Annotated in this window: 57 protein-coding genes, 2 tRNA genes and 2 pseudogenes (2 of these 61 only partly in view); 25 read left to right on the top strand and 36 right to left on the bottom strand. The window is 72.7% G+C overall.

What is annotated here, in order from left to right; translation table 11 throughout:
- Both ACFOX0_RS13680 and ACFOX0_RS13675 read left to right on the top strand, forming a co-directional pair.
- Nucleotides 1–9: the end of a multifunctional oxoglutarate decarboxylase/oxoglutarate dehydrogenase thiamine pyrophosphate-binding subunit/dihydrolipoyllysine-residue succinyltransferase subunit gene (locus ACFOX0_RS13680; protein WP_377545377.1), read on the top strand. The gene continues 3,714 nt to the left of window position 1, outside the view; 9 of the gene's 3,723 nt are visible here — the last part of the coding sequence; its start codon lies beyond the left edge, outside the window; its stop codon occupies nt 7–9.
- A gap of 83 nt (nt 10–92) precedes the next feature.
- Nucleotides 93–272 carry a DUF6104 family protein gene (locus ACFOX0_RS13675; protein ID WP_377545375.1) on the top strand — a complete coding sequence of 60 codons (180 nt, stop codon included), beginning with the start codon at nt 93–95 and terminating at the stop codon, nt 270–272.
- Nucleotides 273–346: 74 nt separating this feature from the next.
- Here the strand turns inward: ACFOX0_RS13675 and ACFOX0_RS13670 are convergent, their stop codons facing one another.
- Entirely contained in the window at nt 347–514 is a 168-nt protein-coding gene (locus ACFOX0_RS13670; protein ID WP_377545373.1) for a hypothetical protein, read from the bottom strand.
- A gap of 191 nt (nt 515–705) precedes the next feature.
- Here ACFOX0_RS13670 and ACFOX0_RS13665 point away from each other — a divergent pair, with 191 nt between their 5' ends.
- Nucleotides 706–1,614, top strand: a complete 909-nt coding sequence (locus ACFOX0_RS13665) for an alpha/beta hydrolase family protein (RefSeq protein WP_377545371.1) — start codon at nt 706–708, stop codon at nt 1,612–1,614.
- A 40-nt stretch (nt 1,615–1,654) separates the two neighbouring features.
- On the opposite strand, the gene ACFOX0_RS13660 is transcribed toward ACFOX0_RS13665, so the two are convergent.
- From ACFOX0_RS13660 to ACFOX0_RS13640, 5 genes are all read right to left on the bottom strand, one after another.
- Entirely contained in the window at nt 1,655–2,626 is a 972-nt protein-coding gene (locus ACFOX0_RS13660) for an alpha/beta hydrolase family protein (protein WP_377545369.1), read from the bottom strand.
- A gap of 161 nt (nt 2,627–2,787) precedes the next feature.
- A complete protein-coding gene (locus ACFOX0_RS13655) occupies nt 2,788–4,077 on the bottom strand; it encodes a hypothetical protein (RefSeq protein WP_377545367.1) in 1,290 nt (429 codons plus the stop codon).
- A 399-nt stretch (nt 4,078–4,476) separates the two neighbouring features.
- Entirely contained in the window at nt 4,477–5,439 is a 963-nt protein-coding gene (locus ACFOX0_RS13650) for a zinc-binding dehydrogenase (protein ID WP_377545365.1), read from the bottom strand.
- 111 nt (nt 5,440–5,550) lie between these two features.
- Complete coding sequence (locus ACFOX0_RS13645; RefSeq protein ID WP_377545363.1) at nt 5,551–6,729, bottom strand: NAD(P)-dependent malic enzyme; 1,179 nt, start codon at nt 6,727–6,729, stop codon at nt 5,551–5,553.
- A 142-nt stretch (nt 6,730–6,871) separates the two neighbouring features.
- On the bottom strand, nt 6,872–7,216 hold the full coding sequence (locus ACFOX0_RS13640) for a S24/S26 family peptidase (protein WP_377545361.1): 345 nt from the start codon (nt 7,214–7,216) through the stop codon (nt 6,872–6,874).
- 83 nt (nt 7,217–7,299) lie between these two features.
- Here ACFOX0_RS13640 and sodN point away from each other — a divergent pair, with 83 nt between their 5' ends.
- The 3 genes and pseudogenes from sodN (at nt 7,300) to ACFOX0_RS13625 (ending at nt 8,855) form a co-directional block, all read left to right on the top strand.
- A complete protein-coding gene (gene sodN / locus ACFOX0_RS13635) occupies nt 7,300–7,704 on the top strand; it encodes a superoxide dismutase, Ni (protein ID WP_377545359.1) in 405 nt (134 codons plus the stop codon).
- Between the two features lie 107 nt (nt 7,705–7,811).
- Nucleotides 7,812–8,294, top strand: a pseudogene (locus ACFOX0_RS13630) (N-acetyltransferase family protein); the annotation flags it as partial.
- Nucleotides 8,295–8,450: 156 nt separating this feature from the next.
- Nucleotides 8,451–8,855, top strand: a complete 405-nt coding sequence (locus tag ACFOX0_RS13625; protein WP_377545357.1) for an anti-sigma regulatory factor — start codon at nt 8,451–8,453, stop codon at nt 8,853–8,855.
- A gap of 46 nt (nt 8,856–8,901) precedes the next feature.
- Here the strand turns inward: ACFOX0_RS13625 and ACFOX0_RS13620 are convergent, their stop codons facing one another.
- Entirely contained in the window at nt 8,902–9,291 is a 390-nt protein-coding gene (locus ACFOX0_RS13620; RefSeq protein ID WP_377545355.1) for a hypothetical protein, read from the bottom strand.
- A gap of 43 nt (nt 9,292–9,334) precedes the next feature.
- On the opposite strand from ACFOX0_RS13620, the gene ACFOX0_RS13615 reads away from it, so the two are divergent.
- Nucleotides 9,335–10,282: a diacylglycerol/lipid kinase family protein gene (locus ACFOX0_RS13615; RefSeq protein WP_377545353.1), complete on the top strand. Its 948-nt coding sequence runs from the start codon at nt 9,335–9,337 to the stop codon at nt 10,280–10,282.
- 416 nt (nt 10,283–10,698) lie between these two features.
- Entirely contained in the window at nt 10,699–10,956 is a 258-nt protein-coding gene (locus ACFOX0_RS13610; protein ID WP_377545351.1) for a WhiB family transcriptional regulator, read from the top strand.
- A 166-nt stretch (nt 10,957–11,122) separates the two neighbouring features.
- Here the strand turns inward: ACFOX0_RS13610 and ACFOX0_RS13605 are convergent, their stop codons facing one another.
- The 4 genes from ACFOX0_RS13605 to ACFOX0_RS13590 all read right to left on the bottom strand — a co-directional run bounded on the left by ACFOX0_RS13605 (nt 11,123) and on the right by ACFOX0_RS13590 (nt 14,767).
- Nucleotides 11,123–11,956, bottom strand: coding sequence for a sirohydrochlorin chelatase (locus ACFOX0_RS13605; protein WP_377545349.1), 834 nt, complete (start codon nt 11,954–11,956; stop codon nt 11,123–11,125).
- 40 nt (nt 11,957–11,996) lie between these two features.
- Complete coding sequence (locus ACFOX0_RS13600) at nt 11,997–12,758, bottom strand: phosphoadenylyl-sulfate reductase (RefSeq protein ID WP_377545347.1); 762 nt, start codon at nt 12,756–12,758, stop codon at nt 11,997–11,999.
- Nucleotides 12,755–12,910, bottom strand: a complete 156-nt coding sequence (locus ACFOX0_RS13595) for a hypothetical protein (RefSeq protein WP_377545345.1) — start codon at nt 12,908–12,910, stop codon at nt 12,755–12,757. The genes ACFOX0_RS13600 and ACFOX0_RS13595 overlap by 4 nt, the downstream gene beginning before the upstream one ends.
- 156 nt (nt 12,911–13,066) lie before the next feature.
- Nucleotides 13,067–14,767, bottom strand: coding sequence for a nitrite/sulfite reductase (locus ACFOX0_RS13590; protein ID WP_377545343.1), 1,701 nt, complete (start codon nt 14,765–14,767; stop codon nt 13,067–13,069).
- 430 nt (nt 14,768–15,197) lie between these two features.
- On the opposite strand from ACFOX0_RS13590, the gene ACFOX0_RS13585 reads away from it, so the two are divergent.
- The gene (locus ACFOX0_RS13585) at nt 15,198–16,835 is read left to right on the top strand and encodes a glycosyltransferase family 39 protein (RefSeq protein WP_377545341.1); all 1,638 of its coding nucleotides are present in this window, start codon (nt 15,198–15,200) and stop codon (nt 16,833–16,835) included.
- Between the two features lie 59 nt (nt 16,836–16,894).
- Here the strand turns inward: ACFOX0_RS13585 and ACFOX0_RS13580 are convergent, their stop codons facing one another.
- Both ACFOX0_RS13580 and ACFOX0_RS13575 read right to left on the bottom strand, forming a co-directional pair.
- Nucleotides 16,895–18,448, bottom strand: coding sequence for a histidine kinase N-terminal domain-containing protein (locus ACFOX0_RS13580; RefSeq protein ID WP_377545339.1), 1,554 nt, complete (start codon nt 18,446–18,448; stop codon nt 16,895–16,897).
- 24 nt (nt 18,449–18,472) lie between these two features.
- Entirely contained in the window at nt 18,473–19,507 is a 1,035-nt protein-coding gene (locus ACFOX0_RS13575) for an SIS domain-containing protein (RefSeq protein ID WP_377545337.1), read from the bottom strand.
- A 184-nt stretch (nt 19,508–19,691) separates the two neighbouring features.
- Between ACFOX0_RS13575 and ACFOX0_RS13570 the strand changes: the two genes are divergently transcribed.
- Entirely contained in the window at nt 19,692–21,647 is a 1,956-nt protein-coding gene (locus ACFOX0_RS13570) for a tetratricopeptide repeat protein (protein WP_377545335.1), read from the top strand.
- Nucleotides 21,648–21,884: 237 nt separating this feature from the next.
- Here the strand turns inward: ACFOX0_RS13570 and ACFOX0_RS13565 are convergent, their stop codons facing one another.
- Nucleotides 21,885–23,489: an MDR family MFS transporter gene (locus ACFOX0_RS13565; RefSeq protein ID WP_377545333.1), complete on the bottom strand. Its 1,605-nt coding sequence runs from the start codon at nt 23,487–23,489 to the stop codon at nt 21,885–21,887.
- A gap of 122 nt (nt 23,490–23,611) precedes the next feature.
- On the opposite strand from ACFOX0_RS13565, the gene ACFOX0_RS13560 reads away from it, so the two are divergent.
- Nucleotides 23,612–24,190: a TetR/AcrR family transcriptional regulator gene (locus ACFOX0_RS13560; protein ID WP_377545331.1), complete on the top strand. Its 579-nt coding sequence runs from the start codon at nt 23,612–23,614 to the stop codon at nt 24,188–24,190.
- A 68-nt stretch (nt 24,191–24,258) separates the two neighbouring features.
- Here ACFOX0_RS13560 and ACFOX0_RS13555 read toward each other — a convergent pair.
- A pseudogene (locus ACFOX0_RS13555) lies at nt 24,259–24,762 on the bottom strand (GNAT family N-acetyltransferase); the annotation flags it as partial.
- The gene (locus tag ACFOX0_RS13550; RefSeq protein ID WP_377545329.1) at nt 24,759–24,974 is read right to left on the bottom strand and encodes a biotin/lipoyl-binding carrier protein; all 216 of its coding nucleotides are present in this window, start codon (nt 24,972–24,974) and stop codon (nt 24,759–24,761) included. The pseudogene ACFOX0_RS13555 and the gene ACFOX0_RS13550, both read right to left, overlap by 4 nt.
- Before the next feature lie 198 nt (nt 24,975–25,172).
- Here ACFOX0_RS13550 and ACFOX0_RS13545 point away from each other — a divergent pair, with 198 nt between their 5' ends.
- Complete coding sequence (locus tag ACFOX0_RS13545) at nt 25,173–25,247, top strand: 50S ribosomal protein bL37 (protein ID WP_369752275.1); 75 nt, start codon at nt 25,173–25,175, stop codon at nt 25,245–25,247.
- A 74-nt stretch (nt 25,248–25,321) separates the two neighbouring features.
- Here the strand turns inward: ACFOX0_RS13545 and rsrA are convergent, their stop codons facing one another.
- The 5 genes from rsrA to ACFOX0_RS13520 all read right to left on the bottom strand — a co-directional run bounded on the left by rsrA (nt 25,322) and on the right by ACFOX0_RS13520 (nt 28,773).
- Entirely contained in the window at nt 25,322–25,606 is a 285-nt protein-coding gene (gene rsrA / locus ACFOX0_RS13540; RefSeq protein WP_377545327.1) for a mycothiol system anti-sigma-R factor, read from the bottom strand.
- A gap of 5 nt (nt 25,607–25,611) precedes the next feature.
- Nucleotides 25,612–26,523, bottom strand: a complete 912-nt coding sequence (locus ACFOX0_RS13535; protein ID WP_377545325.1) for a sigma-70 family RNA polymerase sigma factor — start codon at nt 26,521–26,523, stop codon at nt 25,612–25,614.
- A 244-nt stretch (nt 26,524–26,767) separates the two neighbouring features.
- Nucleotides 26,768–27,382, bottom strand: a complete 615-nt coding sequence (locus tag ACFOX0_RS13530) for an alpha/beta hydrolase family protein (protein ID WP_377545323.1) — start codon at nt 27,380–27,382, stop codon at nt 26,768–26,770.
- 48 nt (nt 27,383–27,430) lie between these two features.
- The gene (locus ACFOX0_RS13525) at nt 27,431–27,826 is read right to left on the bottom strand and encodes a WhiB family transcriptional regulator (protein ID WP_377545321.1); all 396 of its coding nucleotides are present in this window, start codon (nt 27,824–27,826) and stop codon (nt 27,431–27,433) included.
- Nucleotides 27,827–28,023: 197 nt separating this feature from the next.
- On the bottom strand, nt 28,024–28,773 hold the full coding sequence (locus tag ACFOX0_RS13520; protein ID WP_377545319.1) for an SOS response-associated peptidase: 750 nt from the start codon (nt 28,771–28,773) through the stop codon (nt 28,024–28,026).
- Nucleotides 28,774–28,906: 133 nt separating this feature from the next.
- Here ACFOX0_RS13520 and aroA point away from each other — a divergent pair, with 133 nt between their 5' ends.
- Together aroA and rsgA are read left to right on the top strand one after the other, a co-directional pair.
- Entirely contained in the window at nt 28,907–30,208 is a 1,302-nt protein-coding gene (gene aroA, locus ACFOX0_RS13515; RefSeq protein WP_377545317.1) for a 3-phosphoshikimate 1-carboxyvinyltransferase, read from the top strand.
- 139 nt (nt 30,209–30,347) lie between these two features.
- Nucleotides 30,348–31,283 (top strand): ribosome small subunit-dependent GTPase A, encoded by a 936-nt coding sequence (gene rsgA / locus ACFOX0_RS13510; protein ID WP_377545315.1) that lies wholly within the window; start codon nt 30,348–30,350, stop codon nt 31,281–31,283.
- On the opposite strand, the gene ACFOX0_RS13505 is transcribed toward rsgA, so the two are convergent.
- Nucleotides 31,280–31,858, bottom strand: coding sequence for a DUF2087 domain-containing protein (locus tag ACFOX0_RS13505; protein ID WP_377545313.1), 579 nt, complete (start codon nt 31,856–31,858; stop codon nt 31,280–31,282). The genes rsgA and ACFOX0_RS13505 overlap by 4 nt on opposite strands.
- A 52-nt stretch (nt 31,859–31,910) precedes the next feature.
- Between ACFOX0_RS13505 and hisN the strand changes: the two genes are divergently transcribed.
- A complete protein-coding gene (gene hisN, locus ACFOX0_RS13500) occupies nt 31,911–32,720 on the top strand; it encodes a histidinol-phosphatase (RefSeq protein WP_377545311.1) in 810 nt (269 codons plus the stop codon).
- A 79-nt stretch (nt 32,721–32,799) separates the two neighbouring features.
- On the top strand, nt 32,800–33,672 hold the full coding sequence (locus tag ACFOX0_RS13495) for a hypothetical protein (RefSeq protein ID WP_377545468.1): 873 nt from the start codon (nt 32,800–32,802) through the stop codon (nt 33,670–33,672).
- Nucleotides 33,673–33,714: 42 nt separating this feature from the next.
- Here ACFOX0_RS13495 and ACFOX0_RS13490 read toward each other — a convergent pair whose 3' ends face one another.
- Nucleotides 33,715–35,001 (bottom strand): glycosyltransferase, encoded by a 1,287-nt coding sequence (locus ACFOX0_RS13490; protein WP_377545309.1) that lies wholly within the window; start codon nt 34,999–35,001, stop codon nt 33,715–33,717.
- Nucleotides 35,002–35,305: 304 nt separating this feature from the next.
- On the opposite strand from ACFOX0_RS13490, the gene ACFOX0_RS13485 reads away from it, so the two are divergent.
- Entirely contained in the window at nt 35,306–36,121 is an 816-nt protein-coding gene (locus tag ACFOX0_RS13485; protein WP_377545308.1) for an STAS domain-containing protein, read from the top strand.
- 135 nt (nt 36,122–36,256) lie between these two features.
- Nucleotides 36,257–36,835 carry a DUF5709 domain-containing protein gene (locus ACFOX0_RS13480; protein ID WP_377545306.1) on the top strand — a complete coding sequence of 193 codons (579 nt, stop codon included), beginning with the start codon at nt 36,257–36,259 and terminating at the stop codon, nt 36,833–36,835.
- A 36-nt stretch (nt 36,836–36,871) separates the two neighbouring features.
- Here ACFOX0_RS13480 and ACFOX0_RS13475 read toward each other — a convergent pair whose 3' ends face one another.
- Both ACFOX0_RS13475 and macS read right to left on the bottom strand, forming a co-directional pair.
- Nucleotides 36,872–37,507, bottom strand: coding sequence for a response regulator (locus ACFOX0_RS13475; RefSeq protein WP_377545466.1), 636 nt, complete (start codon nt 37,505–37,507; stop codon nt 36,872–36,874).
- Nucleotides 37,508–37,573: 66 nt separating this feature from the next.
- Complete coding sequence (macS, locus tag ACFOX0_RS13470) at nt 37,574–38,722, bottom strand: MacS family sensor histidine kinase (RefSeq protein ID WP_377545304.1); 1,149 nt, start codon at nt 38,720–38,722, stop codon at nt 37,574–37,576.
- Between the two features lie 131 nt (nt 38,723–38,853).
- On the opposite strand from macS, the gene ACFOX0_RS13465 reads away from it, so the two are divergent.
- Nucleotides 38,854–39,345, top strand: a complete 492-nt coding sequence (locus ACFOX0_RS13465; protein WP_377545302.1) for an ATP-binding protein — start codon at nt 38,854–38,856, stop codon at nt 39,343–39,345.
- 9 nt (nt 39,346–39,354) lie between these two features.
- On the opposite strand, the gene ACFOX0_RS13460 is transcribed toward ACFOX0_RS13465, so the two are convergent.
- The gene (locus ACFOX0_RS13460) at nt 39,355–40,185 is read right to left on the bottom strand and encodes a phosphoribosylaminoimidazolesuccinocarboxamide synthase (RefSeq protein ID WP_377545300.1); all 831 of its coding nucleotides are present in this window, start codon (nt 40,183–40,185) and stop codon (nt 39,355–39,357) included.
- Nucleotides 40,186–40,354: 169 nt separating this feature from the next.
- Here ACFOX0_RS13460 and ACFOX0_RS13455 point away from each other — a divergent pair, with 169 nt between their 5' ends.
- Nucleotides 40,355–41,701, top strand: a complete 1,347-nt coding sequence (locus ACFOX0_RS13455; RefSeq protein WP_377545298.1) for an ABC transporter substrate-binding protein — start codon at nt 40,355–40,357, stop codon at nt 41,699–41,701.
- A 92-nt stretch (nt 41,702–41,793) separates the two neighbouring features.
- On the opposite strand, the gene ACFOX0_RS13450 is transcribed toward ACFOX0_RS13455, so the two are convergent.
- From ACFOX0_RS13450 to ACFOX0_RS13430, 5 genes are all read right to left on the bottom strand, one after another.
- Nucleotides 41,794–41,867: transfer RNA gene (locus tag ACFOX0_RS13450), tRNA-Met, on the bottom strand.
- 87 nt (nt 41,868–41,954) lie between these two features.
- Nucleotides 41,955–42,212 carry a hypothetical protein gene (locus ACFOX0_RS13445; protein ID WP_377545296.1) on the bottom strand — a complete coding sequence of 86 codons (258 nt, stop codon included), beginning with the start codon at nt 42,210–42,212 and terminating at the stop codon, nt 41,955–41,957.
- Nucleotides 42,213–42,304: 92 nt separating this feature from the next.
- Nucleotides 42,305–42,378, bottom strand: a tRNA-Met gene (locus ACFOX0_RS13440).
- 114 nt (nt 42,379–42,492) lie between these two features.
- A complete protein-coding gene (locus tag ACFOX0_RS13435) occupies nt 42,493–45,492 on the bottom strand; it encodes a UPF0182 family membrane protein (RefSeq protein ID WP_377545294.1) in 3,000 nt (999 codons plus the stop codon).
- Between the two features lie 90 nt (nt 45,493–45,582).
- Nucleotides 45,583–46,599 carry a YlbL family protein gene (locus ACFOX0_RS13430; RefSeq protein ID WP_377545292.1) on the bottom strand — a complete coding sequence of 339 codons (1,017 nt, stop codon included), beginning with the start codon at nt 46,597–46,599 and terminating at the stop codon, nt 45,583–45,585.
- 202 nt (nt 46,600–46,801) lie between these two features.
- Between ACFOX0_RS13430 and ACFOX0_RS13425 the strand changes: the two genes are divergently transcribed.
- Nucleotides 46,802–48,067, top strand: coding sequence for a zinc-dependent metalloprotease (locus ACFOX0_RS13425; RefSeq protein WP_377545464.1), 1,266 nt, complete (start codon nt 46,802–46,804; stop codon nt 48,065–48,067).
- Between the two features lie 29 nt (nt 48,068–48,096).
- Here ACFOX0_RS13425 and ACFOX0_RS13420 read toward each other — a convergent pair whose 3' ends face one another.
- Both ACFOX0_RS13420 and ACFOX0_RS13415 read right to left on the bottom strand, forming a co-directional pair.
- Nucleotides 48,097–48,726: a hypothetical protein gene (locus ACFOX0_RS13420; RefSeq protein WP_377545290.1), complete on the bottom strand. Its 630-nt coding sequence runs from the start codon at nt 48,724–48,726 to the stop codon at nt 48,097–48,099.
- Nucleotides 48,727–48,859: 133 nt separating this feature from the next.
- Nucleotides 48,860–49,399: a M48 metallopeptidase family protein gene (locus ACFOX0_RS13415; protein WP_377545288.1), complete on the bottom strand. Its 540-nt coding sequence runs from the start codon at nt 49,397–49,399 to the stop codon at nt 48,860–48,862.
- Nucleotides 49,400–49,938: 539 nt separating this feature from the next.
- Between ACFOX0_RS13415 and ACFOX0_RS13410 the strand changes: the two genes are divergently transcribed.
- The 4 genes from ACFOX0_RS13410 (at nt 49,939) to ACFOX0_RS13395 (ending at nt 53,201) form a co-directional block, all read left to right on the top strand.
- A complete protein-coding gene (locus ACFOX0_RS13410; protein ID WP_377545286.1) occupies nt 49,939–50,106 on the top strand; it encodes a DUF5679 domain-containing protein in 168 nt (55 codons plus the stop codon).
- A 256-nt stretch (nt 50,107–50,362) separates the two neighbouring features.
- Nucleotides 50,363–51,418: a PqqD family protein gene (locus tag ACFOX0_RS13405; RefSeq protein WP_377545284.1), complete on the top strand. Its 1,056-nt coding sequence runs from the start codon at nt 50,363–50,365 to the stop codon at nt 51,416–51,418.
- A 227-nt stretch (nt 51,419–51,645) separates the two neighbouring features.
- Entirely contained in the window at nt 51,646–52,998 is a 1,353-nt protein-coding gene (locus tag ACFOX0_RS13400; protein WP_377545282.1) for an ABC1 kinase family protein, read from the top strand.
- A gap of 26 nt (nt 52,999–53,024) precedes the next feature.
- The gene (locus ACFOX0_RS13395) at nt 53,025–53,201 is read left to right on the top strand and encodes a hypothetical protein (RefSeq protein ID WP_377545281.1); all 177 of its coding nucleotides are present in this window, start codon (nt 53,025–53,027) and stop codon (nt 53,199–53,201) included.
- Nucleotides 53,202–53,339: 138 nt separating this feature from the next.
- Here the strand turns inward: ACFOX0_RS13395 and ACFOX0_RS13390 are convergent, their stop codons facing one another.
- The 3 genes from ACFOX0_RS13390 to ACFOX0_RS13380 form a co-directional block, all read right to left on the bottom strand.
- A complete protein-coding gene (locus tag ACFOX0_RS13390; protein ID WP_377545279.1) occupies nt 53,340–53,705 on the bottom strand; it encodes a WhiB family transcriptional regulator in 366 nt (121 codons plus the stop codon).
- Nucleotides 53,706–53,843: 138 nt separating this feature from the next.
- Complete coding sequence (locus ACFOX0_RS13385; protein WP_377545277.1) at nt 53,844–54,107, bottom strand: hypothetical protein; 264 nt, start codon at nt 54,105–54,107, stop codon at nt 53,844–53,846.
- Nucleotides 54,108–54,197: 90 nt separating this feature from the next.
- Nucleotides 54,198–55,101, bottom strand: partial view of an ATP-dependent DNA helicase UvrD2 gene (locus tag ACFOX0_RS13380; RefSeq protein WP_377545275.1) — the 3' portion only. It continues 1,355 nt past the right edge of the window; the window shows 904 of its 2,259 coding nt (coding positions 1,356–2,259); the start codon falls outside the window, past its right edge — the gene reads right to left on this strand; it ends in the stop codon at nt 54,198–54,200.

Here is a 55,101-nt window from a genome sequence, read left to right as displayed (position 1 = left end):
CGGCCCTGACCGGGTGGTGGATCGAACGGGATCGCGGCTCCGTCCGGTGACCTCGTCACCGGACGGAGCCGTACCGTAGCGAGGAGAACGGCATGTACTTCACCGATCGTGGCATCGAGGAACTCGTCGACCGACGCGGGGACGAGTCGGTCACCCTGGAATGGCTCGGTGCCCGGCTGCGGGACTTCGTCGACCTCAACCCCGACTTCGAGACGCCGGTCGAGCGGTTCGCCACCTGGCTGGCCCGGCTCGACGACGAGGACGAGGACTGACCGCCCACCGGCTGCGGCGTACCGGCGCCGGCTGGTGGGGACGGTCCGGCCCGGTTCGTGCCCGGGCGTACCGGTCAGGACAGGACGAACCAGGCCAGCACGGCGACGACCAGCACCGCCGCCACGGCGACACCGATCAACAGGGGCAGTTTCGAGGGTTGCCGCGGGGCGGTCTCCGGGGTGTGCGCGAAGGCGCGGAACGCCTCGGTGTTGCCGCTCGGGTCGGCGTATTCGTCAGACATGGGCACGACCATAGCCAACGAGGGGTCGGCCGCGCCGCCCGTGGATGCCCGGGATACCTGGTCGGATACCGGGCGTGGTCGGGTGGACCTGCTCGGTAAACCGGCCACGTGGCCGATCGACGACAACCGGAAAGCTGGCGGCAGGACGACCCGGCCCGCCTACCGTCGATGGTGTGCGGGCTGGTCGGTCGATGCGGGGATTGTTGGGTCTGCTGGTGGCGGCCGTACTGAGCGGCTGCGGACAGCCGGTGGTGGCGTCCACACCGGTCACCCGGGTCTCCACCGCCCAGGAGGGCACGTATGCCGTCGGCGTCCGCACGCTGCGCCTGGCCCGTGGGCCCGGACGGCCACTGCCCACCACGGTCTGGTATCCGGTCAACCGCGCTGCGTCGAACGGGCGTACCGTCCAGAATGCCCCGATCGCGGCCGGACGGTTCCCGCTGGTCCTGTTCAGCCACGGGTTGCACAGCCTGCCCGAGATGCACGGGCAGCTGACCAGTCGCTGGGCCGCCGCCGGCTTCGTGGTAGCGGCCCCCGCCTACCCGCACACCAACCGGCGGGCCGGCCAGTTCAGCCGCGCCGACATCCGCAACCAGCCGGCCGACGCGTGGCAGGTCGTCCAGCAGGTGCTGCGGCTGAACGACGTACCCAGCGACCCCTTCGCGGGGCATCTCGACCCGACCCGGCTCGCCGCGGCCGGGCACTCGGCCGGTGGCTACACCACCGCCGGCCTGTTCAGCGCCGGCCACGCCGCGCAGCTGCGGGCCGGCATCGTCATCGCCGGCGCCGGGATGACCGGCTCGTCGTTCGGCGGCCCCACCGCGAAGATGCTGTTCGTGCACGGCAACGCCGACGGGACCGTACCGATCAGCCGGGGGCGGGCGGCGTTCAACCAGGTCCCCTGGCCCAAGGCGTTCCTGACGGTGACCCGCGGCGACCACGGCGGTTACCTGGCCCCCGGCCGCCGGGCGTTCGACCAGATCGTCCGCACCATGACCGACTTCCTGCGCTGGGCCCTCTACGGCGACCTCACCGCCCGCCGCCGCCTCCCCACCGACGCGTCCTCCCCCGGCACCACCGAATTCGACTCCCGCCTCTAACCGCCCACCCTCGTCCGAAACAGCAGAATCGGCGGCAGGCTCAGAGGTGGTCGTCGAGGACGGCGACGTTGCCGGCGGTGGCCTCCCGGGCGAGCCGGCGCTTGGCGGCCGGGTCGCCGTAGAGCGACCAGCGGAGGAACTCCACCGTGGTGTCACCGACGACCGGGAAGGCCGGGTCACCCTTGCGCAGCAGCGATCGGCCGTGGTCGCCCTCGGGCAGGCTGAGCATCGCCTTGGGCCACGGCACCATGTCGTACGCGGCCTTGCCCTCGGCGTACGACACCACGTCGTCCCGCTCGCCGTGCACGTACAACTGGGGGGCCGCCGCGCCGGCGAAGGCGGTGCCCACGCCGAGGGCGCTGCCGGCCAGCACCACGCCCGCGTCCAGCCGCGGGTCGCGGCTCGCGGTGAACAGCCCGATCGTGGTCACCCCGCCGGCCGAGTGTCCGGCGGCGGCGACCCGGTCGGTGGCGAGCCGCCCGCGCAGCGGGTCACCGGCCCGGCCGTCGAGGGCGAGCACCCGGGTCAATACGTACGACGCGTCCGCCGGTTGGTTGAGCACGTCCAGCACGTTGAGCTGCACGCCCCGGCTGGTGTGCGGGTAGGTGGGCGCGGCGACCACGAACCCGGCGGCGGCCCATCGGGTGAGCAGGAGCTGGTAGTCGGCCGGTCGCGCGGAGAGGCCGTGGCTGAAGATCACCACCGGGAACCGGCCGTCCGCCGCCGACCGGCCCCGGGTCGGGGTGCCGCCGGCGGTGCCGGTCGCCGGGTACCAGATCGTCACCGGCAGCTTCCGGTCGGACCGTTCGACCGTGATGTCCCGTACCCCGACGGCGAACGCGCGGGCCGGCGCCACGCCGGGCGGCACCAACGGGCCGGGCGTGGCGGTCGGCCCGGTGCTCGGCGCGGCCGCCGGCCCGGGCCGCCTCTGGTCGCCGGACCCGGAACAGCCGACCAGGCCCACGACGGTCAGCAGGACGGCCAGCAGGACTCCGGTACGACGCACACACATACGCTCGATTGTGCCGCGCGCCCCGACCGACCGGCCGCCTCCGGCGGGTCGGCACCTCCGACCGATCCGGGAGCGGTGGCGGGACGCCGGCGGCGGGGCCCGGAGGGTGTCTTCCCCAGCGGCCAGCAAGGCGGGAAGACACCCTCCGGACGGTTACCGGGTCAGCGGACCACCGGGGCGCGGCTGTCCACCCACACGTTGGTCGCCTTGACCCACTGGATGCCGGCCTGGGTCTGGCTCCGGGCGGCGATGACGCCGTACCGGTAGTCGTGCCCGTAGGCGTTGTTCTGGAACGTGATGTTGACGGCGCGCAGGTCGACCCGGATCCCCATCGAGTAGTTCCCGCCGTTGCAGTAGTTCTGCTCGTAGAGCAGGTTCGCCACCTGGGGAGCCGTGGTCGAACCGATCATGATGCAGGCGTTGTTCGGGTCCCGGGTGACCGGGTTGTACGCCTCCAGCGAGTTGCCCCGGACCACGATGTTGCTTCCGCCGGTGGTCTGCAAGGCGTCGTTGTGCGAGCCGGCGACCCGGGTGAGGTGGTGGATCCAGGAACCCTCCACCACGGTGTTGTTGCCGAGCCGTGGACCGTCCAGAACGTTGGTGATGTCCACCCGGCGCAGCGTGTAGTTCGCGCAGCAGACCGCGGCGCCGTTCTTGCCCATGCCGTCGATCTCGACGTCCTCGACCAGCAGGTTGGTCGCCGTCGGCCGGCTCAGGATCGAGTAGTTCTGGCCGCAGGTGATCCGGGACTTCCGAATGATCACGTTGGCCGCCGTCACGGTGACGCAGCCCTTGATGTCGAGCCCGGTGATCACCTGACCGGCCTTGGCCACGACGATCGAGCCCGCTGCCTTCAACGGTGTGCCGGCCGGCACACCGGTGTTGGCCGCGCCGGGGAACGCCGTCGGGATGACGGCCGCCGCACCGGCCGCGCCCGCGGCACGGGACGCGTCCGCCGCACCGGCCGCGCCGGGCCGGGGTGCCGACCCGAGGCCGGTCTCCACCGCCGGGTCGGCCGCCGCACGGGGTGCCGGATCCGTCGACGGCTCGGTCCCGGCGGCCACCGGCGTGCCGTTCCACCGGGAACCGGTAATTATCGCGGGTGCGTCGGCGGAATACGCGAAGCCACGCCGGCAACCGAACACTTCAACGCGTTCCGCCGCGTAGTTCCCAGGGACGACGCCATCAGTTTCGCGGGCCAGACAACGAATCTCGGACCGTTCGATCCGGGTGCCGACGAAACCGTCGAAGATCCGGATCGCGGCGGCCCCGTCGGAGCGTACGAGCGCATTCCTGATCGTCACGTTGTTCGCCTTGACCTGCAGTTGCCCGTCCACCCGGCGACCGTCCACGACGGCGCCGTCCTTCGTGATCACCAGCGAGCCGTCGTGGCTGCTCGCCGCGGCGACCCCCACGGCCGCCACGGCCAGGCCGAGCGCCGTGGCGGCCACCGCGACCACGCGGAGCGGGCGACGGTGGAACCATCGTCCGATCCCGTCGAACCCATCGGCCCGACAAATTGCCCTGTGCCCTGCGGAGAACCTCAAGATCTGATTCCTTTCGTACCGCATATCGTTCGCCACAAGCAGCGGAACGGCATGACTGTACCCAGGTGAGCAGATCGGTTCCGGGGCGTGAACAACGGCGTTCACCGGCAACCTTTGGTCTTCCTCAAGACAGTATGTGCATGGGCTTAGGACGGCGTTTGGGTCTCCTGTTTCCGGCGGTCCGAGCACATTTTCCCGGGCCAAGTGTCCTGATTTTCAAAAGGCGCAACCCGGTGTGTTCACGCCGGGACTCACGACAACGTGAGTCCCGGCGCGGCGTTCCTCACGTCCATCCGCCCGTTGTCAGGCGTCGTGGTCCAGCACCACCTTGCCGAAGACCGCACCGGAGTTCAGCCGGGCGAACGCCTCCTCGACCCGGGAGAACGGGTAGACCCGGTCCACCACGGGCCGGATCCCCCGGTCGGCGCAGAGCGCCAGCAGCTCGGCCAACTCGGCCGGGGTGCCCATCGAGGTGCCGAGGATCTCCAGCTGCATCGCGAAGACCCGACGCAGGTTGAGCTTCGGCTCGTACCCGGCGGTGGCTCCGGAGACCACGACCCGGGCGCCCGGTGCGGCCGATTTCAGCGAGTGCTCGAAGGTCGCCGCGCCGACCGTCTCCACCACCACGCCCACCCGCTCCGGCAGCCGGGCGCCGGGTTCCACCGCGGTCGCACCGAGTTCGGCGACCCGGTCCCGCTTGGCGGCGTCCCGGCTGGTCGCGTACACCCGCTTGCCGAGCGCCACGGCCAGCACCACCGCCGCGGTCGCCACCCCGCCGCCGGCGCCCTGGACCAGCACCGCGTCCGCCTCGTCGACCCGTCCCTTGGTGGTCAGCATCCGGTAGGCGGTCAGCCAGGCCGTCGGCAGGCAGGCCACGTCGGCGAACGACAGCCCGGCCGGCTTGGGCACCAGGTTGGCCGCCGGCACCGCCACCCGCTCGGCGAGCGTGCCGGGGTGATTCTCGGACAGGATGGAGACGCCGCGCGGATCGCCCGGGTCGGCCACGATCGGGTAGAGCACCACCTCGTTGCCGTCCGGGTCCACCCCGGCGGCGTCGCAGCCGAGGATCATCGGCAGCCGGTCCGGGGCCAGCCCGACGCCACGCAGCGACCACAGGTCGTGGTGGTTGAGGGAGCTGGCCCGGACCCGCACGGTCACCCAGTCCGGCCCGGGATGCTCGGGCTCCGGTCGCTCACCGACCTCAAGAGCGGTGAGCGGGTTGTCGGCGTCGAACCGGGAGGCATAGGCGGCACGCATGATCCGCACGCTAGCAGCGCCTCCGCGGCTCCGACACCTCCGGCAACCGCCCGGGCCCGGCACGACGGTCGGGCCGTGGACATCGGACCGGCCCGCGGCCAGGGCCCGGGTGGGCGGGACTCAGGCGCGCGCGACGCCGTCCCGGCGCGCGGCCTCGGCCACCGCCTCGGCCACCGCCGGCGCCACCCGTGGATCCAGCGGCGACGGCACGATGGCGTCCGGTTCGAGGGTGTCGGCGACCACGCCGGCGATGGCGTCGGCCGCCGCCAGCTTCATCGCGTCGGTGATCCGGCTGGCCCGGGCGTCCAGCGCGCCCCGGAACACGCCCGGGAAGGCCAGTACGTTGTTGATCTGGTTCGGGTAGTCGCTGCGACCGGTCGCCACCACCGCCACGTGCCGGGCCGCCACCTCGGGGTGCACCTCGGGAGTGGGGTTGGCCAGGGCGAACACCACCCCGCTGGGTGCCATGTCGGCGACCCCCTCCTCCGGGATCTGCCCGCCGGAGACGCCGATCAGGACGTCGGCCCCGCGCAGCGCCTCGACGATCCCGCCCCGCCGGCCGTCGGCGTTGGTCAACGCGGCCAGCTCGATCTTGGTCGGGGTCAGGCCGGTCCGGTCCGCGTGCAGGATCCCCCGCGAGTCGCAGACCACCACCTGACCGGGGTTCACCCCACCGGCCACCAGCATCTTGGTGACCGCCACCCCGGCAGCCCCGGCGCCGCTGACCACCACCCGCAGGTCGCCGAGCTTGCGGTCGAGCAGCGTGGCGGCGTTGCGCAGCGCGGCGAGCACCACGATCGCCGTACCGTGCTGGTCGTCGTGGAAGACCGGGATGGCCAGCGCCTCGTCCAACCGGCGTTCGATCTCGAAACAGCGCGGCGCGCTGATGTCCTCCAGGTTGATCCCGCCGAACGACGGCGCCAGCGCGGTCACCGCCGCGATGATCTCCTCGGTGTCCTGGGTGTCCAGGCAGACCGGTACCGCGTCCACCCCGCCGAACTGCTTGAACAACACCGCCTTACCCTCCATCACCGGCAGCGCGGCGCGCGGGCCGATGTTGCCCAGCCCGAGGACGGCCGAGCCGTCGGTGACCACGGCGACGGTGTGCGACACCCAGGTGTAGTCGTCCACCAGCGACGGGTCGGCGGCGATCGCCTCGCAGACCCGGGCGACGCCCGGGGTGTAGGCGAGGGAGAGGTCCTCGCGGCTGGCCAGCGGGACGGTGGAGGCAACGGCGAGCTTACCGCCGCGGTGCAGCTGGAAGACGGGATCGGCGGGATCCGGGGCAGGCGAGGACATGAGGACTCCAGAAACGAGTCGAGCGCGGTGAACCGGCCGGAAGGGACGCCTGATCGGCGGTGACGGGCGGTGCGTTCCGGGGATCACCCGGTCATGTCCTGCAGAGCTTACTGTCGAGAACCCCGACTTCGTGTGAGCAGGGTCATACCCGTCGGTAACTTATCCGTCCCGGCCGTGGCCAGTAGCGCAGCACCACGCGGCCGAGGACGTCGGCGACGCCGTACGCCCGGGAGTCGTCGGTGACGAACTCGTTGTCACCATGCAGCCACCACCCGCCGTCCACCGCCCGTACCGCCCGCTTGACCACCGGCAGGTCCGGTCGGCTGCGGAAGACCGCGACCACCACGTCGCCCGGTCGGATCCGCCGATCGCCGCGCCGCACCAGCAGGGCGTCACCGTGCCGCAGCGTCGGTGCCATCGACGGCCCGGCCACCAGTACGGGGAACAGCGGCGCCGGCGAACGACGGCCGGAGCGTCCCATCCGCATCAGGTTTCACCTCCACGCCGGTGGGGACCTTCGTCAGGAGTAGTGTCGGCCTCAGATCATCGCAATCTTCCCAGGAGGGCCTGATGCGACTTTCCCGCATCCTCAAGCCACGTTTCGTCGTCAGCGCGCACTGCGATCTGCCGTGCGGTGTCTATGACCCGGCCCAGGCCCGGATCGAGGCCGAGTCGATCAAGGCTATCGACGAGAAATACCAGGCCAACACCGATCCGGAGTTCCGTACCCGGGCTCTGATCATCAAGGAGCAGCGCGCCGAGCTGGTCAAGCACCACCTGTGGGTGCTGTGGACCGACTACTTCAAGCCGGCGCACTTCGAGAAGTACCCGAACCTGCACACCCTGTTCAACGAGGCCACCAAGCTGGCCGGGGCCAGCGGCGCCAAGGGATCCACGGACGCGGCCAAGGCCGACGAGCTGCTGCAGAAGATCGACGAGATCGCCAAGATCTTCTGGGAGACCAAGCAGGCATGAGTCAGCTCCCACCGCGCGGGCCGGTCGACGCCGGCCCGCGCGTCGGGTCCGTCCCTCCGGTCGTGATCCGGCCGGCCCGGCCCGACGACGTACCGGCCATCGTGGCGATGGTGCACGAGCTGGCCGAGTACGAACGGGCGGCCGAGCACTGCCACCTCACCGAGGATCAACTGCGTTCCGCCCTGTTCCCGGTCGCGGACGGCCGGGAAGGGACCGACGGGTCCGGGACCGATCCCCGGCCGGCCCTGTTCGGCCACGTCGCGGTGGACGAGGCCGACCGGCCCGTCGGATTCGCGTTGTGGTTCCTCAACTTCTCCACCTGGGCCGGCGTGCACGGCATCTACCTGGAGGACCTGTACGTCCACCCGACTGCCCGGGGCACCGGCGCCGGCCGGCGGCTGCTCGCCGCGCTGGCCGCGATCTGTGTCGAGCGGGGTTACCAGCGCCTCGAATGGTGGATGCTCGACTGGAACCCGGCCGGCGCCTTCTACCGCGCGATCGGTGCCGAGCCGATGACGGAGTACGTCCCGTTCCGGCTCTCCGGGGCCGCCCTGCGGGACCTCGCCGCGGGCCACGGTCCGGCCGCACCGCGGCCGGTCCCGACACCGGCCGCCGCGTCCGACCCGGCCGCCGCGTCCGACCCGGCCGCCGCGTCCGACCCGGCCGCCGCGTCCGACCCGGCCGCCGCGTCCGACCCGATCGCACCGGCCGGCACCCGGTAGAGTCCCGGTCGTGAGGGGGGCGCAGTGACTCGACTGACCACACAGCCGGCGGTGGACGACGACGTCGTGCTGCTCACGGTGCCCGCCGACGGGGGTTACCTGAGCGTGCTGCGGACCGCCACCGCCGGGCTGGCCGCCCGGTTGCACTTCGCGCTCGACGAGATCGAGGACCTGCGGATCGCGGTGGACGAGGCCTGCGCGATGTTGCTGGCCGTGTCGCGCAACGGTGCCGAACTCGACTGTCGGTTCGCGGTCACCGAGGACGCGTTGACCGTCGAGGTGAGCGTGCCGACGTCCGCCGGGGCGCAGCTGCCCTCCGAGTCCTCGTTCGCCTGGAAGGTGCTGACCGCGCTGACCACGTCGGCCTCCGCCGGCACCGCGAACGGCCGGGCCTCGATCGGGCTGCTGACCCGCCGCGCCACGGCCTGACCCGGCGCGCCACGGCCTCGGGGCTCGGAGGGCTCGGGGCTCGGTTTCAGCCGACGCCGAGCGCGCGGGTGGAGGACGGGCTGACCAGCAGACCGCACACCACGACGCCGAGCACGATCAACGGCGTGCCGAGCCAGCCGAGACCGCCCTGGATCATGTAGTAGCCGACCGGCAGCAGCATCAGTTGCAGCACTATGGCGGGGGCCCGGGCACCCGCCCGGCGGTGGGCCAGCGCGGTGGCGAGCACCCACAGCACGGCCGCCCCGGCGACCGCGAAGCCGGTCACGAAGAGCGCGGACACCAGGTCGGACGCGGTCCCGGTCAGGTCGGACCAGACCAGGAAGACCGCGAGCAGGCCCACGCCGACCGCCTCGCCCCGCAGCAGCCACACCGCCCATCGGAGCGGCCCGGGCAGGTTGTCGGAGTCGATCGTCACGGGCGAAACGATACCCGTGGCGGATCCGGGTACAGTGCCGCCCATGCGGGCCGTTCTGGTGGTCAATCCGAAGGCCACCACCACCAGTGAGCGCAGCCGGGACGTACTGGTCCGGGCGTTACGCAGCGAGGTCGACCTCGAGGTGCGATACACCCGGCGGCGCGGGCACGGCGTGCTGCTGGCCCGGGAGGCGGTCCGGGACGGGGTGGACGTGGTGGTCACCCTGGGCGGCGACGGCACGGTCAACGAGGTGGTCAACGGGTTGATGACCGGCGGCGGCCCGGACGGCGGCGGGCGGGCCCGGGCCGACGACCTGCCCGCGTTGGCGACCGTGCCGGGCGGTTCGACGAACGTCTTCGCCCGCGCGCTCGGTCTGCCCCGGGACTGGACCGAGGGGACCAGCGTGATCCTGGAGGGGCTGCGGACCGGGCGGTCCCGGACCATCGGTCTCGGCCTGGCCGACGACCGGTACTTCACCTTCTGCGCCGGCTTCGGCCTGGACGCGGCCGTGGTGCACCGGGTCGAGGTGGCCCGCCGGCGGGGCCGGGTCTCCACCCCGGCGCTGTACCTGCGGTCGGCCCTCGGGCAGTACGTGTTCGGCGCCGAACGGCGGCATCCGTCGATCTCGCTGGAGCGGCCCGCCGAGGCGGGCGAGGAGCAGTTGGCCACGGTGATCATCCAGAACACCGCCCCGTGGACCTACCTCGGCGACCGGGCGGTCAATCCCAACCCGGACGCGTCGTTCGACCGGGGGCTGGCGGTGCTGGCCCTGCGCCGGTTGCGGGTGCCGAGCACCACACGGGCTGTGGCGCAGATCCTGTCCCGGACCCCCGATCCGCGCGGGCGGGAGGTCCTGCGGTTGCCTGACCTGGACGAATTCAGCCTGGTGTCGTCGCGTCCGCAGGCGTACCAGCTGGATGGCGACTATCTTGGCGAGCGCAGCAAGGTGCGTTTCACATCCGTACCGGCCGCACTGCGGGTAATCTGCTGACCCTTGGGTAACGCAACCTCCGGGGCGCGCCGCGAAACGGAGGAACATGTCGAAATCACCAGCATTGAAGCCCGGATCGTACTATATTGACTCTCGGCTGTGGTACGACGGGTCCCGGACAGCTGCGGGAACCGGACAAAAGGGTCGTGAGCTAGCTCACCCGCCCAGAGTTTTTCTGAGCGTTACCCTTGACATTGCGTGAGTTCGTGAAAGTATTCACAAGCGACTTGAGTTACCGGGACATTGCCGAGGCATGCTCGCCGAGCGAGTGATCCAAGGCAGGACCACCGGCGGAACAGACCGCTAACGCACTGCCGATGCGACAGATGCAATCTGTGCGCAGGCATTGCTGATGCATATAGGAAATAGTAAAAAGAGCACCTGCCACCCCATCCAGAACGAGGAGTGTTGCCGCCATGGACTGGCGCCACGATGCTGTCTGCCGCGACGAGGACCCGGAGCTGTTCTTCCCGATTGGGACGTCCGGCCCGGCACTCCTGCAGGTCGAGCAGGCCAAGGCCGTCTGCCGGCGCTGCTCCGTGACCGACGAGTGCCTGCAGTGGGCGCTCGAGTCCGGTCAGGACGCCGGCGTCTGGGGCGGGATGAGCGAAGAGGAGCGGCGCGCCGTGAAGCGCCGCGGCGGCCTGCGGGTTCTGCGCGCTCAATCCGCCTGATCACAATCCACCACCACAACGCAGAATGCCCCGAGGTTCACCCTCGGGGCATTCTGCGTTTCCGTTCAATCGCCGACGGTTATCGTCGATATCAGAAACTTCACCATTACCGAGCGTATTGCTTCCGGCGATCCCCGAGGGGCCGCTCGCGGCCGACCACGGGGAGTCACCCCGTCGTTCGGTCCGGCCCGCCGGCTGCGGCGCGATCGAGGACGAGCCGGGCCACCTCCGGGGCGTCGGTCAACGGCGCGGCCACGGCGACCACACCGGCGGCCCGAGCGGCGGCGGCGGCCACGCCGTACAACCGGCCCGGGGCCAGGAAGTACGCGGCGACCGCGACCCGGTCCGCCCCCCGTTCGCGCAGCCGGTGCACCGCCTCCCCGACGGTCGGTCCCGCCGCCGAGGCGTAGCCGGCCAGGCAGGAAACCCCGAGCACGGCGCCGAGCGCCGCGGCGGCGGTGTCGACCGTACGGCGGGCGGCCGCGTCCCGGGTGCCGGCGGCGGCCAGCACCACGCCGTCGACCCCTGCCCCGGCACGCCGTCCGCCCGCGGCCGCGGCGCTCGCGGGGACGACGATCCCGTCCGGCACCGACCGGCCGGCCGCCGTCACCCCGCTCTCGGCGAGTCGGCGCAGCAGCCCGCCGAGCAGCGACCCGGGTACGGCCCCGCCGGTCGGTCCGAGCACCTCGGTCACCCGGACCGGCATCCGCAGCCCGGCGTCGCGTGCCGTGGCCACCGCGCCGGGAATGTCCACCCGCCCGTGGTACGCGGCGGTGAGCAGCAACGGCACGAGGGTGGCCGATCGGTGACCGGCCGCCTCCAGCGCCCGCAGCACCTGCCCCGGACGCGGCCCGGCGTGGTCCAGGAAACCGGCCCGTACGGTGGTGCCGGGGCTCGCCGCCTCCACCGCGCGCACCAGCGCCCGGGTCGCCACCGCCGCCAACGGGTCCCGACTGCCGTGGGCGACCAGCACGATCGGCTCCACGGTGGCCCGCGTCACCGGCGAGAGCCCCCGGAGCGGGGAGGCCGACGGGCCGGGATCATGTGTGCAGGCCGCACTCGGTCTTGTCGAACATCGCCCACCGGCCGGCCCGGGGATCCTCGCCCGCGGTGGTCCGCCGGGTGCACGGCCAGCAGCCGATCGACGCGTACCCCTGCCGGAACAGGTCGTTGACCGGCACCTTCCAGCGGGCGATGTAGGCGTCCACGTCGGCCTGGGTCCAGGCGGCGATCGGGTTGACCTTCACCTTGCCGCGCCGCGGGTCGAAGCCGACCACCGGCGTGTTGGCCCGGGTCGGCGACTCGTCCCGGCGCAGCCCGGCCGCCCAGGCGTCGTAGTCGACCAGGGCCCGTTCCAGCGGCTCCACCTTGCGCAGCGCGCAGCACTCGTCGGGCGCCCGGTGGAACAGCCGCGGCCCGTACTCGCCGTCCTGCTGACCGACGGTCTGCCGGGGCCGGACGGACCGGACGGTGACCGGCAGGGTCCGGGCCACCTCGTCGCGGACCCGCAGGGTCTCCGGGAAGTGCAGCCCGGTGTCCAGGAACACCACGTCGACACCGGGGGCCACCCGGGAGACCACGTGGGCCACCACGGCGTCCGCCATCGAACTGGTGACGCAGAACCGCGCACCGAAGGTGTCGGCGGCCCATCCGGCGATCGACTCGGCCGACGCTCCCTCCAGCTCACGGCCGGCCCGTTCGGCCAGCTCCCGCAGCTCACCGGGATCCCGCCGGGACGGGTCGGCCGGCTGCCGCGGGCCGAGCCGGACCAGGCCCAGCCCGGCGGCCGACGCCCGGGTCACCGCTTCACCGCCCGGCTCAGCAGGCCGGTGAACCGGACCGTGAACACCCGGGCGCAGGCGTGGCACTCCCAGGCCCCGTGTGCCTGCTCGTGCGGCCGCAGGTCCTCCTCACCGCAGTACGGGCAGTACAGCGGCGCACTTCGTTCGCTCATGACGTCGCTCCGCTTCGCTCCACGACGCCATGAGGCACCAGCGCGCCGAGCCAAATGATTCGCTCACTTCGTTCGCTCATGACGTCGCTCCGCTTCGCTCCACGACGCCATGAGGCACCAGCGCGCCGAGCCAAATGATTCGCTCACTTCGTTCGCTCATCGCAGCTCCTGTTCGTCGGCCCGCACCGCCCAGCGGGCGAAGGTCTCGCCGGGCTGCCGGTCCGCCAGGTACCGACGGGCCAGCCGCTCGACGTACGCCGGAAGTTCCTCCGCGGTGGTCTTCAGGCCGCGCAGCTTGCGCCCGAAGCCGGCGGTCTGTCCCTGCGCCATCCCCAGCCCACCGCCGAGGTGCACCTGGAAGCCCTCGACCTGGCGACCGTCCGGTCCGGGAACCAGCTGGCCCTTCAGGCCGATGTCCGCGACCTGGGTCCGGGCGCAGGCGTTCGGGCAGCCGTTGATGTGGATCGAGATGTCCGCGTCGAAGTCCCGCAGCCGCTCCTCCAGCCGGGCCACCAGCTCCTCGCCGCGGGCCTTGGTCTCGACGATGGCGAGCTTGCAGAACTCGATCCCGGTGCAGGCCATCGTGCCGCGCCGCCACGCCGACGGCCGGGCCTCCAGCCCGATCCCGCGCAGCGCCGCGACCAGCGACTCGGTCCGCTCCGGCGGCACGTTCAGGACCACCAACTTCTGGTACGGGGTGAGCCGTATTCGGTCGCTGCCGTGCTCGGCCACCACATCCGCCAGCTCGGCGAGCTGGCTGCCGGAGATTCGGCCCACCACGGGTGTCGCCCCGACGAAGTTCCGTCCGTCCCGCTGCCGGTGCACGCCGAGGTGGTCCAGCGGCCGGTCGGGCAGCTCCGGGGCCGGGCCGTCCAGCAGGGTACGGCCGAGGTACTCCTTCTCCAGCACCTCGCGGAAGCGCTCCACGCCCCAGTCGGCCACCAGGAACTTCAGCCGGGCCCGGTTGCGCAGCCGGCGGTAGCCGTAGTCCCGGAAGATGCCGACCACCCCGGCCCAGAGGTCGGGTACGTCGGCCAGCGGCACCCACACGCCGAGTCGCTCAGCGAGCATCGGGTTGGTGCTCAGCCCGCCACCGACCCAGACATCGAACCCGGGGCCGTGCTCGGGGTGCTCGACGCCGAGGAACGCCACGTCGTTGGCCTCGTACGGGACGTCGGCCAGCCAGGAGATCGAGGTCTTGAACTTCCGGGGCAGGTTGGAGAAGTCCTTGTTGCCGATGTACCGCCGGACGATCTCGTCCAGCGCCGGCGAGGGGTCGAGCAGTTCCGCCTCGGCCACCCCGGCGACCGGGCTGCCCATCACGACCCGTGGGCAGTCGCCGCAGGCCTCGGTGGTCTGCAGGCCGACCGCCTCCAGCTCCCGCCAGATGGTCGGCACGTCCTCGATGCGTACCCAGTGGAGTTGGATGTTCTGCCGGTCGGTGATGTCGGCGGTGTCCCGGGCGTACCGCTGGGAGATCTCCGCGATGGTCCGCAACTGGGCCAGGTCGAGTTGGCCACCGTCGATGCGGATCCGGAGCATGAAGTACTCGTCCTCCAGCTCGTGCGGCTCCAGGACCGCCGTGCGGCCGCCGTCGATGCCGGGCTTGCGCTGGGTGTAGAGGCCCCACCAGCGGAACCGCCCGCGCAGGTCGGCGGGGTCGATCGACGCGAAGCCACGGTGCGCGTAGATGCTCTCGATCCGGGCCCGGACGTTGAGCGGGTCGTCGTCGACCTTCATCCGCTCGTTGGGGTTGAGCGGTTCCCGGTGACCCACCGCCCACTGGCCCTCGCCCCGGCGACGACGGCCGGGCGGGCCGGCGGTACCGCCGCGGGCCGGAGTGCTGCTGACCACCATCGCGTTGTCCTCCCGTTCCTGGTACTGCTCTGGGTTGGTCGGGTGGGCGTCGACGCGACGGGACCACCCGGTTTCCGCGGGATCACGGTGGGGACGACGATGTCCGCCGGCGCTTGACGAATGCGCGCCCGAGGCGGTGGGGACTGCCCGGACGGCGTCAGCGGGCCGGACAGATGGCGCTGCGCACGCGGCCGTAGTCGACGTGCCGGCGGGACGTCAGTCCCACCCACATGTCTCGGCGCGCGGCGGTCATGTCCGCCATGCTGCCACACCGTCCCCGACCGGGCCACGGACCGACGGCACGGTTCCCGGATGCCGGACCCGGTGTGCCCGGTCTCACGTTAATATCGGGGCAAATCCACCCGCCGCCGTTTCCGCCGCGACCGCGGTGGCGGTGCCGGTCGGTCGACGTCTAGCCACGGGGGCGACGATGGGTTTCCCGTCCCGGGCCGTCCTCGGCGTACCGGCCGACGACGCCCCGCCGGGCCGCCCGCGACCGGTGGTGTGGCTGGCCCCGAGCGTGCTGACCCTGGCCCTCGCCCTGGTCGGGCTCGACCGTGCCCAGCTCTGGCGGGACGAACTCGCCACCTGGAGCGCCGCAAGCCGACCGGTGCCGGACCTGTTCCGGCTGACGGGGCACGTGGACGCGCTCTCCGCGCCGTACTACCTGCTGATGCACGGCTGGACCACGCTCGTCGGGGACTCGGTGGCGGCCCTGCGGCTGCCCTCGGTGCTGGCGATGACCGGCGCGACCGCGGTGACGGCGCGGCTCGGGCAGCGCCTCGCCGGTCCGCGTACCGGATTTCTCGCCGGTCTGTTGTTCGCGGTGGCACCGAGCACCTCCCGGTACGCCCAGGAGGCCCGCTCGTACGCCCTGGCCACGCTGCTCGCCGTGTTGGCGACGCTGCTGCTGTTCCGGGCGCTGGACCGACCGACCTGGCCGCGCTGGGCCGGCTACGGCGCCGCGGTGTTCGGCCTGGGGCTGGCCCACCTGGTGGCGCTCGACCTGGTCACCGGGCACCTGGTGGCGGTGTTGCTCACCTGGCGCCGGACCGGCGACCGACGGACGGCCCGCTGGTTCGCCGCCGTGCTGCCGGCGGCCGTCGCGCTGGTGCCGCTGGCGCTGATCGGTCGGGGACAGCAGACCGAGCAACTCGGCTGGGTCGGCCGGCCGACCCTGGGCGACCTGGCCATGCTGCCCGGCGCGGTGCTGCAGTCCGGCCAGGTCGGCGGGCTCCTGGTCGGCCTGGCCCTGCTCGGCGCGGTCACCGGCGCCCACCGGCCGCCGGCCGCGACCCGCGAACCGGCCCCGACCCACGAACCGGCGACCGGCGAACCGGCCCCGACCCACGAACCGGCCCGGACCGGACCGACCGGCCCACCGGCGGAACCGCTCCGGACCGGCCCCGCCGGGGCGGCCCGGGCCACCGGGGCGGCCGGGTGGCGGCTGGTGCTCGGGCTGTCGGTGCTGCTGCCGGCGGTGCTGCTGTTCGTGGGCGGTCGGGTGAGCCCGCTCTGGGTGCCCCGGTACCTGGTCTGCACGGTGCCGTTCCTCTGCGTGCTCGCGGCCGGACCGCTGGCCCGGCTGCGGCTCGGCGTGGCGCTGCCCCTGGTGGCGGTGGCCGCCGTCGTCGGCGCCCCCGACCAGTTCGCGCTGCGGCGCACCCACGAGTGGCCGCGCGACGCGCCGATCGACTACCGGGCCGCCGCCCGGATCATCGCCACCGGGCAGCGCCCCGGCGACGCCGTCGTGTACGCCCCCCGCACCGGCCCGAAGCTCCTCGACACGGCGGTCGCCTACCACCTGGGCGCCCACCGGCCACGGGACGTCCTGCTGGCGGTGGATCAACGCGACCGGGGCAGCTTCCAGGCAACCGAGTGCGAGCAGCCGGCGCGCTGCCTGGCCACGGTGCACCGGGTCTGGCTGCTCGCGGCCGGCCGGCCGACCGATCCGCTGGCCGACATGCCGCCGGCCAAGGCCGCCGCGCTGCGGGACTCCTTCACCGTGTCCCAGCGGTGGAACGTCTCCGGTCTGAGTGTCACCATGCTGACCCGTACCGGAGGCTGACCGGCACCCGCGCGGCGGAGCCGTCACCGCGGGACCGGCCGCGCCGGCCCGGGTCGGGATTACCGGCGGCTACGGGACAGCGGGACCACCAGCACCGCCTCGGTACCGCCCTGGGCCCGGTTGCGCAGCTCGATGGAGCCGCGCAGTTCACCGGTGGCCAGCGCGCGGACGATCTGCAGACCGAGCCGACCGGTGCTGCCCTGGTCGAAGTCGACCGGCAGTCCCCGGCCGTTGTCGGCGACCGTCACGTGCAGCTGCTTACGGAAACGGTGCGCGGAGACCACCACCTCGGCCGGCTCGCCGGACGGATCCCCCACCGTCGCCACGACCGGCGGCCCGGGCGCGTCCGCCGGCTCCTCGAACGCGTGCTCGACCGCGTTGATCAACAGCTCGTTGAGCACCATCACCAGCGAGGTGGCGATCTCGGCCGGCAGCACACCGAAGGTGCCCTGCCGGCGCATCCGGACCGTGAAGTCGGTGGCGGCAACGTCGGCGGCGGCCTGGGCCACCCGGTCCACGATCCCGTCGAACTCGACCGCCTCGTCGCTGCTCATCGACAGCGTCTCGTGCACCAGGGCGATGGAGGCGACCCGGCGTACCGACTCCTCCAGCGCGGAGCGGGCCGCCGGGCTGTCCACCCGTCGGGCCTGCAGCCGCAGCAGGGCGGCCACCGTCTGCAGGTTGTTCTTCACCCGGTGGTGGATCTCCCGGATGGTGGCGTCCTTGGTGATCAGCGCCCGGTCCCGACGGCGTACCTCGGTCATGTCCCGGACCAGCACCAGCGCGCCGATCGGCACCCCGGCGGGCATCAGCGGCAGCGAGCGGGTGAGCACGGTCGCCCCGCGCGCCTCGACCTCCCGCCGGGGCGGCGCCTCGCCGCGTAGCGCCGCGAGCACCCCGTTCGCTGCCTCGGTGCCGTCCAGCGGGTCGCTGGCGAGCCGACTGTTCAGCGCGGCCAGGTCCTCGCCGACCAGGTGCGACGAGAAACCGAGCCGGCGGTACGCCGACTGGGCGTTCGGGCTGGCGTAGGTCACCTTGCCGTTGGCGTCGAGCCGGACCAGCCCGTCACCGACCCGGGGGGCGGAGGTGGTCTCGCCGGGATGCCGGGGCGGCGGGAAGGTCCCGTCGGCGAGCATCTGGGCCAGGTCGTCGGCGGTGGTGAGGTAGTTGAGTTCCAGCTGGCTCGGGGTCCGGGCGGTGGACAGGTTGGTGTCCCGGCCGACCACCGCGATGATCTCGCCCGCCGACTCGCCGTCACCGGCCCGCAACCGGACCGGGATCGCCTCGTGCCGGGCCGGGGTGTCGCCGTACCAGACCGGGTCGCCCTCCCGCCAGATCCGGCCCTGGGCGTACGCGATGGTCAGGTGGGCCACCTCCGGCCCGCCGACGATCCGGCCCACCTGGTCGTCCTGGTACGCGGTCGGCGCGGTGGTCGGCCGCACCTGGGCCACGCAGAGGAAGGTCTCGTCCCCGTCGGTCGGCACCCAGAGCAGCAGGTCGGCGAAGGAGAGGTCGGAGAGCAACTGCCAGTCACCGGCCACCCGGTGCAGGTGGTCGATGTCGGCCGGCCGGAGGGCGGTGTGCTCCTCGGCGAGATCGCGCAGCGTGGACACGCAGGCAAGCGTGCCACGACCGGCTCACATCGTGGCGGTGACCTTCTTGAGTCCGCGCGGCGCGTCCGGGTCCTCCCCCCGGGCCAGCGCCAGGGCCAGGGCCAGCCGTTGCAGCGGCAGGATGTCCAGCAGCGGGGCGTACCGCTCGTCCACCTCGGGCACCGCCAGCCGGGTGGCGGCCCCGGGCACCGCGGCGGACCCGACGGCGACCAGGTCCGCGCCGCGCTCGGCGAGCCGGGGCAGCACCTCGCCCATCGCCCGGCCCCCGGGCCCGGAACCGACGACGGCCAGCACCGGCACGTCCGGGTCGGTCATCGCCAGCGGCCCGTGCAGCAGGTCCGCGCCGGAGAAGGCCAGCGCCGGCAGGTACGACGTCTCCATCAGCTTCAGCGCGGCCTCCCGGGCGGTCGGGTAGGCGTACCCGCGCCCGGTGGTGACCAACTGGGCGGCGAACCGGTACCGCGGCGCCAGTTCCTCCGGGGTGCGGTCGGCCAGGGTCGCGGCGGCCAGCTCCGGCAGCGCGTCGAGCGCGGCCCGCTCGGCCGCCGGCAGCGCGCCGTCCCCCGCCCGGATGCCCTCGACCAGCATGAGCAGGGCGAGCAGCTCCGCGGTGTACGTCTTGGTGGCGGCGACGGCCCGCTCGTGCCCGGCGGCCACGTCGACCGCCAGCTCGGCCACCTCCACCAGCGGCGAGTCCGGAGCGTTGGTGACGGCCAGGGTCAGCGCCCCGGCGGACCGGGCCACCCGCAGCACCTCGGCCAGGTCGGGCGAACCACCGCTCTGGCTGACCCCGACCACCAGCGCGTCGGACAGGTCGGGCCGGGCGCCGAAGAGGGTGATCGTGCTGGGCGACGCCAGCCCGGCGGGCAGCCCGAGCCGGATCTCGGTCAGGTACGCCGCGTACAGGGCGGCGTGGTCGGAGGTGCCCCGGGCGGTGAACACCACGTGTCGCGGCCGGCGCTCGGCGATCGCGGCGGCCACCCGGGCGATCGGGTCGGCCTGCGCCGGCTCCAGCAACCGGGCGAATCCGGCCGGCTGCTCGGCGATGTCGGTTGCCATACCGGCGCCAGGTCGGCTCACGGGAAACCTCCACTCGATGCTCAGTCCATGCGCATTCTTGCAGGCTTCGATCGCTCAGAGCAATTGAACGCGCAGAATCGCGCAGCGGATCACAGTTGCTCGCGATCATCGCCTACGCTGCCCAGACCCAGGGAAACGGACGGCGACGGGGAGACTGCGACAGGTGCCCGAGGGAACGGACGATCCACGGCTGTCGGCCGAGGGCGAACTCGCCCTGGCCCGGCTGGCGATCAGCGACGGCGATCTGACGCACGCCGCCGGACACGTCGCCGGGGCCTTGGCGTACGCCCCGACGATGCCGGAGGTGCACGAGGTCCTCGCCCGGCTCGCCGCCCGTACCGGTGGCGGGCTGGACCTGTTCCCGCTGGACCAGCACGCCTTCGTCGGCACGGTGGTGGCGCGGGCCCACCTGCTCGCCGCCGCCGGGGAGCCGGCCGAGGGACTGGAACTGCTCGCCTCGGCCACCAGCTACGCCCCCACGGCCGACTGGGCCGGCGTGCCGTGGGTCAACGCCCCGGGCCTGGCCGCCCGGTTGGACCCCGAGCAGATGGCCCGGATCCTCATGCGGATCTGCGCCGGCACCCCGGACCCGGTGCCGCCGCCGGGCCGGCAGCCGTTGCGCGCCTACCTGCGGCTGGCCGCCCACATGGTGGACGCCAACCCGGAACACGGGCTGCTGCTCGGTGCGGCCTCCGCACTGGCCCGGCGGCTCGGCGAGGCCGACCTCGCCGTGGACTGGGCGCGACGCGGCGCCCGCGGCCGTCGGGACAAGCTGGCCGAGGTGTGGCTGGGCTACGCCTACCGCAGCGCCGGCCGGACCGAGGAGGCCATCGCCGCCCTGCGCCGGGCCGTCAGCTACGACCCCGACGACCTGTCGGTGTACGCCGACATCGCCGGGACGCTCGCCGACAACGGCCGGCTCGACGAGGCGCTGCGCTGGATCGACCAGGCCCTGGACCGGAACCCGACCTTCGACTGCGCGGTGCACACCGGCCACCGGCTGCGGTACCAGCGGGACGGGGAACTCACCCACCTGGTCGCCCTCGCCGACTTCCAACGCGACCATCCGGACGACTCGCACGAGCACACGGACCTGGCCGAGTGCTGCCACAGCGTCCCGTGGCTGGGGCACCTGCCACCGGCCGGCGAGGCGGTGGCCAACGCACTGCGGCAACTGCTGGCCACCCAACCGCGGGACGGCGACGACGACGCTCCGGGCGACGGGTCCTCCGGCGTCGACGACGACCGCCCGGTCTCCGCCGGCCCGCCGCGTGCCGGCGGCGAGGTCCGGCCCCCCACCGTCGGGCGGCTGCCCACCCAGGGCCGGCTGCGGTTGAGCGGCCTGGAACCACCGAGCGCGATGCGGGCGCTGGCCTCCGCCGCCCCCGATCTGGTGATCAGCGTCGCCGAGGCGCCGGAGCCGGACATCCGGCTGCCGCGCCGGGCCTCCGCCCACCAGTTGTGGCGCTACGACGGCATGGTCGCGGCACCGGTGGTGGGGCCGCCGTCGGCGACGGCCGTCGAACGGATCCGTCAGCTCGCCCATCCCGCCTGGCCGCACCCGCCGGCCGCGTACGACGGCGCGGTCGGTCTGGCCACCCTCGACCTGGACGACCTGCTCGGGCTGCTGGCCCACCCGCCGCGGCCGCCGGCCACCCCGCTCGGTCGGGCGCTCGCCGAGCACGACCCGACGCTGTGGGTCCGCTGCGTGCAGGTCTGGGCCTGCCTCGGTCTGCTGCACCACCGCACCGACGAACCGTGGCCCACCTCCACCCGCCGCCAGGTGCTGCTCGATCTCGTCTGGGGCGTCGAGGACTGGGTCACCGAGGCCGCCCTGTTCGCCCTGGTCACGTACGCCTGGGTGGACCCGGACGTCCGGGCGGACGTGGCCCGGGTCGCGGCCGAGCGGCTGACCGACGGGATCACCGTGGCGCGGGACCGGCCGGTCTCCATCGCCCGGTCGCTGGCCCAGCTGGTGCTGGCCACCCCGGCCATGGCACCGCCGATGATCGCCGCCACCCGGCTGTTGCTGGTGCCGGACGGGGCGGACGAGCGCCGGCCGGGCCCGCTGACCCGGCTCTGGCGTCGACTCACCGCGCGGCTGCGCCGGACCCGCTGAAGACCTGGCAACGGGTCACCACCGCTGTCCGGAACTCCCCATCCGCGGGACGCGCGGGCCGAGGCCCGTGCACCGGCCGCACCGGCCCCCCACCCGCGGGACGCGCGGGCCGCAGGCGGCAGGCCACCGCCGCTGCCGGCACGGCCGTGCCCTACGCGGAGGGCCCCTTTCCCACCCCGACCGCGGGATGAGAAAGGGGCCCTGGCGAACCGTCGGCCGGCCGCGTTCGGCGCGCGCTCAGTGCACCGGGGCGTTCGCCAACGCGGTCTCGGCCTGCTCCTCCGGCGTCTCGGCGGCCTCGGCCTCGGCCCGGTCCGCCGATCCGCGCAGCGGGATCTCCTTGATGAACCAGGCCAGCACCGGCACCGCGACGGTGAACAGCATCGCCCAGACGAACACCCCGGAGATGGAGTCGGCCAGCCCGCCGAGCACCACATCCCGGATCCGCACCGAGAGCTTGGCCAGTTCCGCCGGGTCCATCCGGCCGCCGCCCGAATCGCCGCCGGCCCCGGCCAGGACCGGACCGGCCGCCGAGGCGGCCAACCGGTGCGAGAAGATCGCGCCGAACAGCGAGATGCCGAACGAGCCGCCGATCGACCGGAAGAAGGTGGCCGCGCCGCTGGCCGCGCCAAGGTCCTTCTGCTCCACGCTGTTCTGCGCGATCAGCATCGTGGTCTGCATCAGGAAGCCCATCCCGACACCGAGCACGACCATGTAGAGCGCCAGCTGGGTCTTGCTGGTGTGCACGTCCAGCAGGGTCAGCAGCGCCATGCCGGCCGCCATCACCACGCCGCCGACGATCGGGAAGATCCGGTACCGACCGGTCTTGGTGATCGTCCGACCGACCACGATGGACACCACCAGCATGCCGAACATCAGCGGCAGCAGCAGCAGGCCGCTGTTGGTGGCCGAGGCGCCCTGCACGGTCTGCTGGAACAGCGGCAGGAAGTTCATCGCGCCGAACATCGCGAAGCCGAGCAGGAACCCGATCAGCGAGATCAGCGTGAAGTTGCGGTTGGCGAACAGGTTGAGCGGCAGGATCGGTTCGACCGCCCGGCGCTCGACGAAGGCGAACGCGACCAGCGAGAGCAGGGCCAGCCCGGCCAGTCCGAGGATCTGCCACGAGGCCCAGGCGTACTCGTTGCCGCCCCAGGTGGTGATCAGGACCATCGCGGTGATGCCCACCGACAGCAGGCCGGCGCCGAGCCAGTCGATCCGGTGCTCGGTGCGGTATTTCGGCAGGTGCATCGTGGTGGCCAGGACCAGCAGCGCCAGCCCGCCCAGCGGCAGATTGACGTAGAACGCCCAGCGCCAGGAGAGGTGGTCGGTGATGAACCCGCCGACCAGCGGACCGGCGACCATCGCGATCGCCATGATGCCGGCGATCATGCCTTGGTAACGACCCCGCTCGCGGGGCGGCACCAGGTCGCCGATGATCGCCATCACGCCCACCATCAGACCGCCGGCGCCCAGGCCCTGTACGGCGCGGAAGGCGATCAGCTCGGCCATGCCCTCGGCCGGGCCGCCGAGGAGGCTGGAACCCGACATGCCGCAGAGCGCCGAACCGACCAGGAAGATCACGATCGAGGTGAGGAAGACCGCCTTACGGCCGTACAGGTCACCCAGCTTGCCCCAGATCGGGGTGGAGACGGTGGTGCCCAGGACGTACGCGGTGACCACCCAGGTGAAGTGGTTCAGGGCCTTGAACTCGCCGATGATGCGCGGCAGGGCGGTGCTGATGATCATGTTATCGAGCATCGCGAGCATCATCGCGATCATGAGGCCGCCCAGTACGACCCGGACGTTGGGTCGCACGGCCGCAGGCTGCTCCGTGGTGGTCATCGCTAGGCTCTCCCCGGATGTGAGACGAACTTACTTGCCGCCCGGCTAGTGTACTTACTAGCCGTACGGTAAGTTGGTGGTCGGTGAGAGTCAAGCGAGTTAGGCGGTTTCCCGTGAGTTCGGTGAGCGAGGGCACAGGCGGCACCCGGGCGCGCATCCAGGAGGTGGCGCTCGAACTCTTCACCGAGCAGGGCTACGAGAAGACCTCACTCCGGGAGATCGCCGAACGACTCAACGTGACCAAGGCGGCGGTCTACTACCACTTCAAGAGCAAGGACGACATCGTCAACAGCTTCGTCGAGGGTCGCGCGCAGCGGATGGACGAGCTGCTCGACTGGGCCGAGGAGCAGCCGGTCGGCGCCGCCACCCGACGGGAGATCCTGGCCCGGTACGCCGACCAGTTCTTCGCCGGCTCCGCCCCCACCGTGATGCGGTTCTTCGAGCAGAACCAGACGGTGTTGAAGAACCTCTCCGCCGGCCAGCAGATGCGTGACCGGCTGATCCGGATCGCCGACGTGATCTCCCGGGGGGACAGTTCACCACAGGGCAAGCTGCGCGGCGCGTTGGCGCTGTTCGCCGTGCACACCAGCTGGTTCGCGGTCCGGGCGCCGGAGATCGACGAGGAGGAGCGGCGGCGGATCGCGCTGGTGGTCGGCTACGAGATCCTGGACGGCATCGGCGCCACCGACCCGACCGCCTGACCGGGCACCGGGGCCGGGGCCGGGACTCGCGAACCGCCCGCCCGGTCCGGGCCGTGATCGCCCGCCCGGGCGGTCAGGTCGAGCCGCAGGCCGATCAGGTCGACGCCGGGCATCGGGGACCAGTCGAGTTCGGGCGCCCGGACGAAGCCGAGCCGGGCATAGAGCCGGTGCGCCGGCGCCGAGAAGCTCCGGGCGCAGATGACCAGCCGGGCACAGCCGGCCGCCTCCGCACGCTCCCGGCAGGCGCGGACCAGTGCCTCGCCGACGCCACGCCGCTGGGCCGCCGGGGCGACGGCCAGCATCCGGAACTCCGCCTCTCCGGGCCGGGAAAGCTCCGCGTACGCGGACCCGGGCAGCACGAACAGCACCGAACCGAGCACCTCGCCGGTGGTCGGGTCCACGGCAACCAGCAGTTCGCCGGCCGAGGCGCGGCCGGGTACGTCGGCGAGCACCCGCTGGTAGCCGTGTTCGCCGGCGAGCTGGCCGTCCGCGTCGTAGGCGGCGACGGTCAGCGCGCCGATCGCGTCGTACTGCTCCGGCCGGGCGGCCCGCACCACGACCGCGACGGTCATCCGATGACCGCGATCAGATCACCGTCCTGGACCACGTCGCCCTCGTTGACGGCGAGCTGCTCCACCACGCCGTCGGACTCGGCGACCACCGGGATCTCCATCTTCATCGACTCCAGGATCACCAGCGTGTCGCCCTCGGAGACGCTGTCACCGGTCGACGCGACGACCTTCCAGACGTTCGCCACCATCTCGGCACGGATTTCCTCGGCCATCTCGAACGGCCCTCCTCGTCAACGGCGTGTGCGTGCGAACGGTATCCAATCACGCGCCCGCCCGCTCGGGCCGGCCTACGCCGCGACTACCATCGTCGGGTCGCCTCCCGACACCGGGAGGAGCAGCCAGGACGGTCGGCGGAAGGCACGCCGAACCGGACCCGGCTGTCCCCGCGCAGACGACAGGAGAACAGATCGATGGCCAAGAAGGCACGCAAGAAGAAGGCCCGTAAGAAGAGCTCCGCCAACCACGGCAAGCGCCCCAACTCCTGATCACCACCGCCGACCGGCCCGGTCGACACCCACGGGTGGACACCGGACCGGGTCGGTCAGTGGTTCAGTGAACCTCAGTCGGGCAGGTACTCCCGGGTCTCGGCCTCGACCACCAGCTCGCTGAGCCGCAGCCGGAGCCGCTCGCGCAGCTCGGCCGGCGCGGTCTCGTTCCCGCAGCAGCGGGCGACCAGCGCCTTGACCTCCTTCTCGATGCCGTACTCGCGCAGGCAGGGCGAGCACTCGTCGAGGTGTTCCCGGATCAGCAGCCGGCGCTCGTCACCGCACTCCAGGTCGAGATAGAGGTAGACCTCGGCGAGGACCTCGCGGCAGTCGGTCTCGTGGGGTTCTCCGCAACTCACGTCGCTCACCTCTCCCCACTGGTCGCGGTCTGCTTGCTGGGCTGGGCGGCGCTGAACCCGCGCTCGACGGCGTACTGCTCGAGCAGCTTGCGCAGGTTCCGACGACCACGGTGCAGCCGGGACATCACGGTACCGATCGGCGTGCCCATGATGTCGGCCACCTCCTTGTAGGAGAAGCCCTCGACGTCGGTGAGGTAGACGGCCAGCCGGAACTCCTCCGGCAGCGCCTGCAGCGCCTCCTTGACGTCGCTGTCCGGCAACCGGTCCAGCGCCTCGGTCTCGGCCGACCGCAGCCCGCTGGAGGTGTGCGACTCGGCCTCGGCGAGCTGCCAGTCGGTGATCTCCTCGGTGGGCGCCTGCACCGGCTGCCGCTGCCGCTTGCGGTAGGAGTTGATGTACGTGTTGGTCAGGATCCGGTAGAGCCAGGCCTTGAGGTTGGTGCCCTCTTCGAACTGGTGGAAGGCGGCGAACGCCTTCAGGTACGTCTCCTGGACCAGGTCCTCCGCGTCGGCGGGGTTACGCGTCATCCGGAGCGCCGCGGCGTACAGCTGGTCGACGAAGGGCAGCGCGTCCCGCTCGAACCGCGCTCGTCGCTCGTCGGTCTTCTCCGGTCGTGTCAACCGCGCGTCCCCTCGGCTCGACGGCGTGTCCCGGAGGCGCTCGCGCGTGGCGGGGCGACGCCGGGACTTGCCCACCCTGGGCGCCGCCGGCGCCGGCGACGCCGCGGTGCCAGTCCACTGTCCCGATGAGGATACGCGCAATGCGCGGTCGGCAGATCCACTTCCGGTCGGTGTGCCGATGCTCACCACCGACGGCTGCGCCGACGGTCGGGCGGTCGGCCATTCCGGTCCGCGTAACAACCGGTGCAGCCGGGACTCGCGCTCAGCGCGCTCCGGGCTGCGGGTTTCGGTGGGCACCGGGTCAACTCCCTCGTTAGACGGCTTCCGGCTGGTGTAACGCCGGGCGCGGCACGGGGAATTCCGAGATCGCCCCATCCCTGGTCCCGGCCGTCGGCGCGAAACCACCACTGGGACGCCATGGCACGAACCCACCGCTGGGACCAGGAAGGGCCTGGGAGGACGACACCGGGCACCGTACGGGCGCCCGACATCATGAGATGCAACGACAACCGTGCCGACGGGAAACGGCGTACCGGGGTGGTCAGGCCGCCCAGCCGGCGGCCCGCAACCAGCCCAGGACGGCGTCGGCCACGGCCGCCGGATCGCCCCGCAGGTCGTGCCGCTGGCCCGGGAGCACCTCGACCCGCCGGTCCGGCCCGGCCGGCGGCACGCCGAACGGGTCCCGGTCGCCGCTCACCGCCAGCGTCGGCAAGCCGGTGTCGAGTTCACCGATCCGGGAGCGCTCCGGCCGGCCGGGCGGGTGCACCGGAAAGGCCAGCGCCACGATCCCGGCCGCGCCGACCGTAGCCGCGGTGCGGCACGCCACCCGGGCCCCGCTGGACCGCCCGCCGACCACCAGCGGCGGGTCCGGCAGCTCGGCCCGGAGCGCGCCGACCGCCACCGACCACGCCTCGTCCAGCTGACCGGCCGGGGCGGGTGCCCGCCGCCCGGCCAGCCGGTAGGGCTGGGTCACCCGGCACACCAGCACCCGGGCGGCCAGCACCGCGTCCCGGACCGCGACCAGGTCCGGCGCGTCGACGTCACCGCCGGCGCCGTGGCCGAGCACGAGCAGGCTCACCGGCCGACCGGCCGGCACGTCGACGGAGAGCCGGGCGGGCCCACGCGGGGTCCGCACCCGCCGTTCGCCACTGCGCACCCGGCCATTGTGCCGTCCCGGGTGCCCACCGACGGGCCGGCCGGGCGGTCAGCGGCGCGACGGGACCAGGGTCAGCAACCGGTCCCGGACCGGCGGGCCGGGTTCGTCCGCGGCGTCCGGGTCCCGTTCCACCTGACCGCGCCAGGCCACCAACATCGCTCGGCGTTCCCGGGGTGTGGTGCCGCCCCAGACCCCGTGGCAGTCACCCACCTCCAGCGCCCAGGCGAGGCAGGAACCCTGTACGTCGCAGGTGCGACACAGGGCGACCGCCGAGTCGGCCGGTTCGTTCGGTGCCGGAAAGAATGTCTCCGGGTCCACGCTCTGGCACGCCCCCCGGGTACGCCATGCGTCGTCCTGTTGCCGTTCGCTGACTGCTCGCAGCAGCCTCGGGTCCCGCTGTGCCGCGGCGACCTCGTGCGGGCGTGGCATCCGCGCCCGTGTCATCAACCCACCTCCCCCGTGGGACCGGCATGATCGGCGGCAGTCAATCGCCCAGTGCGAATCGATGCCCAGTGCCGGCGCTGTGTTCTATCGCATACACGCGCGGGCAGACAAGTGGTTGCGGCAAACCTGCCGGAATTGCTTGCGACGTTTCGCCCCAAGCCCGTCCAATCCGTACGCGACAATGGGGCGGTACGCGGTCAGAAAAGCGTCAGTTCGACCGTCTCGGTGGCCGGTGCGGCCAACGGCGGAGCGGGCACCCGGACGACCAGATCGGGGCCGTCGTTACGAACGTCACCGACCGATGGGCCGACCGGCCGGATTTCGATTTCGGTCAACAGTTCGTCACCGGGTGGAGTCAGCAGTCGGGCCGGATCACCGCCGCCGGCCAACCAATCCGGCCAGCGCTCCGCCGGCAGCAGCAACGGCATCCGGTCGTGCACCAGGGCCAGATCACCCCGTGCCGCGGTGGTGAGCACCGCGCAGCTGACCAGGGGATCAGCCGACTCGGCAGCGCCGGACGCCCGGTCCGGCGGCGACCAGACCGACCACAGACCGGCGAATGCCAGCACGCTTCCATCGACCGGGGTCATGAAGTACGGCTGCTTTCCAGCGCCGTCCCGGCGGACCCATTCGTACCAGCCGTCGGCCGGAATGAGACACCGGCGCCGGGCGAACGAGGCGGCAAAAGCCTTGCCGGTGGCAACGGTTTCGGCCCGCGCATTGATCATCCTCGCGGCGCCCCGGGAATCCCTCGCCCAGGAGGGCACCAATCCCCATCGGGCCACCGTCAACATCCGCCCGTCGACCTGCGAATTCCGTACCATCGGCACCGGATCGGTGGGAGCGACGTTGAAGTCGGCCACCAGTCGGCCGCCGGTCTCGTCGGACGATTCGAACAGCGCACTGAGATCCGCCGCACTGCGAGTGGTCGCGTACCGTCCGCACATGGCGCCCACGCTAGCGCGCCGGACGTCCCGGCGCTGCCCGCGCCTTCCCGTCGGCCGCCCGCCGATGTCCCGTCAGGCGGGAGGGCGCCGCCGGCGATCACCCTTCGTCGGCGCGGGGCGGCAGAATGTACCCGTGGTGAACCTGACCGCCAAGAACCCGCCGCAACCGTGGATCGCGCCGGCCGCCGCCGGCCCGGTCCGGTCGACCGTCCGGCTGCCCGGCTCGAAGTCGATGACCGCCCGGGCCCTCGTGCTGAGCGCGATCGCCGCCGGGCCGTCCACCCTGTCCCGGCCGCTGCGCGCCCGGGACACCGAGCTGATGGCCGCCGGGCTGCGCACGCTGGGCGCCCACGTCTCCACAGTGGATGACGAGCGGTGGCTGGTCCGGCCGCGTCCGCTGGAGGGCCCGGCCACCATCGACGTCGGCCTGGCCGGGACGGTGATGCGCTTCCTGCCACCGGTGGCCGCGCTGGCCGACGGTCCGGCCGCCTTCGACGGCGACCCGCACGCCCGGGTCCGTCCGCTGGCCCCGCTGATCGGGGCGCTGCGCTCCCTCGGGGTACGCGTCGACGCCGCCCCGGGCGGCTTCCTCCCGCTCACCGTGCGCGGCCGGGGCGGTGTCGAGGGCGGCGAGGTGGTGGTCGACGCGTCGGCGTCCAGCCAGCTCGTCTCCGGGCTGCTGCTGGCCGCCCCCCGCTTCGACCGGGGGGTGCTGGTCCGGCACGTCGGCCCGCCGGTGCCGTCCGCGCCGCACCTGCGGATGACCGTCCAGATGCTGCGCGCCGCCGGCGCCGGGGTGGACGACAGCACCCCGGACGTCTGGGCGGTCGAACCGGGCCGGCTCACCGGCCGGGGCTGGGACATCGAGCCGGACCTGTCCGGCGCGGCGCCGTTCTTCGCCGCCGCCCTGGTCACCGGCGGCGAGGTCACCCTGCTCGGCTGGCCGCGCAGCAGCGCGCAGCCGGTCGACCGGCTGCGCGCCCTGCTGCACGAGATGGGCGGCGAGGTGACCCTCGGCACCGACGGGTTGACCGTCCGCGGCTCCGGGGTGGTGCACGGGTTGGCCGCCGACCTGTCCGAGGTCGGCGAGCTGACCCCGGTGCTGGCCGCGCTCGCCACGCTGGCCGACTCGCCGTCCCGGCTGTACGGGGTCGCGCACATCCGGGGCCACGAGACCGACCGACTGGCCGCCCTGGCCCGCGAGCTGACCGCGCTGGGCGCCGACGTCATCGAGTCCCCCGACGGGCTGGAGATCCGGCCCCGACCGCTGCGCGGCGGCGTCTTCAAGACCTACGACGACCACCGGATGGCGCACGCCGCCGCGGTGATCGGGCTGGTCGTCCCCGGCATCGAACTCGAGGACGTCGCGTGTACCGCCAAGACCCTGCCCGAGTTCCCGGCACTATGGTCAGCGATGGTGGACGGCGGGAGCTGACCACCCACGACGGTAGGGGGCGGCGCTGGCAGGCAGGCGACGGGAATACGACGAGGAGGACGTCCGGGTACGACCCGGTCGTTCGTCGCGCCCGCGGACCCGTACCCGGCCGCGGCACACGGACGCGGTCGAGGGCTTCGTGGTGGCGGTCGACCGGGGCCGCTACACCTGCGTGCTGACCGACTCCGCCGACGACCCGGCGGACCGGCTGGTCACCGCGATGCGGGCCCGGGAACTCGGCCGCCGGTCGGTGGTGGTCGGCGACCGGGTGGCCCTGGTGGGCGACACCTCGGGCGCCGACGGGGCGCTGGCCCGGATCGTCCGGATCGGCGACCGCGGCTCGGTGCTGCGCCGGACGGCCGACGACGACGAGAACACCGCCGAGGGCCGGCTGGAGCGGGTGGTGGTGGCCAACGCCGACCAGCTCGTCATCGTCAGCTCGCTGACCGACCCGCCGCCGCGGACCGGGTTCATCGACCGGTGCCTGGTGGCGGCGTACGACGCCGGGATCGAACCGCTGCTCTGCCTCACCAAGGCCGACCTGGCCGCGCCGGACGAGGTGCTCGACTACTACGCCGAGCTGGACCTGCCGCACGTGCTCACCCGTCCGGACGCCGACCTCGCCGAGCTGCGCCGGTTCCTCGACGGGCGCGTCTCGGTGCTGGTCGGCCACTCCGGGGTGGGCAAGTCGACGCTGGTGAACCGGCTGGTCCCGGACGCCGACCGGGCGGTCGGTGTGGTCAGCGCGATCGGCCGGGGGCGGCACACCTCGACCAGCGCCGTCGCGCTGCGGCTGCCCCCGGACCTGACCGGGTCGGCCGGGCCGGGCTGGATCGTCGACACCCCCGGGGTACGCAGCTTCGGGCTGGCCCACGTGTCGGCCGAGAGCCTGCTGCACGGCTTCCCCGACCTGGTGCCCGGCACCGTCGAGTGCCCGCCCAACTGCGAGCACACGACGGCCGAGGGCGACTGCCGGCTGGACGCCTGGGTGGCCGCCGGCAACGCGGACGTACGCCGGCTGGCCTCGTACCGCCGGCTGCTCGCCTCCCGCTCCGGCGACCTGGACCAGTCCTAGGGCATGACCTCGCCGGCCGGTCGCTCGGTCGGCCCGGTGACGTCGACCGGGCCGCCGCTGCGCCAGTAGAGCGCGTCGGCGCGGGACAGCAGGCCGGCGTCGACCAGGTACCGGCGCAGGGCGGCGTGGTCGTCGTACCAGGCGCGCAGGATGGCGTTCACCTCCCGCTCGGGGTAGCGCACGCCGGGTTCGAAGACCGCGACGACGTGCTCCAACACCACCTGTCGCTTGCCCTGGGCCGCGGGCAGTCGCTCGATCCGGCCGTCCCTGATGAAGTTGCGCAGCACGGCCGCCCGGTCCGGGTCCGGGTCGAGATCCGTCGGGTCCACGGCACGGGCGGGAGCGTTCTCCCGTACCGCGGTCTTGGCCGCGTCGGTCCGGGCGACCAGCCGGCCGTCGACGGCCGTCACCAGGCCGCCGGTCGTCAGCCGGCGCAGCGCCGCGTCGGTCTCCTTGGGTCCCAGGCCGGCGCGCCGCCCGACCTCGGACGGGCTGTCGGCGCCGAGCACGACGGCGGCGAAGGCGGCGAGTCGGTCGGGCTCGGCGAGCAGGCCGGCGAATTGCTCCGGAGTCATGCCGGCAGACCCTACGCGTGTCGCGGACTTCGATCAGCTACGTTTCGAGGCGATGGCTCGCTACGCAGACGACCTGGCCCTGGCCCACGTGCTGGCCGACACCGCCGACTCGATCTCGACGACCCGGTTCCGGGCCCTCGACCTGAACGTCGACACGAAACCCGACCTGACCCCGGTGACGGACGCGGACACCGCGGTCGAGCAGGCGATCCGCTCCACCCTGGCCCGGACCCGGCCCCGGGACGGGGTGCTCGGGGAGGAGTTCGGCGGCGGTACGGCCCCCGCCGGGCGGGGAACCCGCCGCTGGGTGATCGACCCGATCGACGGCACGAAGAACTTCGTCCGCGGCGTACCGATCTGGGCCACCCTGATCGCGCTGCTGGAGGACGACCGGCCGGTGCTGGGGCTGGTGTCCGCACCGGCGCTGGGGCGGCGCTGGTGGGCGGCGACCGGACACGGGGCGTACGCCGGCCGGCATCCCACGTCGGCGTCCCCGATCCGGGTGTCCCGGGTACGCCGGCTGGCCGACGCCAGCCTCTGCTACTCCTCGCTGACCGGCTGGGAGGAGCGGGGCCGGCTGGACGGGATGCTGGACCTGATCCGGCGCAGCTGGCGCAGCCGGGCCTACGGCGACTTCTACGGCTACATGCTGCTCGCCGAGGGCGCGGTCGACGCGATGGTCGAGCCGGAGTTGTCGCTGTGGGACCTGGCGGCCCTGATCCCGATCGTCACCGAGGCCGGCGGCACCTTCACCGACCTGGCCGGTCGGCCGGGGCCCGGCGAAAACGCGGTGGCCAGCAACGGACCGCTGCACCCCGACCTGCTCGCCCGGCTGGGTGATCCCCGGCCGGCCACCGCCTGAGCGAGCCGACCGCGCGGGGTACCCGGTCTACCTCTATTCTCGCCGGGTGGTGTCCTCTGGCTGGTGCTTCCTGGCGGCGATGATCGTCAGCTACGGAATCGCCAACCTGCTCCAGTCGGTCGCCGCCGCGCGGACCACCGTCCACCACACCTTCGACCCCGGCCTGCTGCTGCGACTGGCCAGCCACCGCACCTACCTGGTCGGCCTGACCTGCCAGTTCCTCGGCTTCGCGCTGGCCTTCCTGGCCCGCCGGGACCTGCCGCTGTTCCTGGTCCAGGCGAGCGTGGCGGCCGGCCTGGGCGTGACCGCGCTGCTCGGTGTGCTGCTGTTGAAGTGGAAACTCCCGGCCGCCGAGGTATGGCTGCTCACATTGTTGTTCGGCGGGATCGCCGGGCTGGTGATGGCCGCCCAGCCGGCGCCCTCCAAGCAACTCGGCACCGTCGGCATGATCGCCTTGGTGGTCGCGCTGGGAGTGATCGGGGTGCCGAGCTTCTTCGCCGTACGGCTGCGCGGCGCACCCGGTTCGGTGGCCCTGGGGTCGCTGGCCGGGATGGCCTTCTCCGCCGCCGCGGTCGCCGCCCGGCCACTGGCCTCGGTGGACTCGTGGACCGCGTTCGTCGGCAACCCGCTGCTCTGGCTGCTGATCGCCCACTCGATCGTCGGGCAGTTGCTGCTCGGGCTGGCGATGCAGCGGGGTTCGACCACGGCGGCGGTCGCCGCCATGGACGCCGCCGGCGCGGTGCCGGCCGCGATCATCGGGCTGCTCTTCCTCGGCGATCGGATCATGCCCGGTCGGGAGTGGTTGGCCGGCGCCGGGTTCGTGGTCACCCTGGCCGCCGTGATCGGACTGACCCGGTACGCCGAGCCGCAGCACCACCACACGGTGGCCGAACGCTGGCGCCGGCTGCGGACCCGGGAGGAGACGGCGACCCCGCCGACCGGCAGCGTCTGATCCCTGATCGGACCCGGCCCGCCCCACCCGATCCGACCGGCGCTACGACTCGGCGGGCACCGGCGAGTCGGCGGGCACCGGCGCGGGGGCCTCGACCTCCACCTCGACGCCGACGGTCCCGATCCCGGCGGCGGGTTCCTCCGCCGGCGGTCGCCGGCGGTGCACCACCCGCTCGTAGAGCCGCTCCAGGGCGGCCGCCGCGCGGTCCCAGGTGTAGGTGCACCGCACCCGGTCCACCGCGGCGTGCCCGAAGGCGAACCGCTGCGCGTCGTCGGCCAGCAGGCGGCGCAGGGCCACCCCGAGACCGCGTACGTCGCCGGGTTGCACCAGCCGGCCGGTGACCTCGTCCACCACGGTGTCCGCGACGCCGCCCATGGCGTACCCGATCACCGGAACCCCGCAGGACATCGCCTCCAGCGGCACCCGACCGGCCGTGGCGTACCGCGCCGGGCAGGCCACCACGTCGGCCGAGCGGTACCAGGACGGCAGTTGGTCGTTCGGCACCGCGCCGATCAGGCGTACCTGTTCGGCGACGCCGGTCTGCTCGGCCAGGTCACGCAGCCGGCGGGCCTCGGCGTGGCCGGCCAGACCGCTGGCCGGCGGTCCACCGGCGATCACGAGTTCCGCGTCGCCGACCAACCGCATCGCCCGGATCAGATCCTCGTGTCCGCTACCCGGCCCGAGGCCCCCGACGGACAGGATGCGGGCCCGCGAGCCCCGCTCCTCGGCCGTCCCCTCCGGGCTGAACGTCACGGTGTCCACCGCGGCGGGCACCACCGTCACCGCCGCCCGTCGCAGGCCCATCCGGGTCAGCTCGTCCACCTCGTCGGTGGACTGGGCGACCGCCACGTCGACCGCCCGGGTCAACGCGCGTTCCAGCGCGATCCGTTCCCCCGGCCCGCCGTAGGCCGCACCGAGGTGCCGCAGCTGTTCGAGGCCGACCGAGTGGAAGGTCTGCACCACCGGGATCTCGGTCGCCCGTACCGCGCTGGCGGCGACCAGCCCACCGAGCCAGAAGTGTCCGTGCACGACGTCCGGCGTCCAGTCGGCCGACCAGCGGTTGGCCAGCCACCGGCCGAACTCGGGCACCAGCGAGACCAGTTTCGCCGTTGACGTCCGGGTGGACGGTCCGATCGGCACCCGTTCCACCCGGTAACCGGCGGCCTCGGTGACTTCGGCCAGGTCCGGGTCGTCCCACCGCTCGTACACCCGGACGTCGTGTCCCCGACCGGCCAGTTCGGCGGCCGTCCGGGTGATGTGCTGGTGGGTGCCCGCCGAGCCGTCGGAGCCGGACGGGGTGGCGTGAGCGCGAACGAGACCAACGCGCATGGCTGGCACCTCCATCAGGGCATCAGGGACCAACGGCCTTCCGATCAGAGGCTCCCATTAACCTCCGTGGCGGGAGCCGAAACCTGTCAATTGACGGACCGGAGAAACATCATCCGCATGACCCGCACCTCGCGGGGGTAGTTGCGAAGGGTGACGACCTGCCAGCCAACCGGACCGATGAGCCTTTTTCAACCTCCCCTTGCGCTCCGGCGTCGGCCGAGGCCGAAGACGCGGCTTGCGCACCGCGCGGTTCAGGTTGAAAAAGGTTCAATCCTGACGATCATCACCTTTCCGTGCCAGCACCATGTCCGGCCCTGACCTGCCGACCGGGGCACCCGCGCCGCCCCGGGACGTCCGATCCACGCTGCCGGTCGACGGGTACCGGCAGGTGACGGCGGACCGGCCGACCGCCCTGGTCCGGCTCACCGGCACGCTCGACCCGACGACCGCGGACGGGTTGCGGGCCACCCTGCTGACCCGCCTCGCCGACCTGCCCGGCGCCGCGGTCGTGGACCTGACCGGCCTGCGGATCGGTGATCCGGCGGCGCTCACCGCCATCGTCGAGGCGGCCCGCGAGGCCGCAGACTGGCCGGGTGGCCGGCCGCTGTTCTGGACCCGCGTCCCGCTCCCGGCCGCCGGCTGGGAGTCCGGCGCCGCCGACACCGTCGTCTCGACCGACGTCGGCGCGGCGTACGCCCGGCTGGTCGCCGACGCGTCGACCGACCGGCAACTGCACGCCGAACTGGAACCGGTGGTGGGCGCCGCGCGCCGGGCCCGGGAACTGCTCACCGAGGGCTGCCTCCGCTGGGACCTGCCGGACCTGGCCGGGTCCGGGTGCGTCGCCGTCACCGAGATGGTCAACAACGTGGTCGCCCACGCGGGCACCTCGATGACGCTGCGGATCGGCTGGCGGGACGGTTCGCTGCGGGTCGCGGTGCGCGACTACTCGTCCCGGGCGCCGAGTTTCGGCGGTCTGGTCCCACCCACCTCGCCGGGTGGCCGCGGACTGCTGCTGGTCGACACGGTCACCCGGCGCTGGGGCACCAGCCGGTTGACCGACGGCAAGTTCGTCTGGGCCGTGCTGCACCCGGAGGACGAACTGGCCGACTACGGTCGCTGAGCCGCATACCGCCCGACCCGATCGCCACGCCGCCCTTGCCGTCGGCTCCCCCGGCGCCGGCGGGTCGGCGAATCCGGTACGGGTCCCCGGCGCGTCCCGGTTACCGGCGGGGGTTCAGCGGGTAGGTCACCCGGCATGCGTGACGACGACTTTCCGACGCCCCTGTCCGATCCGGAGGCCGACGGCCTGCCCGGCACCGCGGACGACGATTCCGCCGCGTACGACGAGGTGGAGACCGGCCGGGAGGCGGACGGACCGGACCCGGCGGGGTTCCCGCCGGACCGTGAGGACGGGCCGCTGGCCGTGGACGAGTTCGGCAACACCGCCGACGAGCAGCTGGACGGCGAGTCGCTGGACTACAAGCTCAGCCGGGAGCGGTTCCAACCGCCGGTCGACGATCCGCTGGCCGGTCCGGTCGATCCGGCGATCGCCGCGGAGGCGGACAGCGAGGAGGCCGCGGCCCAGGCCCAGCTGGACGCGGACGTGATCGACCCGGGCCCCACGTCGGATCCGAACTCACCGGTCTCCGTCTACGACCACGGCAACCTGGGCGGCCCGGTCGCACACCCGGTGGGCCGACTGGTCGAACCGGACGAGGGCAGCCACACCGACACGGAAACCGACTCGATCGGGATCGACCGGGGCGCCGCGGGTGGCGGAGCCACCGCCGAGGAGGCCGCCGTCAACGAGACGGAACCCCCGGACCTGCACTGAGTGAGAAGGATCCGGCCAAACAGCTGACCGCCGGCGTCAGTCGCCCAGGCCCTGCTCGATGGCGTAGCGGGTCAGCTCGACCCGGTTGTGCAGGTGCAGTTTGCCGAGCGTGTTCTGGACGTGGTTCTGCACCGTCCGGTGGGACAGCCCGAGCCGCTCGGCGATCTGCCGGTACGACATGCCCTTGGCCACCAGCCGCAGCACCTCGGTCTCCCGGTCGGTGAGCCGGGGCGTGTCGGGTTCACCGGTCCGCCCGGGCACGGTCGCCAACCGGCGGTACTCGCCGAGCACCAGGCCGGCCAGGCCGGGGGTGAAGACCGGTTCACCGGCGGCGGTCCGGCGTACCGCGTCGAGGAACTCCGCCGGAGCGGCCGACTTGAGCAGATAGCCGGTGGCACCGGCCTTGACCGCGTCCAGCACGCTCTGCTGCTCCCCGCTGGCCGACAGCATCAGCACCCGCGCCCCGGGTACGGCGGCCAGCAGGCCGTGGATCACCTCGACCCCGGAGACGTCCGGCAGTTGCAGGTCCAGCACCACCACGTCGGGCCGGGTCGCCGCGGCGACCCGGACGGCCTGCCGCCCCTCACCGGTGGTGGCGACCACGGTGTGGCCGGCCTCGGCCAGGTCCCGGGCCACGCCCTCGCGCCACATCGGATGATCGTCCACCACCATCACCCGCACCGAACCCGCCTCGACCACGCGACACACTCTAGTGAGCCGAGGCCGCCGCCCGGCGACCTAGGCCCGCGGTATCCGCAGCTCGACCTCGGTGCCCCGGCCCGGTGCCGAGACGATCCGGGCCGTGCCGCCCAGCTCCGCCAGCCGGGCCCGGATCGACTGCGCAACGCCGAGCCGCCCCTGGCCGGCGGCCTCGGCCAACCGGCCCGCCGGCATGCCGGGCCCGTCGTCCCGGACCGACACCGTCACGGCGTCCACCTCGTCCTCCACCAGCACCCAGGCCCGCCCGCCGGCGTGTCGGTCGACGTTGTCCAGCGCCGCGCCGACGGCCGCGGTGACTTCCCGGGCGATTCGTGCCGGCAGGCGTACCGGGGTGGCCGGGATGGCGATCGAGACGAGCGCGGAACCGTACCGGCCGAGCAGTTCGGCCAGGTCGAGGGTCGCACCGTCGTCCCCGGCGGTGGCGGTCGATCCCGCCGTGATCAGCGACCGCAGCGCGGCCTCCTGCTCGCCGGCGAGCCGGGCCAGTTCGCCCGCCTCCCCGTCGAGCCGGGCGCCGCGCCGCTGGACCAGCGCGAGCACCTGCAGCACCGAGTCGTGGATCCCCCGGGCCAGCCGCTCCCGCTCCCGGGTCGCGGCCTCCCGCTCCCGGGTCGCGGCCTCCAGCTCGACGGCCCGCTGCAGCCGCGACTCGGTGACCGCCGCCAGCCGGGCGAGGTGCCCCACCGCCACCGCGGCGAGCAGCAGCAGCATGCCGCCGGTGAGCGACGACTGGTTCACCCGCTCGCGGACGCTCAGGTCGGCCGCGCCGAGCAGGACCGCCGCGGCCACGCCCCACCGCCGCCCACCGGTGACGGCCCAGGCCAGCACCGGCGCGGCCAGCCAGGCCACCGCCAGGGTGGGCGCCCCGGCCGCCAGCCCGGCCCGGCCGATCACCCACGGGCTGAGCAGCAGCACCGCCATGGTCAACAACAGGTCCACGCCGAGCAGCGGCCAGCGGCGCCGCTCCGGCCGGGCGTACGCGAAGGCGGTGTACCCGGTCCAGCCCGCCATCGCCAGCAGGACCGGCACGGCGGCCACCGGATGGGCGTACTGCCGGAGGTTGTTCAGCGCCAGCGCGACCACGTACCCGAGTGCGGCGAACCGGAACACCGCGATGGAGCGCCAGAGCGGGGCCAGCAGGCTGCCGGTCGGTGAGGGGGCGGTCACGCCGCGACCATGCCACATCGGGCCGGACCCGACGACGAAGGTGCCACGAGCCCTCGTCGTGCGGGATGCCATATGGAGACGTACGGTGGAAAAGCCGCGAAAACTCGACCAGCAACGGTGGGACCGGACCCATGACCGACGCAGATCCTGACGCACCGCGTACGGTAGTGCCCATCGAATCCACCGCTCTGCTCGCCGAGTCCTTCGACCGTGGTCGGGTGACCGACCTGCGGCACGTCGTGGCCTCCTCCGTCGAGGCGACCGGGCTTTCCGGTCAGCGCCTCGACGATTTCGTGCTGGCCGTCAACGAACTGCTCACCAACGCCGTACGGCACGGCGGCGGCCGGGGGGTGCTGCGGCTGTGGTGCGAGCGGGACACGGTGCTCTGCGAGGTCTCCGACGACGGCGGCGGCATCGGCGCCGAACGGCTCGCCGACCGGCAGCGCCCGGCGCCGGACACGGCCGGCGGCTGGGGGCTGTGGCTGGCCGAGCAGCTCAGCGACAGCATGGACGTGCGGACCGGTCCGGCCGGCACCACGGTACGGATCACCGCCGCCGTCGGGACGCCCGAGCCGGCCAACGGCCCCGACCCGGCGGTCGAGCCGGAGCGCCGGCGGCAGTGACCGGCCGGCCTACCAGGTACGCCCAGTGAGCCGCTGGTAGACGTCCACGTACCGGTCCCGGGTGGCCTCGACGACCTCCGGCGGCAGCTCCGGTGCGGGCGACTGCCGGTCCCAGCCGGATTCGGTCACCCAGTCCCGGACGTACTGCTTGTCGTACGAGAACTGGGAGCGGCCCGGCTGGTAGGAGTCGGCCGGCCAGAACCGGGACGAGTCCGCGGTGAGCACCTCGTCGCCGAGCACCAACCGACCGTCCGGTGCCCAGCCCAGTTCGAGCTTGGTGTCGGCCACGATGATGCCCCGGTCGGCGGCCGTCTCGGCGCCGCGCCGGTAGACGTTCACGGTGATCTCCCGCAGCGCGGCGGCCGTCTCCGCGCCCACCTTGGTCACCACGTCCTCGAAGGTGATGAACTCGTCGTGCTCGCCGAGGGCCGCCTTGGTGGTGGGTGTGAAGATCGGTTCCGGCAGGATCGCCGACTCGACCAGGCCGGGCGGCAGCTCGACCCCGGACACCGCACCGGTACGCCGGTACTCCGCCAGCCCGGAGCCGGTCAGGTAGCCGCGGGCGATGCACTCGACCGGCACCATCTCCAGCCGTCGGCACCGGATGGCCCGCCCGGCGAACTCGGCCGGCACGTCGGTGGCCGAGATCACGTGGTTGGGCACCAGGTCGGCGAGCTGTTCGAACCACCAGAGGGAGAGCGCGGTGAGAAGCTTGCCCTTGTCGGGGATCGGTGTGGGCAGCACGGTGTCGTAGACCGAGATCCGGTCCGAGGCGACCAGGATCAGGTCGTCTCCGTCGGAATAGACGTCCCGCACCTTGCCCGAATGCACAAGTTCCACGCCCGCCAGTACACCACGACCCGTTCGACGGGCCGGCGTAGCCGTCCGCTTCGCCGACTGGTGGACGACGGACCGGACCGGATCTCCTCCCCCGGATTGACACCATCCGTACGCCCTGGGTGAATGTTCCAGGTCACCGCAACCCCCGGCGGTGCCGTCAGGAGAGCACGTGCCCCGCGGAACGACCCCTACCCACCGCACCGGCGCCGCGTCAACCGGCCGCCGCGGCCGGTCACCGGTTCGGCTACCGGCCGCCCTCACCGTCGTCGCCCTCCTGCTCAGCGGCGGGCTGACCGGCTGCCAGGAGTCGTTCGCCGACCCGGACACCGACACCGTCCAGTTGTCCGTCTTCTGGTGGGGTGACCAGCAGCGGGCCGACCGCACCGAACAGGCCCTGCGGCGATACTCGGCCCGGCATCCGAAGGTCGGCTTCCGGGTCACCTGGCAGGGTGCGGGCGGCTACTACGACCGGCTCGCCACCGAGGCGACCGGCGGCAACGCGCCGGACCTGTTCCAGATCGACGACGACTTCCTGACCGAGTACGCCCAGCGCCGGATCACCCTGGACCTGACCGACCAGGTCAAGCGCCGCCGGGTCGACCTCGGCGGCCTGCCGCCCGGCCTGGCCCGGGCCGGTGAGGTGGGCGGCCGAACCGTCGCGGTGGCGGCCGGCGAGGCCACCCCGGCCCTGGCCTACGACAAGACCGTGCTCGACGGGCTCGGCGTGGCGGAGCCCAGACCGGGGATGTCGTACCAGGAGTTCGTGGCGTGGGCCGCCGAGGTGACCCGGCGCAGCGGCGGCCAGGTGGCCGGCGCCAGCGATCCGGCCGCCCAGCAGATGGCGCTCTGGCTGTGGCTGCGGGCCCAGGGCAAGGAGTTCTACACCGACCGGCAACTCGGCTTCGGCGTGCCGGACCTCACCCGGTGGTTCGAGATCTGGCGACGCGCCCGGTCGGACCGGGCCACCCCGTCGGCCACGGTCACCCAGGGCGCGAACTCGGGGATGGTCGCCCGACAGCTCATCGCGACGGGCAAGGCCGTCACCTCGTTCATCCGGTCCGACCAGTTGGTCGAGCTGCAGTCGTACACCAGCGACGAACTCGGCGTGGTCGCGTATCCGGGCAACCCGAAGGCCCAGTGGCCACAGGCGACGATGTACTGGGCCGGTTTCCGCGGCACGCGGTACCCGGACATCGTCGCCGACGTGATCAACTTCCTGGTCAACGACCCGGAGGCCGGCCGGATCCTCGGCACCGACCGGGGGTTCAGCCCCAACACGTCGGTCCGGGCGGTGGTGGCCCGTACGCCGGTCGAGCGGGGCGGTCGGGCCGCGGCCGCCTACGAGAGCAGGATGTCCACCCTGTTCGGCCCGGCCCCGCAGGCGCCGCCGCGGGGCCACGCCCGGATCCGCGAGCTGCTGCTGCGGGCCGCCCAGGACGTCCAGTTCGGCCGGGCCACCAGCGCCGAGGCGGCGGCCACCTTCGTCCGCCGGGCCAACGCGGCGCTGGCCGGCTGAGCGGTTGAGCGGCGCCACCGCCGACGGCGCCATCGGCCGGTCAGGATACGAAGAACTCCCGGAGAGAATCTCTCCGGGAGTTCTTCGAACAGTAGCGGGGACAGGATTTGAACCTGCGACCTCTGGGTTATGAGCCCAGCGAGCTACCGAGCTGCTCCACCCCGCGTCGGCTCGTTAAGCCTAGTTCATCGGCGGGGCGATCCGCAAAACGGTTCCCCCCGGACCCCCACGGGCCGCCGGGCCGACGGTCCCGTCAGCTCGGCGGGCCGGACCGGCGGTTGTTCCGCCCTCGCATGATCAGCACCACGATCAGGACGATCACCCCGACGCCCACCAGGCAGCACAGGCTGAACAGCCCGCCGCCGAAGCCACGCCGCCGCCGGGCGGCCTCGATCACGAGCGCGCCGGTGTCGGACGACGCCCAGGCCGCCGCCGCCGGCAGCAGCACCGCCGCCGCCATCGTGCCGACGATCGTCGCCAGCCGGCTCCACCACTTCACCAGATCAGACATGGCTCCATCCTGCCTCGCCGCCGCAACCGGCACGCCTGCTAAACGCAGAAATGCCCCCGGATGCTGGGCATCCGGAGGCATTTCGTGAGCAGTAGCGGGGACAGGATTTGAACCTGCGACCTCTGGGTTATGAGCCCAGCGAGCTACCGAGCTGCTCCACCCCGCGTCGGCTGGTTAACCCTAACCTACCCACTGACGAACCCGCAAAACGGCCCCGTCGCCGCGGACCGGCAGTGCGGCACCGGGCCGGCGGTCGGGCCGGTCCGGTGCCGCACGACCGTCATCCGCTGGGCGTCGGCGTGCCGCCGGCACTCGGACCGGGCGAGGGCGGCGGGGCGGCCGACGAACCGGTCGGCGCCGGCGCGGTCGCGTTCTTCGACAGCGCCTGGAACCGGTTGACGGCGTCGTCCAACGCCTTCAACGCCTTGCCGTACCGCTCGAAGTCGCCGGACGACTGGGCGGCCTTCACCTCGGCGATGGCGGCCTGGACCTGGGCCGCCGCGGCGGCCAGCTCACCGGTGAGCGCGGGTGGCTGGTTGCCGCCCGCGGCCGGTAGCGGCGGGTTCGCCGCCGGCGGGGTGCCCGCGGCCGCCTGCTTGCCCTGCTCGACCAGTTGCTTGATGCCGTCGGCCAGGCTGTTGGCGAGCACCACGTACGACCCGCCGTCGCCGTAGGACAGCAGCACCTTCTGCAGCAGCGGATAGGCGTTCTGCTGGTTGCTCTTGACGTACACCGGCTCGACGTAGAGCATCCCGTCGGCGAACGGCAGGGACAGCAGGTTGCCGTACTGCACCTGGGCCTTGCCGTCCGCGTTCAGCTGGCTGAGCTGTTGCCGGATGGCGCCGTTGTTGGTCATCTGCTGGTGCACCTGGACCGGCCCGGAGATCCGGGTCTGGTCCGGCAGCTCCAGCATCTCCAGCCTGGGCTGACCGTCCACGTACGACCCGGAGATCAGCGCGGCCAGGTTCTGCCGGCCGATCGGGGTGACCGCGGAGGTGAGCTGGAACCGCGGCCCCTCCTGCCCCGGGAACTGGGTGTAGAGGTAGTACGGCGGCTGCTTCTGGCCGGTGTCCGGCGCGTCCGGCACGTTCGGCACCTGCCAAAAGTCGTCGCCGTTGTAGAACGCGCCCGGGTCGGTCACGTGGAACTTGGCCAGCAGGTTGCGTTGCAGCTTGAACAGGTCCGCCGGGTACCGCAGGTGCGCCATCAGCTCGGCCGGGATGGCCGACCGGGGCTGCACCAGGTCACCGCCGAACGCCTTGTTCCACGCCCTGAGCACCGGGTCCTTGTCGTCGAACTGGTACAGCTTGACCGTCCCGTCGTACGCGTCGACGGTGGCCTTGACCGAGTTCCGGATGTAGTTGACGTTCTCCCGGGCCAGCTGGAACGTGCCCTTGTTGGTCAGCTCGTCGGCGGTCTCCGCCTGGAGGTTGACCTGCTCGGCGTACGGGTAGGTGGCGGCCGTGGTGTAGCCGTCGACGATCCACTGGATCCGGCCGTCGATCACGGCCGGGTACGGGTCGCCGTCCAGGGTCAGGAACGGCGCGACCTTCTCCACCCGGTCCCGGGGGTTACGGACGTAGAGCAGTTTCGAGTTCTCGTTGACCGCCTCGGAGAGCAGGAAGTTGCTCTCCTGCTCCTTGATCGCGTAGAGCAGCTTGCGCGGGAACGACCCGATCGCCACGCCGCCCTTGCCGTCGTACGTGTAGTTCACCCCGTTACCGGAGGACTGGTCCCCGCCGGAGCCGGTCGGCCGGTCGAACTCCACGTTCCGGTCCCCGGTCTGCCCGACGATGGCGTAGTCGGAGTCCCGCATCCGCTCGCCGTAGTAGATCCGCGGCTGCTGCGCCTGAATCTGCTCGGTCGGCGCCGAGCACGCCTCCTGCGCCTTCTCGCCCAGGTAGCCGGAGACGAAGTACGGCTGACCGCCGCAGACCACCTGGTTGGCCGGCGCGCCGACCAGCCCGTAGCCGTGGGTGAAGACGGTGTGCCGGTTGATCCAGTTGTTCTGCTGGCTGGTCAGCTCGGCGTAGTTGATCTCCCGTACGCCGACCACGTAGTCCTGCGTCCGGCCCTCGACCGTGTACCGGTCGATGTCGAGCTTCGGGCCGAAGTCGTAGAAGTTCCGGACCTGCTGGAGCTGGGTGTAGGTCTCGGAGACCAGCTGCGGGTCGAGCAGCCGGGTGTTCGGCACCACCGACGTGTCGGTGGCCAGGCTCGCCGGCGGCACCAGGTTGTTCGCCGCGTACGGGCTCGACTTGGCCTCGGTCAGGCCGAAGGCGTTCCGGGTGGCGGCGATGCTCCGTTCGATGTACGGCGCCTCCTTGTCCTTGGCGCTGGGCTTGACCTCGAAGGTCTGCACCGCCCAGGGGTAGATGCCGCCGATCGCCACCGCCGAGATGCCCAGCAGGGCCAGCGAGATGCCGGGCCAGACCAGGTTCCGCATCACGGCGTTGGAGAACACGATGATCGCGATGGCCACCACGATCGAGATGTAGGCCAGGATCTCCTTGGCCGGCAGCAGCGCGTTGATGTCGGCGTACCCGGCGCCGTAGAGCTTGGCACTCTCGTTGTACTCCAGCAGCATGGCCCGCCGGTCCAGCACGTAGGCGACCGCCTTCAGCAGCACGAAGACCGCGACCAGGCTGGTCAGGTGGGCCCGGGCGGCGTTGGTCATCCGGTCGCCGACCCCCTGCAGGCGTACCCCGCCGAAGATGTAGTGCACCGCCAGGGCACCGATCACCGAGAGCACGACGGCGGTGAACCCGAGGCCGAGCAGGTACCGCCAGAACGGCAGCTGGAAGACGTAGAAGCCGATGTCCACGCCGAACTCGGGGTCCTTCACCCCGAAGTCGCCGCCGTTGCGGAACAGCATCCACTGGCCCCACCGGCCCTGCGCGGAGAGACCGGCGAACAGGCCGACCAGCACCGCCACCAGCAGGAGCCAGGTACGGATCCGCGGCGCGATCAGGATCCGGTAGCGCTCCAGGGTGGCCTGCTCGGCCGAGTGCGGCCGCAGCAGCGGGCGCAGCCGGTAGGCCAGCCAGAGGTTGCCGCCGACCACCAGGGCGACCCCCGCGCCGACGGCGCCGAACAGGGCCAGCTTGGTGACCAGCACGCCGGTGAACACGGCGGTGTAGTCGACCTCGTCGAACCACAACCAGTCGGTCCAGGCGTTGACCCCCCAGCCCAGCAGGGTGAAAAGGACGAAGACCCCGAGCAGTACGCCGACCGTCACGCGACCGCGCCGGCTCATTCTCGGGAGGGGGCTGCTACGCATTACCACGGTTGGCTCCACCTGCTTGCCTGAAGTCGGCTCGGAATCAAGGCACCCAGAGTACGTGGTGGAGCTGAGTGTGGTCGGTCACGGTCAGCAGCGGGGTGGTTGACCCCCCGCGCGCAGGGTCTCCAGCGCCTTCAGCGCGTCGTCCAGCGTCGCCACCCTCAGCAACGGCAGACCGGGCTGCGGGTTGCGGACCGCCTCGGCGCAGTTGTCGGCGGGCACCAGGAAGACCTGCGCCCCGGCCTGCTTGGCGCCGACCAGCTTCTGCGGGATGCCGCCGATCGGGCCGACCTCGCCCTCGTCGTTGATGGTGCCGGTGCCGGCAATGATCTTGCCACCGGTCAGGTCCGCCGGTTCGAGCTTGTCGATGATGCCGAGGGTGAACATCAGCCCGGCGCTGGGACCGCCGATGTCGCCCAGGTCGATCTTGAGCTGGAACGGGTGCGGCTGCTGCTGCTCGATCGCCACCCCGATCCGCGGTGGCTCGCCGTTGCCCGCCCGGCTGGTGATCGTGGCCGTGGCCGGCGCGCCGGACCTGGTGTAGCCGACGGTGAACGTCGTGCCGGCCGGCTTGGCCCGGATCAGCTCGGTGAGCTTGCTCGCGGTCGGCACCGGCTGCCCGTCGACGGTGGTGATCACGTCACCCGCCCGGAGCAACCCGTTGGACGGCCCGTCCGGGGTGACGGTCTTGACCGTCACCTGGACCGGGTAGCCGAGCTTGCGCAGCGCCGCGGTCTCCGCGCTGCTCTGCGAGGCCTGGAAGTCCTCCTTGTTGCGCTGGTCCACCTGCTGCTCGGTCTCGCCGGGCGGGTAGATCAGCTCCCGCGGCACCACCGCCTCGTCGGCCGAGAACCAGCCGACGATGGCGGACAGCAGCTTCACGTCCGGCTGCACGCCGACGGTGGTCAGCCGGAGTTGCCCGGCCGAGGCGGAGGTGGCCCGGCCGGAGACCTGGATCACGTCCTTGTTGTCCTCCTGGCCCAGGGTGTTCACCGTCGGACCGGGACCGAGCACCACATAGGGGACGGGAGCCGTGAGAATGCCGATGCTGAGCAGTGCGGTGACCAATGCGCCGAGCAGAACCGTGACACCGCGACGTCTCATGGCTCATCAGCGTACCGACCGGTGCGGGCCGGTGCGGTGGACCCCGAGGGTACTCCGGGCCGGTCCCGGACTTCGCCCTGAGCGCAACGCCGGGGGCGGCATCCGGCCTCCCCGCGCGCGTACCGTTGGGGCCGTGCCTGATATTCCGTTCGGTTTCGCGCTCCCGGGTGGTCAGCCCCCTGACCCCAACGACCCGCAGCAGATGCAGCAGTTCATGACCCAGCTGCAGCACCTGCTGGCCTCGCCGGGCAGCGGCCCGGTCAACTGGGACCTGGCCCGGCAGGTCGCCGCCAGCCAGCTCGCCGGCGGCGGTGACCCGATGGTCAACCCGTACGAACGCAACGCCGTGGAGGAGGCGCTCCGGCTGGCCGACCTGTGGCTGGAGCCGACGTCGGCGCTGCCGTCCGGGATCCGGACCTCGGTGGCCTGGAACCGCAACGAGTGGATCTACAAGACCCTGGACGCCTGGCGCCGGCTGTGCGACCCGGTCGCGTCCCGGATGGTCGGCGCCATGGGTGACCTGGTCCCGCCGGAGGCCCGCGCCCAGCTCGGACCGATGCAGTCGATGGTCACCGCCCTGGGCGGCGCGCTGTTCGGCGGCCAGCTCGGCCAGGCGCTCGGCTCGCTCGCCGCGGAGGTGCTCTCCGCCGGCGACATCGGGCTGCCGCTCGGACCGGCCGGCACGGCCGCGCTGATCCCGGCCAACATCCGCGCGTACGGCGCGGGCCTGGAACTCCCCGAGGACGAGGTACGCCTGTACGTGGCCCTGCGCGAGGCGGCCCACCAACGACTGTTCGGGCACGTTCCGTGGCTGCGCGGGCACGTCTTCGCCGCCGTCGAGGCGTACGCCTCCGGGATCACCGTCAACCGGGAGGCGATCGAGGAGGCGATGGGCCGGGTCGACCCGGCCGACCCCGAGTCGGTGCAGGCGATCGCCCTGGAGGGGATCTTCACCCCGGAGGACACCCCGGCACAGAAGGCGGCCCTGACCCGGCTGGAGACGGCACTCGCCCTGATCGAGGGCTGGGTCTGTCACGTGGTGGACACCGCCGCCGCCGACCGGCTGCCCAACCTGGTCCGGCTCGGGGAGGCGTTCCGCCGTCGTCGGGCCGCCGGTGGACCGGCCGAGCAGACCTTCGCCGCCCTGGTGGGCCTGGAGTTGCGCCCGCGTCGGCTGCGCGAGGCGGCCGCCCTGTGGGCCGCGCTGACCGAGCACCGGGACATCTCCGGTCGGGACGCGCTGTGGGGGCACCCGGATCTGCTGCCCTCCGGCGACGACTTCGCCGACCCGGAGGCGTTCGCCCGGTCCCAGCTCGACCTGGGTGACCTCGACGACTTCAACTTCGACGCCACCGAACCGGCGCCCGAGCCCGGCACCGACCCGCCGGCCGGTCCGAAGCCGGCGCCCGGTTCGGACGACCGGGACGACAACGGCGAGGCAGGCCCGGACCGCCCGACCGACGGCTGAACTCACCGCCGGCCGGTGCCGGGGCCGGGTCAGGAGTGGGGCGACGGGCTGAGCAGCAGGCGGGTGGCGTCCCAGCCCGCCACGGCCGGGTCGAGGGTGGCCAGTTCGCCGGGGCCACGCAGCCGTCGCCAGGCCGGGGTCACGGCCACCGCGCCGGGGTGCGGCGCGGCGGCCCGTACCGTCGCCTGGTCGGTGCGGTCGAGATCGACCTCGGGCAGCCAGTCCGGCACCGGCAGCCGGGTGGCCAACCCGAGCAGGCCGGATCCGGTCCGCGGGTCCCCGCCGACCGCCGCGGCCGGGGCCACCGCCACCGGTTTGCTGGTCAACGGGCGCAGCAGCTTGCCGAGCACCAGGCCGGGCAGGTCCGGCGCGTCGGCGGCGATCACCGCCGCCTGGTCGTACCCGTCGGCGGCGACCGCGGCCAGCGCGGCGTTGACGGTCCGGTCGGGTAGCTGGTGGATCGGCATCATGGGCCAGGCCACCCGCTCGGCCAACTCCCGGTCGGGCGCGGTCACCGCGATCGCCGGTTCGGCCTGTTCGACCATCGCGAGCAGGTCGACCACATCCTCGACCAACGCGGTCCGCCAGTGAACCGGGTCGATTCCCGGCGGCACCCACTCGACCGGACCGACCAGGACCACGACGGCTCTGCGCACCATGCCCCGACCCTACGGTGGCGGTCCGACCACTCCCGAGGGCCCACCCCGGGCGGATCGCCGATCGGGCCGAGCCCGTTCCGGGTGTCCCCTGACCGGGGAACCCGGCACGAGCGGAGCGGACCGGACCCGCCGCTCAGTCGGTCAGGTCGGCCGGGTCGGTGCCGCTGGCGGCGGCGACCCCCTCCAGATAGCCGCGGGCCCGCTCGGTCCTGGGGTAGCGCCCCACCAGGGCCCAGAACCGGGCGTTGTGGCTGGGCACGACGAGGTGGGCCAGCTCGTGCAGCAGCACGTAGTCGATCACCCAGTCCGGCATCTCCTGGATCCGGTGCGAGAGCCGGATCGTCCCGTCGGCCGGGGTGCAGGAGCCCCACCGGCCGTTCTGGTTGGTGACCCACCGGACGCTGGCCGGGACCGCCTTCGGACCGTACTCGCTCAGGTATCTGCCGATCAGCCGCCGGGCCCGGGCCGCCAGCTCCGCGTCGGAGCAGCCCAGCCGCTCCTCCCGGGCGGCCAGCCGGGCGAGCATCCGATCCACCCACTCGGACTCCTCGGCCCGGGAGAACTGGTCGGGGATGAGCACGACCACCCGCTCGCCGTCCCGGTAGGCGGACACCGTCCGGCGCCGGCGCTGACTGCGCCGTACCTCGACGACCGGCTTGCGGGCCCCAGCCATTACCGGCTCACGGAGCCCCGGCTTTGCTTCACGAACGAAAGCTACTGGGTAGTGGCCTGGTCACCGCAAGGGTCAACATGCCGACCGCGGCGGGAATGGTCCTGATTAGCGCGATTTCGTCCGAAAAAATATTTAGGCACGATAGATGAACGGACGGGTTCGGCCCGACCGGGGTGCGCCCCGGGCGCGACCCGATCGTGGGTCACGCGATCCGTTCGGCGCTGCTCTCGCCTTCACCGTAAGGGATCATCCGGAGCGCCGCCCAGTGCCCCCTGGAGGTGGCATCTCGCACGCTTCATCCGGCGTGTCATTCCGAAACTGACTTATCCGACCTATTGCGGCATGCACACTCTGACCGTCAACTTACTCACAGTGTCGACCAATGCTGACATGGACCCGCCCAGTACTGGGTAGGGTCCGCGAGCCGACGGCCACTCGAGGTGGCCGCGGAGAAACCCCAGCGCCGGGCGCCCACACGCGGCCCGCCGATGGGCGCCAGTCGGGATCACACCCGACGCAAGACGATGAGGAGGGGCGCCGTGACCGACAAGGCCCAGACCTACAACGGGTACTGCGTGAAGTGCAAGGAAAAGCGTGATTTCGAGGGCAATGTCGAGGTGTCCAAGACCGGCATGAACATGGCCAAGGGCAAGTGCCCGGTCTGTGGCACAACAGTCAACCGGATCCTGGGCAAGGCGAAGGTCTGACCGGATCCGGACCTGCGGAATCAGCCGGGAGGGGTGGCGTCGAGCCGCCCCTCCCGGCGTACCCGGGCCCGGCTGCGCCGGGGTGGGAGCCACTTCTGTCGGGGCGGCGACACGGACGGTGATGTCCGGGCCGAGACAGCTACCGGCCCGACCTGTGGAAAATCTGCCGATCCCTGTGGATAACCCTGGGAGCAGTGGAAGATGCTTGTGGACAACGATCGGCGGACCGTTCGGCAACGGTGACACGGTGTCATCCATGACCCGCACACCGATCCCCCGCCCGACCCTGTTGCCCGGCCTCACCCGCCTCTGGCGGGACCGGCACACCCTGCAGCTCGGCCTCGACCCCGAGCGGGCGGTGCTGCTGGAGATCACCGATCCGGGTGCCGCCCGGCTGCTCGAGCTGCTGGACGGTGCGCACAGCGAGACCGCGATCCTGCGGCACGCCGGCACCCTCGACGTGCCCCGGGCGGACGTCCGGGCCCTGATCGACACCCTGCGCGCCGCCGGCCTGGTGCTCCCCGGGCCGGCTCTCACCCCGTACGGCCTGGTGGAGTCGGCACGGCGGCGGCTGGCCGCCGAGGCCGCGGCGCTCGCCCTGCGCGGACCGGACGCGCCGGCCAGCCCGGCCCAGCTGCTCCGCCGCCGGGCGGCGGCCCGGGTGGTGGTCACCGGCCGGGGCCGGTTGGGCGCGCCGCTGGCGCTCGCCCTCGCCCAGGCCGGCGTCGGACACGTGACCCCGGCCCTGACCGGCCGGGTCGAGCCCGCCGACCTGCCCGGTGCAGGTCTCACCACGGCGGACCTGCACCGGCCGTACGCGGTCGCCGTCGCCGACGCGATCGGCCGGACCGCCCCCGGCACGCACACCCGCCCGGCCCGGCGGAGCCGGGTCGACCTGGTCGTCCAGGTCGGCACGGACCGCCCCGCCGCGCTGCTGGCCGCCGGCCACGCGGGTCGGCGCCAGGCGCACCTGGCGCTCGGCCTGCGCGACGGGGTCGCGGTGGTCGGTCCCCTCGTCCCACCCACCGGTACGCCCTGCCTGAACTGCCTCGACCTGCACCGCACCGACCGCGACCCGGGCTGGCCCACGCTGGCCGCCCAGCTCGCCACCGCCCCCGCCCTGCAGCCGTGTGCGGTCGCCACCCTGATCACGGCCGTCGGCTACGCCACCGCCGAGGCGCTCACCTTCCTGGACGGCGGTACGCCGGAGACCGTCGGCGGCGCGGTCGAGATCACCACCCGGGCCCGGATCCGCCGCCGCTCCTGGCCGCCGCACCCGACCTGCGGCTGCGCCCACCGCCGCCCCCGCTGACGCCGCCTTACCCGTTTCGGCGCCGGCCCGGCCTTCAACACCCGTCGCCGACGCCGCGACGGCCGAGACATGACAGTCGCTGGAGCGACAACGGATGCACCCAAACTGCCGACTCGTGTCCGACTGGCGGGATGGGCGGCCCGCGGGCGCACATCGAACCGCGGTCAGTGGCGTCGGCCACCCGCGCTCAGGGGTCGAGGAGGCTTCACGTCGGTAACAATGATCTGGTGACCGACATCCCGCGCCGGGCAGTGTCCCGGACCGCCAAGCTCGCCGCACTGCCGCTCGGCTTTGCCGGGCGGACCGTCCTCGGGATGGGCAAGCGGGTCACCGGGCTGGCCCAAGAGGTGATCTCCGCCGAGATCCAGCAGCGCACCGCCGAGCAGCTGTTCAGCGTGCTGGGCCAGCTCAAGGGCGGTGCGATGAAGTTCGGTCAGGCGCTGTCGGTCTTCGAGGCCGCGCTGCCCGAGGAGATCGCCGCCCCGTACCGACAGGCGTTGACCAAGCTCCAGGAGGCCGCCCCGCCGCTGCCGGTGGCGACCGTGCACCGGGTGCTCGCCGAGCAGCTCGGACCGGACTGGCGGACCCACTTCGTGGAGTTCGACGACATCCCGGCCGCCGCGGCCAGCATCGGGCAGGTGCACCGGGCGGTCTGGAAGGGTCCGGCGATCGGGCCGGGCGCCGGTCGGCGCCGGGCGGCCCGGCCGGTGGCGGTGAAGGTGCAGTACCCCGGGGCCGGCGACGCGCTGCTGGCCGACCTCAAGCAGCTGTCCCGGCTCGGCACCATGTTCCGGGCCATCCAGCCGGGGTTGGACATCAAGCCGCTGCTGGCCGAGCTGCGCGCGCGGATCACCGAGGAGCTGGACTACGAGCTGGAGGCCCGGTCGCAGCGCGAGTTCGCCGCCGGCTACCAGAACGACCCGGAGATCTTCGTCCCCGAGGTGCTGACCGCCGCGCCCAAGGTCCTGGTCACCGGCTGGGTGGAGGGCACCCCGCTGGCCGAGATCATCCGGGACGGTACGGAGGAGCAGCGGGACGCCGCCGGTCGGCTGATGGCCACCCTGCACCTGTCCGCGCCGATGCGGACCGGCCTGCTGCACGCCGACCCGCATCCGGGCAACTTCCGGTTGCTGCCCGACGGGCGGCTGGGTGTGATCGACTTCGGCGCGGTGGCCCGGCTGCCGGGCGGCACCCCCGAGCCGATCGGGCGCCTGATCCGGCTCGCCCTGAACGGCGACGCCGAGGCGGTGGTGGCCGGGCTGCGGGCCGAGGGATTCGTCAAGCCGGACGACCCGATCGACGCCGAGGCGGTACTCGACTATGTGCTGCCGATGCTGGAACCGCTGTCGGTGGACGAGTTCCGGTTCACCCGCGCGTGGTTGCGCCGGGAGGCGGCCCGGATCGCCAACCCGCGCTCGCCGGCCTACCAGCTCGGCCGGCAGCTCAACCTGCCGCCGTCGTACCTGCTGATCCACCGGGTGACGCTCGGCTCGATCGGGGTGCTCTGCCAGTTGGAGGCCGCGGCGCCGTACCGGTCGATCATCGAGCGCTGGCTGCCGGGCTTCGCGCCGGTGGTCTGAGCCCGCACCGGCGTACGCCGGGTCGGGTGGCCCGGAAAGCGAGCCAGGGCACGCCGCTGGAGTGCGACATGCCCTGGCTCGACGGGGGTCGGGTGTTCGGTTACAGCGTGCCCAGTTCGCGGGCCGCCTGCTGGCGGGCCTTCAGCGCGACGGTACGGGCGGATCGGGTTGCCTCAGTGCTCGCGGTGGTGCGATCGGCCTGAGGCCGGCGCATTCGAGCCCGGGACAACGCTTCGTGGATGAGATACATCTTGGTCACTCCATTGCTGGTCGGCCGTGCGAGGTTCAACTCGATGGGTTTGACCGGTACGACACCGGTCGACGTACGGAACGGGTTCATGTCAGGCCGCCAACCGGACCGCGCTGCGCGACTCGGCGGCCTGGACCGCCGCCATCCGCGCCTCGGCCTCGACCCGCAGGGCCGCGTCCCGGGCGACGTCCTCCTTGCGCGGACGGCCACGGGGCCGCTTGCGCGGAACGACCGCGCCACGCTCGAAGATCTCGCCACCCCAGACGCCCCACGGCTCGGCCCGCTCCACCGCACCGGCCAGGCACTCCATCCGCAGCGGGCAGTCCCCGCAGAGCGACTTGGCGAGCTCCAGCTCGGTGGGCGAGTCGGCGAACCACAGGTCAGGGTCGAACTTCCGGCAGGGCAGGTTTGCCTCCAACTCGACGTCGAGGACGGTTGGGGCGAAGGCCAGACTCATCAGCCCGGTCACCTCTCTCTCGCTGCGATCTCTTGGATCGTCGTGTCTAGCGGCGTGCACGGGGTGCACAAAAAACTGAGGCCGCGGATCCCGGTATGCGGGTTCCGCGGCCTCGAGGTGAGCCGGCTGGTCTGTCTGTCAGACCGGTGGTCTACCTCGAGGTGGAACTCCGCGGGCCTCCGTCCGCTTGCCAGCGACCTTGACGCCCTTGCCGGTGAACCCACTGGTGCCGTTGATCCCGGTCAGCGTCAGGGCCAGCTGCCACACGGCCGGAGCCGGGGCGGAGACCTGGTGCGCCTGCGGAACCATGGGGATATCGACGGTCAGGAGATCCCGGACAGCCGACACCGGACCGTAGGCAGCGGCGAGCGCCGACGGTCGTTCGTTGATGTAGTTCTTCACCGGGCTCACCTCCTGTCCTACGCTCGTCACCAACACGGTCCTCCCCCTTGAGCAGCGAGAATTCCGCCGCTCGCGAGGTGTGTCCTGAGGTTATTCCTCCGCCCCCGGCGAGGGCAAACGATTTAACGGGTCGGATCTGGAACTTTTTTCCGGGGCGATCCCGTCCACCGCCGCGCCGGCCACGAGCGCCAGTACCGCCTCGCCGTACAGGCCCACCTTGCGGGGACCGATCCCGGCGATGGCCAGCAGTTCCTCCCGCCGGGACGGCCGCCGTTCGGCCAGCGCGACCAGGGACGCGTCGGTGAACACCACGTACGCCGGGACCTTCTGCGCCCCGGCCACCCGGGACCGCCACTCGCGCAGCCGCGCGTGCAGTTCCTCGTCGAGATCCGACGGGCAGCCCGGGCAGCGGCCCAACTTGCGGTCCGCGCCGGCCAGCAGCGTCGCGCCGCAGATCCGGCAGGAGACGACCTGGCTGCGCCGGCGCTCGGCCCGCCGGCCGGCGACCGCCGGCCCGCCGGTCCGTTCGGCGCCGCCGCCGGAGCGGTCGAACTGCGGCAGGAACCGGCACGGCCGCCGGGCCCGACCCCCCGGCGAGCGCGCCGAACCGTACGACAACCAGAGCCACTCGCGGGCCCGGGTCACCCCGACGTAGAGCAGTCGGCGTTCCTCCTCGACCTGCTCGACCGTCTTCGCGTACGTGGTGGGCAGCGTCCCGTCGGAGAGGCCGACCAGGAAGACCGCGTCCCACTCCAGCCCCTTGGCCGAATGCAGCGAGGCGAGCGTGACCCCGTCGACCGTCGGCGCGTGCTGCTGCGCGGCCCGCCGCTGCAACTCCGCGCAGAAGTCGGCCAGCGACATCTGCCGCTCGGCCACCCCGGCCTCGCCGATCGGCGACAGAACCGGGGTGGCGCGCTGTGCCCGCTCTTCGCTCGCGACTGCGGGGCTCGCAAGCTCACTCCTCGCGCTCGCGCACTCCTGCGCCAGTTGCACC

The organism is Micromonospora zhanjiangensis (assembly GCF_042650605.1).
Lineage (GTDB): Bacteria > Actinomycetota > Actinomycetes > Mycobacteriales > Micromonosporaceae > Micromonospora_J > Micromonospora_J zhanjiangensis.
The sequence above is the reverse complement of the archived record's forward strand: the minus strand, read 5'-3'. Positions and strand labels throughout refer to the sequence as shown.

What these genes read in the sequence shown, in the direction of transcription:
- ACFOX0_RS13675 (WP_377545375.1), top strand. Translation starts at nt 93, where the DNA reads ATGTACTTCACCGATCGTGGCATCGAGGAACTCGTCGACCGACGCGGG.
- ACFOX0_RS13670 (WP_377545373.1), bottom strand. Translation starts at nt 514, where the DNA reads ATGTCTGACGAATACGCCGACCCGAGCGGCAACACCGAGGCGTTCCGC.
- ACFOX0_RS13665 (WP_377545371.1), top strand. Translation starts at nt 706, where the DNA reads ATGCGGGGATTGTTGGGTCTGCTGGTGGCGGCCGTACTGAGCGGCTGC.
- ACFOX0_RS13660 (WP_377545369.1), bottom strand. Translation starts at nt 2,626, where the DNA reads ATGTGTGTGCGTCGTACCGGAGTCCTGCTGGCCGTCCTGCTGACCGTC.
- ACFOX0_RS13645 (WP_377545363.1), bottom strand. Translation starts at nt 6,729, where the DNA reads ATGTCCTCGCCTGCCCCGGATCCCGCCGATCCCGTCTTCCAGCTGCAC.
- ACFOX0_RS13640 (WP_377545361.1), bottom strand. Translation starts at nt 7,216, where the DNA reads ATGCGGATGGGACGCTCCGGCCGTCGTTCGCCGGCGCCGCTGTTCCCC.
- sodN (WP_377545359.1), top strand. Translation starts at nt 7,300, where the DNA reads ATGCGACTTTCCCGCATCCTCAAGCCACGTTTCGTCGTCAGCGCGCAC.
- ACFOX0_RS13615 (WP_377545353.1), top strand. Translation starts at nt 9,335, where the DNA reads ATGCGGGCCGTTCTGGTGGTCAATCCGAAGGCCACCACCACCAGTGAG.
- ACFOX0_RS13610 (WP_377545351.1), top strand. Translation starts at nt 10,699, where the DNA reads ATGGACTGGCGCCACGATGCTGTCTGCCGCGACGAGGACCCGGAGCTG.
- ACFOX0_RS13595 (WP_377545345.1), bottom strand. Translation starts at nt 12,910, where the DNA reads ATGAGCGAACGAAGTGCGCCGCTGTACTGCCCGTACTGCGGTGAGGAG.
- ACFOX0_RS13590 (WP_377545343.1), bottom strand. Translation starts at nt 14,767, where the DNA reads ATGGTGGTCAGCAGCACTCCGGCCCGCGGCGGTACCGCCGGCCCGCCC.
- ACFOX0_RS13585 (WP_377545341.1), top strand. Translation starts at nt 15,198, where the DNA reads ATGGGTTTCCCGTCCCGGGCCGTCCTCGGCGTACCGGCCGACGACGCC.
- ACFOX0_RS13575 (WP_377545337.1), bottom strand. Translation starts at nt 19,507, where the DNA reads ATGGCAACCGACATCGCCGAGCAGCCGGCCGGATTCGCCCGGTTGCTG.
- ACFOX0_RS13565 (WP_377545333.1), bottom strand. Translation starts at nt 23,489, where the DNA reads ATGACCACCACGGAGCAGCCTGCGGCCGTGCGACCCAACGTCCGGGTC.
- ACFOX0_RS13550 (WP_377545329.1), bottom strand. Translation starts at nt 24,974, where the DNA reads ATGGCCGAGGAAATCCGTGCCGAGATGGTGGCGAACGTCTGGAAGGTC.
- ACFOX0_RS13525 (WP_377545321.1), bottom strand. Translation starts at nt 27,826, where the DNA reads ATGACACGGGCGCGGATGCCACGCCCGCACGAGGTCGCCGCGGCACAG.
- ACFOX0_RS13520 (WP_377545319.1), bottom strand. Translation starts at nt 28,773, where the DNA reads ATGTGCGGACGGTACGCGACCACTCGCAGTGCGGCGGATCTCAGTGCG.
- ACFOX0_RS13505 (WP_377545313.1), bottom strand. Translation starts at nt 31,858, where the DNA reads ATGACTCCGGAGCAATTCGCCGGCCTGCTCGCCGAGCCCGACCGACTC.
- hisN (WP_377545311.1), top strand. Translation starts at nt 31,911, where the DNA reads ATGGCTCGCTACGCAGACGACCTGGCCCTGGCCCACGTGCTGGCCGAC.
- ACFOX0_RS13495 (WP_377545468.1), top strand. Translation starts at nt 32,800, where the DNA reads ATGATCGTCAGCTACGGAATCGCCAACCTGCTCCAGTCGGTCGCCGCC.
- ACFOX0_RS13490 (WP_377545309.1), bottom strand. Translation starts at nt 35,001, where the DNA reads ATGCGCGTTGGTCTCGTTCGCGCTCACGCCACCCCGTCCGGCTCCGAC.
- ACFOX0_RS13485 (WP_377545308.1), top strand. Translation starts at nt 35,306, where the DNA reads ATGTCCGGCCCTGACCTGCCGACCGGGGCACCCGCGCCGCCCCGGGAC.
- ACFOX0_RS13480 (WP_377545306.1), top strand. Translation starts at nt 36,257, where the DNA reads ATGCGTGACGACGACTTTCCGACGCCCCTGTCCGATCCGGAGGCCGAC.
- ACFOX0_RS13475 (WP_377545466.1), bottom strand. Translation starts at nt 37,507, where the DNA reads ATGGTGGTGGACGATCATCCGATGTGGCGCGAGGGCGTGGCCCGGGAC.
- ACFOX0_RS13465 (WP_377545302.1), top strand. Translation starts at nt 38,854, where the DNA reads ATGACCGACGCAGATCCTGACGCACCGCGTACGGTAGTGCCCATCGAA.
- ACFOX0_RS13445 (WP_377545296.1), bottom strand. Translation starts at nt 42,212, where the DNA reads ATGTCTGATCTGGTGAAGTGGTGGAGCCGGCTGGCGACGATCGTCGGC.
- ACFOX0_RS13435 (WP_377545294.1), bottom strand. Translation starts at nt 45,492, where the DNA reads ATGCGTAGCAGCCCCCTCCCGAGAATGAGCCGGCGCGGTCGCGTGACG.
- ACFOX0_RS13430 (WP_377545292.1), bottom strand. Translation starts at nt 46,599, where the DNA reads ATGAGACGTCGCGGTGTCACGGTTCTGCTCGGCGCATTGGTCACCGCA.
- ACFOX0_RS13425 (WP_377545464.1), top strand. Translation starts at nt 46,802, where the DNA reads ATGCAGCAGTTCATGACCCAGCTGCAGCACCTGCTGGCCTCGCCGGGC.
- ACFOX0_RS13420 (WP_377545290.1), bottom strand. Translation starts at nt 48,726, where the DNA reads ATGGTGCGCAGAGCCGTCGTGGTCCTGGTCGGTCCGGTCGAGTGGGTG.
- ACFOX0_RS13415 (WP_377545288.1), bottom strand. Translation starts at nt 49,399, where the DNA reads ATGGCTGGGGCCCGCAAGCCGGTCGTCGAGGTACGGCGCAGTCAGCGC.
- ACFOX0_RS13405 (WP_377545284.1), top strand. Translation starts at nt 50,363, where the DNA reads ATGACCCGCACACCGATCCCCCGCCCGACCCTGTTGCCCGGCCTCACC.
- ACFOX0_RS13390 (WP_377545279.1), bottom strand. Translation starts at nt 53,705, where the DNA reads ATGAGTCTGGCCTTCGCCCCAACCGTCCTCGACGTCGAGTTGGAGGCA.